Annotated in this window: 51 protein-coding genes, 1 rRNA gene and 1 riboswitch (1 of these 53 running past the window's edge); of the genes, 11 read left to right on the top strand and 41 right to left on the bottom strand. The window is 47.3% G+C overall.

The annotated features are described in order from the left end of the window. Both rlmD and WFI24_RS28615 read right to left on the bottom strand, forming a co-directional pair. A protein-coding gene (gene rlmD / locus WFI24_RS28620; protein ID WP_336765326.1) for a 23S rRNA (uracil(1939)-C(5))-methyltransferase RlmD crosses the window boundary here: on the bottom strand, positions 1 to 263 show its beginning. Its footprint begins 1330 nt before the window's first position; 263 of the gene's 1593 nt are visible here — the first part of the coding sequence; the start codon lies at positions 261 to 263; its stop codon lies off the left edge, out of view. A 28-nt stretch (positions 264 to 291) separates the two neighbouring features. After that, positions 292 to 1173, bottom strand: a complete 882-nt coding sequence (locus WFI24_RS28615; RefSeq protein ID WP_017690659.1) for a diacylglycerol kinase — start codon at positions 1171 to 1173, stop codon at positions 292 to 294. 516 nt (positions 1174 to 1689) lie between these two features. Here WFI24_RS28615 and WFI24_RS28610 point away from each other — a divergent pair. Then, on the top strand, positions 1690 to 2406 hold the full coding sequence (locus WFI24_RS28610; RefSeq protein ID WP_336765325.1) for an NPP1 family protein: 717 nt from the start codon (positions 1690 to 1692) through the stop codon (positions 2404 to 2406). Between the two features lie 183 nt (positions 2407 to 2589). Here the strand turns inward: WFI24_RS28610 and WFI24_RS28605 are convergent, their stop codons facing one another. After that, positions 2590 to 3006, bottom strand: a complete 417-nt coding sequence (locus WFI24_RS28605) for a DUF4395 domain-containing protein (RefSeq protein ID WP_336765324.1) — start codon at positions 3004 to 3006, stop codon at positions 2590 to 2592. 71 nt (positions 3007 to 3077) lie between these two features. Beyond that, complete coding sequence (locus tag WFI24_RS28600; RefSeq protein WP_336765323.1) at positions 3078 to 4004, bottom strand: ketopantoate reductase family protein; 927 nt, start codon at positions 4002 to 4004, stop codon at positions 3078 to 3080. A 168-nt stretch (positions 4005 to 4172) separates the two neighbouring features. On the opposite strand from WFI24_RS28600, the gene WFI24_RS28595 reads away from it, so the two are divergent. After that, positions 4173 to 4742, top strand: a complete 570-nt coding sequence (locus tag WFI24_RS28595) for a TetR/AcrR family transcriptional regulator (RefSeq protein ID WP_336765322.1) — start codon at positions 4173 to 4175, stop codon at positions 4740 to 4742. A 143-nt stretch (positions 4743 to 4885) separates the two neighbouring features. Here the strand turns inward: WFI24_RS28595 and WFI24_RS28590 are convergent, their stop codons facing one another. Beyond that, positions 4886 to 5671 (bottom strand): sirohydrochlorin chelatase, encoded by a 786-nt coding sequence (locus WFI24_RS28590; RefSeq protein ID WP_336765321.1) that lies wholly within the window; start codon positions 5669 to 5671, stop codon positions 4886 to 4888. A 1-nt stretch (position 5672) separates the two neighbouring features. Then, positions 5673 to 5963 (bottom strand): YerC/YecD family TrpR-related protein, encoded by a 291-nt coding sequence (locus WFI24_RS28585; RefSeq protein WP_017690665.1) that lies wholly within the window; start codon positions 5961 to 5963, stop codon positions 5673 to 5675. A gap of 456 nt (positions 5964 to 6419) precedes the next feature. On the opposite strand from WFI24_RS28585, the gene WFI24_RS28580 reads away from it, so the two are divergent. The 4 genes from WFI24_RS28580 to WFI24_RS28565 all read left to right on the top strand — a co-directional run bounded on the left by WFI24_RS28580 (position 6420) and on the right by WFI24_RS28565 (position 9698). Then, on the top strand, positions 6420 to 7058 hold the full coding sequence (locus WFI24_RS28580; protein WP_336765320.1) for a tyrosine protein kinase: 639 nt from the start codon (positions 6420 to 6422) through the stop codon (positions 7056 to 7058). A 132-nt stretch (positions 7059 to 7190) separates the two neighbouring features. After that, a complete protein-coding gene (locus WFI24_RS28575) occupies positions 7191 to 8279 on the top strand; it encodes a DNA alkylation repair protein (protein WP_336765319.1) in 1089 nt (362 codons plus the stop codon). Positions 8280 to 8527: 248 nt separating this feature from the next. Continuing rightward, on the top strand, positions 8528 to 9256 hold the full coding sequence (locus WFI24_RS28570) for an SDR family oxidoreductase (protein WP_336765318.1): 729 nt from the start codon (positions 8528 to 8530) through the stop codon (positions 9254 to 9256). After that, on the top strand, positions 9228 to 9698 hold the full coding sequence (locus tag WFI24_RS28565; protein ID WP_336765317.1) for a MerR family transcriptional regulator: 471 nt from the start codon (positions 9228 to 9230) through the stop codon (positions 9696 to 9698). The genes WFI24_RS28570 and WFI24_RS28565 overlap by 29 nt, the downstream gene beginning before the upstream one ends. Before the next feature lie 124 nt (positions 9699 to 9822). On the opposite strand, the gene corA is transcribed toward WFI24_RS28565, so the two are convergent. The 4 genes from corA to WFI24_RS28545 all read right to left on the bottom strand — a co-directional run bounded on the left by corA (position 9823) and on the right by WFI24_RS28545 (position 14103). After that, positions 9823 to 10782: a magnesium/cobalt transporter CorA gene (corA, locus tag WFI24_RS28560; RefSeq protein ID WP_336765316.1), complete on the bottom strand. Its 960-nt coding sequence runs from the start codon at positions 10780 to 10782 to the stop codon at positions 9823 to 9825. 308 nt (positions 10783 to 11090) lie between these two features. Then, complete coding sequence (locus WFI24_RS28555) at positions 11091 to 12080, bottom strand: inorganic phosphate transporter (protein WP_124118567.1); 990 nt, start codon at positions 12078 to 12080, stop codon at positions 11091 to 11093. Positions 12081 to 12094: 14 nt separating this feature from the next. Next, a complete protein-coding gene (locus tag WFI24_RS28550) occupies positions 12095 to 12712 on the bottom strand; it encodes a DUF47 domain-containing protein (RefSeq protein ID WP_076215091.1) in 618 nt (205 codons plus the stop codon). A gap of 317 nt (positions 12713 to 13029) precedes the next feature. Continuing rightward, complete coding sequence (locus tag WFI24_RS28545) at positions 13030 to 14103, bottom strand: DUF3048 domain-containing protein (protein ID WP_336765315.1); 1074 nt, start codon at positions 14101 to 14103, stop codon at positions 13030 to 13032. 339 nt (positions 14104 to 14442) lie between these two features. On the opposite strand from WFI24_RS28545, the gene WFI24_RS28540 reads away from it, so the two are divergent. Together WFI24_RS28540 and WFI24_RS28535 are read left to right on the top strand one after the other, a co-directional pair. Further along, the gene (locus WFI24_RS28540) at positions 14443 to 14982 is read left to right on the top strand and encodes a DoxX family protein (protein ID WP_062836230.1); all 540 of its coding nucleotides are present in this window, start codon (positions 14443 to 14445) and stop codon (positions 14980 to 14982) included. Between the two features lie 156 nt (positions 14983 to 15138). After that, a complete protein-coding gene (locus WFI24_RS28535; protein WP_017690673.1) occupies positions 15139 to 15351 on the top strand; it encodes a hypothetical protein in 213 nt (70 codons plus the stop codon). Positions 15352 to 15517: 166 nt separating this feature from the next. Here WFI24_RS28535 and WFI24_RS28530 read toward each other — a convergent pair whose 3' ends face one another. From WFI24_RS28530 to WFI24_RS28520, 3 genes are all read right to left on the bottom strand, one after another. Continuing rightward, positions 15518 to 16303 (bottom strand): DODA-type extradiol aromatic ring-opening family dioxygenase, encoded by a 786-nt coding sequence (locus WFI24_RS28530; protein WP_336765314.1) that lies wholly within the window; start codon positions 16301 to 16303, stop codon positions 15518 to 15520. A 103-nt stretch (positions 16304 to 16406) separates the two neighbouring features. Continuing rightward, the gene (locus WFI24_RS28525; protein WP_336765313.1) at positions 16407 to 17237 is read right to left on the bottom strand and encodes an alpha/beta hydrolase; all 831 of its coding nucleotides are present in this window, start codon (positions 17235 to 17237) and stop codon (positions 16407 to 16409) included. A 253-nt stretch (positions 17238 to 17490) separates the two neighbouring features. Continuing rightward, on the bottom strand, positions 17491 to 17724 hold the full coding sequence (locus WFI24_RS28520; RefSeq protein WP_336765312.1) for a hypothetical protein: 234 nt from the start codon (positions 17722 to 17724) through the stop codon (positions 17491 to 17493). A 412-nt stretch (positions 17725 to 18136) separates the two neighbouring features. Between WFI24_RS28520 and WFI24_RS28515 the strand changes: the two genes are divergently transcribed. Continuing rightward, a complete protein-coding gene (locus WFI24_RS28515; RefSeq protein WP_336765311.1) occupies positions 18137 to 18949 on the top strand; it encodes a hypothetical protein in 813 nt (270 codons plus the stop codon). A 25-nt stretch (positions 18950 to 18974) separates the two neighbouring features. Here WFI24_RS28515 and WFI24_RS28510 read toward each other — a convergent pair whose 3' ends face one another. Continuing rightward, entirely contained in the window at positions 18975 to 19880 is a 906-nt protein-coding gene (locus WFI24_RS28510) for an AraC family transcriptional regulator (protein WP_336765310.1), read from the bottom strand. A gap of 301 nt (positions 19881 to 20181) precedes the next feature. Continuing rightward, the gene (locus tag WFI24_RS28505; RefSeq protein ID WP_336765309.1) at positions 20182 to 23355 is read right to left on the bottom strand and encodes a copper amine oxidase N-terminal domain-containing protein; all 3174 of its coding nucleotides are present in this window, start codon (positions 23353 to 23355) and stop codon (positions 20182 to 20184) included. 316 nt (positions 23356 to 23671) lie between these two features. Between WFI24_RS28505 and WFI24_RS28500 the strand changes: the two genes are divergently transcribed. Continuing rightward, positions 23672 to 24640, top strand: a complete 969-nt coding sequence (locus WFI24_RS28500; protein WP_336765308.1) for a hypothetical protein — start codon at positions 23672 to 23674, stop codon at positions 24638 to 24640. Between the two features lie 151 nt (positions 24641 to 24791). Here the strand turns inward: WFI24_RS28500 and WFI24_RS28495 are convergent, their stop codons facing one another. The 23 genes from WFI24_RS28495 to WFI24_RS28385 all read right to left on the bottom strand — a co-directional run bounded on the left by WFI24_RS28495 (position 24792) and on the right by WFI24_RS28385 (position 52102). Then, positions 24792 to 25379 (bottom strand): GNAT family N-acetyltransferase, encoded by a 588-nt coding sequence (locus WFI24_RS28495; protein ID WP_336765307.1) that lies wholly within the window; start codon positions 25377 to 25379, stop codon positions 24792 to 24794. Positions 25380 to 25393: 14 nt separating this feature from the next. After that, on the bottom strand, positions 25394 to 26686 hold the full coding sequence (gene ilvA, locus WFI24_RS28490) for a threonine ammonia-lyase IlvA (protein ID WP_336765306.1): 1293 nt from the start codon (positions 26684 to 26686) through the stop codon (positions 25394 to 25396). A gap of 246 nt (positions 26687 to 26932) precedes the next feature. Further along, positions 26933 to 27823, bottom strand: coding sequence for an alpha/beta fold hydrolase (locus WFI24_RS28485; RefSeq protein WP_336765305.1), 891 nt, complete (start codon positions 27821 to 27823; stop codon positions 26933 to 26935). 373 nt (positions 27824 to 28196) lie between these two features. Then, a complete protein-coding gene (locus WFI24_RS28480) occupies positions 28197 to 28802 on the bottom strand; it encodes an alpha/beta hydrolase (RefSeq protein ID WP_336765378.1) in 606 nt (201 codons plus the stop codon). Between the two features lie 14 nt (positions 28803 to 28816). Continuing rightward, a complete protein-coding gene (locus WFI24_RS28475) occupies positions 28817 to 29767 on the bottom strand; it encodes a ring-cleaving dioxygenase (protein WP_442956276.1) in 951 nt (316 codons plus the stop codon). Between the two features lie 252 nt (positions 29768 to 30019). Next, positions 30020 to 31102 (bottom strand): hemolysin family protein, encoded by a 1083-nt coding sequence (locus WFI24_RS28470; protein ID WP_124118555.1) that lies wholly within the window; start codon positions 31100 to 31102, stop codon positions 30020 to 30022. A gap of 232 nt (positions 31103 to 31334) precedes the next feature. After that, a complete protein-coding gene (locus tag WFI24_RS28465; RefSeq protein WP_336765304.1) occupies positions 31335 to 32672 on the bottom strand; it encodes a hemolysin family protein in 1338 nt (445 codons plus the stop codon). 652 nt (positions 32673 to 33324) lie between these two features. Beyond that, positions 33325 to 34590, bottom strand: coding sequence for a phosphoribosylamine--glycine ligase (purD, locus tag WFI24_RS28460; protein WP_336765303.1), 1266 nt, complete (start codon positions 34588 to 34590; stop codon positions 33325 to 33327). Between the two features lie 129 nt (positions 34591 to 34719). Next, a complete protein-coding gene (gene purH / locus WFI24_RS28455) occupies positions 34720 to 36267 on the bottom strand; it encodes a bifunctional phosphoribosylaminoimidazolecarboxamide formyltransferase/IMP cyclohydrolase (RefSeq protein ID WP_076333433.1) in 1548 nt (515 codons plus the stop codon). 333 nt (positions 36268 to 36600) lie between these two features. Continuing rightward, entirely contained in the window at positions 36601 to 37218 is a 618-nt protein-coding gene (gene purN, locus WFI24_RS28450) for a phosphoribosylglycinamide formyltransferase (protein WP_336765302.1), read from the bottom strand. Then, positions 37218 to 38258: a phosphoribosylformylglycinamidine cyclo-ligase gene (purM, locus tag WFI24_RS28445; RefSeq protein WP_336765301.1), complete on the bottom strand. Its 1041-nt coding sequence runs from the start codon at positions 38256 to 38258 to the stop codon at positions 37218 to 37220. Before purM ends, purN begins: the two co-directional genes overlap by 1 nt. 443 nt (positions 38259 to 38701) lie before the next feature. Further along, positions 38702 to 40180, bottom strand: a complete 1479-nt coding sequence (gene purF, locus WFI24_RS28440) for an amidophosphoribosyltransferase (protein ID WP_336765300.1) — start codon at positions 40178 to 40180, stop codon at positions 38702 to 38704. Continuing rightward, positions 40165 to 42408: a phosphoribosylformylglycinamidine synthase subunit PurL gene (gene purL, locus WFI24_RS28435; RefSeq protein WP_062329967.1), complete on the bottom strand. Its 2244-nt coding sequence runs from the start codon at positions 42406 to 42408 to the stop codon at positions 40165 to 40167. Before purL ends, purF begins: the two co-directional genes overlap by 16 nt. Further along, positions 42386 to 43075, bottom strand: a complete 690-nt coding sequence (gene purQ, locus WFI24_RS28430) for a phosphoribosylformylglycinamidine synthase subunit PurQ (protein WP_336765299.1) — start codon at positions 43073 to 43075, stop codon at positions 42386 to 42388. The genes purL and purQ overlap by 23 nt, the downstream gene beginning before the upstream one ends. Positions 43076 to 43079: 4 nt before the next feature. Continuing rightward, on the bottom strand, positions 43080 to 43325 hold the full coding sequence (gene purS, locus WFI24_RS28425; RefSeq protein ID WP_017690695.1) for a phosphoribosylformylglycinamidine synthase subunit PurS: 246 nt from the start codon (positions 43323 to 43325) through the stop codon (positions 43080 to 43082). A gap of 591 nt (positions 43326 to 43916) precedes the next feature. After that, the gene (locus tag WFI24_RS28420; protein ID WP_336765298.1) at positions 43917 to 44789 is read right to left on the bottom strand and encodes a phosphoribosylaminoimidazolesuccinocarboxamide synthase; all 873 of its coding nucleotides are present in this window, start codon (positions 44787 to 44789) and stop codon (positions 43917 to 43919) included. A 252-nt stretch (positions 44790 to 45041) separates the two neighbouring features. Further along, positions 45042 to 46340, bottom strand: coding sequence for an adenylosuccinate lyase (gene purB, locus WFI24_RS28415; protein ID WP_047840491.1), 1299 nt, complete (start codon positions 46338 to 46340; stop codon positions 45042 to 45044). Then, positions 46337 to 47539 carry a 5-(carboxyamino)imidazole ribonucleotide synthase gene (gene purK / locus WFI24_RS28410; protein WP_336765297.1) on the bottom strand — a complete coding sequence of 401 codons (1203 nt, stop codon included), beginning with the start codon at positions 47537 to 47539 and terminating at the stop codon, positions 46337 to 46339. Before purK ends, purB begins: the two co-directional genes overlap by 4 nt. After that, complete coding sequence (gene purE / locus WFI24_RS28405; protein WP_145326161.1) at positions 47536 to 48021, bottom strand: 5-(carboxyamino)imidazole ribonucleotide mutase; 486 nt, start codon at positions 48019 to 48021, stop codon at positions 47536 to 47538. Before purE ends, purK begins: the two co-directional genes overlap by 4 nt. Before the next feature lie 192 nt (positions 48022 to 48213). Further along, a riboswitch (purine riboswitch) is annotated at positions 48214 to 48315 on the bottom strand. A 271-nt stretch (positions 48316 to 48586) separates the two neighbouring features. Beyond that, positions 48587 to 49021, bottom strand: a complete 435-nt coding sequence (locus WFI24_RS28400) for a universal stress protein (protein WP_336765296.1) — start codon at positions 49019 to 49021, stop codon at positions 48587 to 48589. A 252-nt stretch (positions 49022 to 49273) separates the two neighbouring features. After that, on the bottom strand, positions 49274 to 49537 hold the full coding sequence (locus WFI24_RS28395; RefSeq protein WP_336765295.1) for a DUF1294 domain-containing protein: 264 nt from the start codon (positions 49535 to 49537) through the stop codon (positions 49274 to 49276). A gap of 136 nt (positions 49538 to 49673) precedes the next feature. Next, on the bottom strand, positions 49674 to 49811 hold the full coding sequence (locus WFI24_RS28390; protein ID WP_186327993.1) for a hypothetical protein: 138 nt from the start codon (positions 49809 to 49811) through the stop codon (positions 49674 to 49676). Positions 49812 to 49972: 161 nt separating this feature from the next. Then, on the bottom strand, positions 49973 to 52102 hold the full coding sequence (locus tag WFI24_RS28385) for a DNA topoisomerase III (RefSeq protein WP_336765294.1): 2130 nt from the start codon (positions 52100 to 52102) through the stop codon (positions 49973 to 49975). A 371-nt stretch (positions 52103 to 52473) separates the two neighbouring features. Here WFI24_RS28385 and WFI24_RS28380 point away from each other — a divergent pair, with 371 nt between their 5' ends. Next, on the top strand, positions 52474 to 54408 hold the full coding sequence (locus WFI24_RS28380) for an amidase family protein (RefSeq protein WP_336765293.1): 1935 nt from the start codon (positions 52474 to 52476) through the stop codon (positions 54406 to 54408). A 181-nt stretch (positions 54409 to 54589) separates the two neighbouring features. Here the strand turns inward: WFI24_RS28380 and WFI24_RS28375 are convergent, their stop codons facing one another. From WFI24_RS28375 to rrf, 3 genes are all read right to left on the bottom strand, one after another. Continuing rightward, positions 54590 to 55591, bottom strand: coding sequence for a ketoacyl-ACP synthase III (locus WFI24_RS28375; protein WP_336765292.1), 1002 nt, complete (start codon positions 55589 to 55591; stop codon positions 54590 to 54592). A gap of 198 nt (positions 55592 to 55789) precedes the next feature. Beyond that, entirely contained in the window at positions 55790 to 57286 is a 1497-nt protein-coding gene (locus WFI24_RS28370; RefSeq protein ID WP_336765291.1) for an alpha/beta hydrolase family protein, read from the bottom strand. Between the two features lie 276 nt (positions 57287 to 57562). Continuing rightward, positions 57563 to 57671: ribosomal RNA gene (rrf, locus tag WFI24_RS28365) — 5S ribosomal RNA — on the bottom strand; the annotation flags it as partial.

The raw sequence follows: 57671 nt of genomic DNA, 5'->3' as shown, positions 1-57671 counted from the left end.
TGGTTCATGCCAATGATGTCGATGATGATCTCTTCATTTTTGCTAACGGGCAGTCCTTCGATTGGTGCAGATTCACGCGCTCTCCCCTTTGGACGAACGGCAGAAAGAGATGCGCCTTGTGGCCGCACCTCTTTTCCTTGCTGACGTGTAGATGGACGAGATGATTGACTTGGCTGACGGGACGTTGAAGCGTTCCCTTGCCCCTGAGAGGCAGCCGAATTCCGGCGGTTTTTTCCACGACCGCTGCGGTTCGTATTAGACAACGTACATTCACTTCTTTCTTTTTAGTATTTAACGATACAGCATCAAATGATGACGCAAATTTGTAAACGTAGCTGGCAGCGTGCCACCCAGTTCTCCATCGAGGTTCAGCTGCACATAACCCGGCGACGTAACTTCCATATGACTCGTCTGGAAATGAACCACTTTCTTATCGTTCAGATGTTCCCCACGCAGCGCGAGCGTTACGAGGCGGATCATATCGGCCAGATTACATTTGCGAACACCGATCACATCGAACAGACCATCATCAATGGTTGCACCCGGAGCCAACTTCTCGAAGCCCCCGACCGAATTGGTATTGGCGATGAGGAATAACATGAATTCATCATGAATCTCTTCCTGACCGTCGGCGCGAATAATCAGCTCCTGAGGAGACAGGCTCGCCATTTTCTCAATACCCTTCATATAATAGGCCAGTTGCCCAATCATCGTTTTCAGACGACTCGGTACTTCATAGGTCAGTTCAGTCAATGATCCACCACCGGCGATGTTGATAAAATATTTATCATTCGCTTTGCCCAGATCGAGCGGACGAAGCTGCTGGTTAATGACCAGATCCACGTAATCTTCCCACTGTCTTGGAATGCCGAGTGCACGTGCAAAATCATTCGTCGTTCCCAGAGGAAACACACCCAGCGGAGGACGATTCTCCCGCTCGGCCATACCATTAATGACCTCATACAACGTGCCATCACCGCCAGCAGCAATAATCATGTCATACCCACGCTCAATCGCGAGTTCCGCTTCCCGGGTTGCGTCACCTTCACCCGTTGTTGCGTGACATGAAGCTTCAATACCACCTTGATCCAAACGCTGCAAAATATCAGCCAGACGTTTCTTCATTTCTTCCCGGCCTGAGGTCGGATTATATATTAAGCGAGCTTTTTTCATCTCATACGCCACCTATTCCACATTATCCATGAGTCTGAAAGACCTCATAATCTTACGTTGCACGAGTCCACAGAAGGGTATATTTTTTACATATAAATGATCTTCCGTTCATTCTGCTCGAATCTTTCGTCTTACCTATATCTATGCATTAGGAATTCCGTCTCATTCCAAAGCCTTTATCTCCTATCATATCATCAAATGTAAAGATGTCCTAGCCTGTAATATATAAGTATATTTTTTCATATCCGTATCCACTAAACGATTCATTACCCAATAACCTCTCGCAACGACCTTGAATCTGTCCCACTGGAATTTTTGTAAAATCATCTCATTAGTCATCCATTCTGCCCGCTTGAACAAGAATTAGTCTTCGACACTTGATATCTAGTAAGACATATATTTGATACTAATTTACAAATCTTAATATCAAAGGATAAATAAAATACATCTTTTTCCTATATAGTCTTAGTGCACGTTAACCATTTACCACACCATACCTGTGAAGGAGAACTGAAAATGAAAAAATTCGTGTTAACGCTCATGGTTTCGCTTATGGCCTGTATTCCTTGGGTCACCGTTATTGAAGCGGCAGAAATTAATCATGATCAGGTTGTCGGATTCCAAGAAGTTACGCCTCTCACCGTAACACAACAAGCAGCCAAGCGTTTTCAGCCTTTTCTAAAAGTCTATCATGGATGCGTGCCTTTCCCCGCAGTGGATCAACAGGGTAATACCAGTGCTGGCCTGAATACTTCCGGGTCATCCAATGGAAACTGTAGCTCAAGTACAGGACAGATTTATTCCCGTTCCACATGGCACAATGGGGTATGGGCCATCATGTATTCGTGGTATTTCCCCAAAGACTCTCCTTCCACTGGACTCGGCCATCGTCATGATTGGGAAGGAATCGTCGTGTGGGTCGATAATCCGGCAGCGGCCAATCCTCAAATCCTTTCCATCGCGTATTCCGGTCACGGCCAGTTCACAAAGGTCACACCGAGCAATACCAATACTCAAGGCAACAATCCGTTGATTTCCTATAATAGTACATGGCCGCTAAACCATGAGCTTGGCGTTACTAATGCTGTTGGCGGAACTCAGCCTTTAATCGGATGGGATGACCTGACTCCAGCAGCCCGTAATGCGCTCAACACCACGGACTTTGGCAGTGCCAACGTGCCTATGAACGATAACAATTTCACGAACAATTTGAATAAAGCCTGGTTTAGATAAAAAGAAAATCCCCTTCGAGTGAACAATTCACTTGAGGGGGATTTCATTATAATGCGATCGTATTCCGATCGCCATATAGGTCCAGCTAAAAGCTTGCCGCAAGAAAGCTCCTCGGAAATGACTCGTCTTTATGCTTACTCGAAGAATAAGTTATTCTGTCATCGTATCGCTCTTCAGGCAACCTCAAAATCCGATTTTTCTGCCTGCACGCAGCTGTTTGTACCAGAAATACACGGTGCAGCCCACACAATACCCGAGCAGGGCCGCACTTGCGGCCGCGAGAAGCATTACAGAGAACACATAACCTGCAGCAACCCAGCCGAGCGAGAACGAGATGAGTGCCAGAGACAGGAAGAGCACGGCCAGAATATTGTTGAATCGCTGCAGCTCCACCGCCTGCGTCTCTGTTCCTTTACCCGTCAGCACAGCTTTAGCAATCTGTACGAACAGATTAAGCTTGCCACCGGAAGTCAGACCAACCACCTGAATGATCCACAGCACACCCAGAATTACCAGCGGATTAAACACAAACGAGAGCAAAACAAACAATACAATACCGACCTGATTTGCTTTCACATAGCGCATAGGCACTTCCCGCATTTATATATCTCCTTATCCCCATTTTATTAGTTGGTTTTATTGTAGTCGGTATGCAGGGAATGAGCAACACTTCATTTAAGGATAGTATAATCTCTTTTCAGCACATCCCAATGGGGAGTCCGGATGCCTGTTGTCTTTTTCCAATCCGTGAATGCGTCACTTAAGGCTTCGATTTCACCAAAAGCACCAGCAAACAGTTTATGCATCGGAAGCAGGCTATAGATTTTCAACAATAGATACAACATGCGTTTATGTTTACGAATCACTCTGGCCTGAATCTCGGGTATAACCGATATGCCCATAGCCTCCAGTACGCTGAGACCTTCATCCATCGCCCCGATCATATGTTGGATTTGCTTTCTGTTCCCGTCCAACTTGATCAATTCGCGCTTCTCATTAAAGCTCACCGCATTAAGCATCAGAATGGGGATGATATGGCTTTTAAGCCAGGCATCAATATCGCTCAGAACATTCAACTTGTATTTCACATGTTGGAAAGCTTGATCCAGCAAAGGTTTGAAGCCTATATCACCATCCAGACTGCCGATCACCATTTGTCCGCTTCCAGCACCGATAGATAACATGCGGTCCTTTTCACGCCTCCCTCCACTCACATGGAATCCGAACGCCACCTGTTTCTCTATCCGACTATGCTCTTCCAGGTAGGTCTGCATGCTTCGCGCATCTGCGTTGTTTCCCACGATTACAATATTGCTGCTCTGATTATCTGCCAGAATAGGTAATACGGAAGGAAAATCGTTATATTTCATTACAACAAAAATCAGATCATATTGGTCATCCACCTCCAACGTTCTGGCTACCCGAACCGGATCAACGGTTGTTCTGAATTGAAAAATATGCCGGATGACGATTCCATCCTTCTCCAGCTCCTCTGCCCGCTTCCCTCTAGCCAAAATAGTGACATCATTGCCACCGCGCACCAGAACTTGCGCCAGTTGAGTACCCAAAACACCCGCGCCATACACTAATATCTTCATTGGCTATCCCTCTATTTCTTATTTTATCAATATTCGTTGCTTTATGAACATTTGTTGATAAAATAAGAGTATCAAAGCAACTGCCGTGCTTCAATCGTTAAAATATCCGTTTTTGTTGAATAATCAACGAATGATTCCTTATTGTTGAAAACCATCATAGGAGGGGCCATGGACAGACGAGTACTCAAGACACGAAAGGCGATAATCGAAGCTTTTGTGGGGTTATTGGAGGAACAGGATTTTGAGCAAATTACGATAAACGAAATTGCTGATCGGGCTAATGTAAACCGAGGAACAGTCTATTTGCATTACGCTGACAAGTTCGACCTGTTGGATCAATGCATTGAGACCTATTTGCAGCAGTTGTTGGATGCCTGTATGATCGAAAGCTCTACTACAACACCCGTTACGGCCAAGGATGCGTTGCTTCGAACCTTCCGTTATCTGGAACAGCATGCCACTACCTATACCACACTTCTAACCAAAAAAGGTATTCCGGCATTCCGTAGTAAGTTGATGACATTGTTGGTCCAGGGAGTGGAGGAACAAATGGATGCCTGTGGCATCCAGGAAGGTATGAAAAAAGAGATCACCATACAGTTTCTTGCTTCCGCTGCAGTGGGCCTCCTGGAATGGTGGATTATGAATGCCATGCCTTATCCGGCTGAGGAGATGGTTGACCAATTAATATACCTACTGGAGCTTCATCTGAATTTGCATGCTCCCATAAGTGGATAATTTAACCTCCGTTCGAGTGATATACAACAAATAAAAACCACGTCCTCAGGACGTGGTTTGATTGTTAATGAAGCTATAGTGTTTAGATGTACAGACGACATTACTGTGAGCGGTATTTACATACCTATGCCAAAGCAATCACTTCAAGAAGAAGCTTTAACCTCATTACATCTCTCCAGCAAAATCTGGATCTGGCGCTCCAGCCACTGCCCAAGCAATGGATGGGGCAACAGTGTCTCGCCGCTGTACACATAGTCCAGTTCCTGTAGCCGATCCGGAATTACGTTCCTTGTGAAGTAACCGGCACTCAAAAACAGAGGCGCCACAATGACTCGGTTCCCCCGCTCTTCGCTCCAATACTTCACTTTGTCGTACACACTCTCTGGATTCAGCAATGCATAATCCGTATGGGCTACGCCACTAACTTCCTGTACACGCTGCGCAAGGGAAGAAATCCCGGCTTCCCAACGCTCGCGGAATCCATCATGAATACTTCCGTGCCCAACCAGCAGAATCGTCTCCTGCTCAGGCTGCTGCGAGAGTGACTTGACCTTATCCCACACCATCACGGCGATATCCGGATCATTATCCACTGGATAACCAAAGTGAACCCGAGCCTTCACGTCAAATGGTTCAAGATCTGTTTCCCGTTCCGGTGCTTCCTTCGCACCAATCGCAAATTCTATTTCATCCACATGTGTACTACCGGACGAAACGAACAGAGGTACAACCAGAATATCCGTTACGCCTTGCGCTTCCAGTCGGTCGATACCGTCCTGGATCAGGCGTCCTTCCACAAGTTCAAGAAATCCAGCTTCAACCGGCAACGGACTTGGCAGATTCAACCGGGAGATCGCGTCATCGACGGATTCCACCCAGGTCTGCTCCTGAGAACCGTGACTGATGATGAGTACACCCGGCTTCTTCATATTAACGTCCCAGGCGTTCCAGCGTCATTTTATAACCATCATTGCCGTAATTCAGGCAGCGTTTCACACGTGAAATCGTGGCTGTACTCGCGCCTGTCTCTGCTTCAATCTGGTTATACGTATTGCCTTTACCCAACATACGAGCCACTTCCAGCCGCTGGGACATGGATTGGATCTCGTTTACCGTGCAGAGGTCATCAAAGAAAACATAACACTCTTCAATATCTTTTAGAGTCAAAATAGCCTCAAATAGTTGTTCAATGCTTTTATCATTTAGCTTTTTCAGCTGCATTTCATCATCATCCCCTAGCGGTTACTGTGTACCTACATTGTACTCACCCTGAGTTGGTATTTCAAGCGTTACCGATTTCACGCACTACAGAATAAAAATACATGTTACCGCTTACAAAAGGTACTATTGTCCTCCCCTCACGCACATCCAGCGAAATTATAGCGCTAAAACCCAGTTTTCTCCTGTATATTTCCGATTACTTATGTAGGAATTCGGCCGCCCTAAATGTTACAATTTTGTGTCTAAACTGCATTTTCCTGTATGGAAACCTGCCAGCATGTCTACGCGCCCAAATCCGCAAATATCCCGTTTTCCGGGATACTCGCCTACGCCGTCTCTCCGCGAATGACATACAGTATAGCAAAAGGGAGTTCCACTAGGGTCTATGATGTACATCTGTCATGCAACTCATGGAACGCAATTCCGAAATCCAACATAGAAGGAACGTGATCGTTCATGCCACAGCATTATTATCACCGCCAGCCAGCACCAAGGCAGCGTCCGTCTTCTCATGCTCATCGGCAGGCGCATACTTCTGCCTATATGCCGCCCGGTGTGGTTCCGCGGTCGTTGAATGAAACCCAGATCCAACCGATGTATCCTGGCATCGAGCCACAATACCCTGATTTTGGCGAAGTCGAAGCATCTGCAATCGTACCGTATGGGCAAGGGGCTCCTGGCGGGAACTTTTATGGAGGGGGAGCTCAGGTGGTACCCCCAGTTCCGGTACAGGCGCCTGCTGCTTCAAGCAGTTCCGGATTTTCATTAGCCAACATCGGTGAGTTAAAAGGAATGATCGACCGCTTCGGCGGAATTGACGGGATCATGAGCGGAATAGGCAAAATGCAAAAGGTCGTCGGTGGTATCCAGCAGATGGCTCCGATGATGAAGCTCGTTATGGGCATTCTGCCTTTTGGAAAAGGAAAAACGAATAAAAGCGCGGCCGATGCAGACTATGAAGAATATACGCCGCCACGGAAACGTACGCGCAAGCGTCGGAACAAACCAACAAGTCCCCCACGTCGCCGCAATACGACGCCAACCCGTCGCAAATCCAATTCCACGAAGCGCCGTCCCAAAAGTCGCAAAGGTTAAAAAAATCCAGGCACCCTCTTACAGAAGGCGGGTGCCTTAACTCCGTTCATCCATATTCATAGAAATTCCAGGAACTTATGTTCTTATTCCTGTGAATTGAGGTATACTGGATAATAACGAAGGAGGCGGAACATGGAACTTTTCAAAGACAAATATACTCCCGCATTAATTGATCGGACCGGCGAACTGTTGCGTCAATTCTATCCTAAGCTGGATACACAGCAATTTCGTGAATTGGTTTTCGCTGAAGGCTGGGAACAGTTGGAGTTCAAAGCACGGATTCGCCGAATCACACTGGCCTTGACCGAAGTGCTGCCCGGTAATTATGAAGAAGCCTTACATATCATCGAACAAGCAGCCCCCAATATGAGAGGTGTTGAATATCTGTTTGTACCGGATTATATCGAAGTAAACGGACTTGAGCCCGAAGACTACGAGCTATCCATGAAGTATCTGACCGTCTTCACACCTTATTCCAGCTCCGAGTTCGCGGTACGCCCGTTTATTGAACGTTATCCCATCCAAACCATGAAACACATGATGGCGTGGGCAGATAGCGACAACGAACATATCCGCAGACTAGCCAGTGAGGGCAGTCGGGCCCGTTTGCCATGGGGTGCCAAACTCCAGGGATTCATCACCGACCCAACACCTGTACTGCCAATTCTGCATGCGTTGAAAGTGGACGAGTCCCTGTATGTTCGCAAAAGTGTGGCGAATCACCTGAATGATATCTCCAAGGATCACCCTGAACTCGTCATGGACCTTGCCACGACTTGGTACGGACAACATGCGAATACAGACTGGATTGTCCGGCATGCAAGTAGATCATTATTGAAGAAAGGACATCGCAAAGCGCTAAGTCTTTTTGGATATAATGAGCAGGATTCCATTCACATTGAGCAGCTTCAGCTTGCTCAAGATACAGTCACTATTGGCGAGGATCTTCATTTTTCGTTTGATGTGGTCAACGAGAGTGGCGAGTCACAGATGCTGAGAATTGAGTACGAGATGGGCTATATGAAAGCAAACGGCAAACAGGCCCCTAAACGATTCAAATGCTCCGATAAAATGTATCCTCCTGGCACATCCAAGGTAGCCATCAAACAATCTTTCAAAGTCATCACAACGAGAAAATATTATGCCGGTCTGCATACGCTTACCATTCTTGTGAATGGCAAAGAAGCAGCTACAACTTCTTTTGTTCTTGAAATGGAGTAACAGGAAGACATCGTAAGTTATACACAGCTTGTTGTAGCGGAATAGTTATTCACATGTGGATATCATTAAAAACATATTTAACCGAATGCAAAAGTCTGATACAGACGGGTATTCGGTTATTTGTGCACTCCCGTCCCGATTGCTTCTTCCAAATTCCCCTGTTGACTTGGAGCACACTCCAAGTTGTACCATTCGGAGATCACCACCCCACATGCTTATACATTACTCATGAAAAGAGGAATAACAGGATGCAAACGAAAAGGTACGCTCTAATTACCGGGGCCAACAAAGGAATCGGATTTGAAACCGCTCTGCAGTTAGGAAAAATGGGATATGTCATTCTCTTAGGAGCGAGAAATGAACGAAAAGGCGAGGAAGCCGCTCAACTCCTGGTTAACACAAATATCGAGGCTCATGCAATCATGCTTGATGTAACCAGCCAAGCTACCATTGAGGCAGCTGTCAGTCAGATTAAGCAAAAGTTTGGCTCCCTGGACGTGCTGATTAATAACGCAGGAATCTCTGTTGGAGGGGCCACTCCACCCAGTCAGATCTCTCTGGAGGACATTCGTAAAACCTACGACACCAATTTCTTCGGTATGATCTCCGTTACTCAGGCCATGCTGCCTTTATTACAGCAATCCTCTGCAGGCCGAATCGTCAACCTGACAAGTGGCCTCGGCTCACTTGCATATAATAGCGATCCCAAGCACGAACATGCCCAATTTAACCTACTCGCTTACAACAGCAGTAAAGCAGCCGTTAACATGTTCACCGTTACGCTTGCCAAAGAATTCAGAAACACACCGCTCAAGATCAATTCTGCTGATCCCGGCTTTACAGCAACCGACCTGAACGGCTTCACAGGATTAGGCACCGTGAAGCAAGCAGCTGCTATAGTTGTTAAGTTAGCTGTCCTGGATGAAAATGGTCCCTCAGGAGGATTCCATGGAAACGATGGAGAACTACCTTGGTAATTCCAATACTAAGGAGTCTGATCTCATGCAGAACATTCCAGACATCGTCACTTCCATCCGTGAAGCCGCCAATCTAACCGGTTTAACTGAAGATACCATCCGATATTATGAAAAAGTAGGCCTCTTACCTTATGCAGAGCGAAAAGCGAACGGGCATCGACAATATAGCAAGGATCATATCCTTGGCATTATTTTTTTGACAAGGCTCAAGGCCACCGGGATGACCATAGAACAAATGAAGCACTATCGAGAGCTATCTGAACAGGGACCTGAAACTCTGTCTACGAGATACTCCATCCTTGAAGAGCATCAGCGTAAAATTCAGCAGGAGATATCGAGACTGCATGAAACCTCAGACATTATAACGTATAAGCTCCAGCATTACCGGGAGATTTCAGAACATCCCAATCTTGATGACCCTCACTGTGACGCTAAATTCTAAAACATCCAGCGGCCTGCTGGAATTTTGGAGACCATAAGCGATGATCTTTTTTGTGCATCCACATGTGCCAAAAAGATCATCGCTTGTTACATTATATACATTTTGATAACTGACACCATTTGCCCTACTTAAACCAACCGCGCCTTACAAACCAGGCCACCATGCTGCAACCAAGCACAAACATCAACAGCAACACCGCCCCATATCCGAACTTCCACTGAAGCTCAGGCATATAGGCAAAGTTCATACCATAAATTCCGGCGATCAGCGTGAGCGGCATAAATACCGTCGTTATTACCGTGAGTGTCTTCATGATCTGGTTCATCCGGTTGGAGTTCAGGGAAATATAACTGTCGCGCAGATCAGCCGTCATCTCCCGATCAGCTTCAATCATGTCCGTCAGCTTCAATAAATGGTCATAGATATCGGTAAAATAAGCTGTGTGTTCCCCTGAGCGCTGCACATGCTGGGAGTTCACCACCCGATAAAGCAGATCCCGCATCGGTACAACGGTTCGTCTGAGCTTCAGCAATCGACTGCGCAGATCAAACACCTGGTTCATCAAATTTTCAACTGACTCTTGTCCACCGCGGTTTTCCAATTCAGCCAGTTCATCCTCAATGGCAAATAAAGAAGGAAAATAATGATCGACCAACTTGTCCATCACTGTATAAGCTGCTGCCACCGGACCTCGCGCCCAGATGGTTCGTTCATGTGCATGATGCAACAACCGTTCCCACGCTTCATCCACTTCTTCCAATACACCATGATGAAAAGAAACAAGGAAGTTCGCTCCGAGAAACAAGTCAACCTCCTCGGCTTCCAATGTGGATGGGTTCAGTGCATGCAGCACAAGAAACTGCAAATTATCATAATAATCGAGCTTAGGCCGTTGCAACACATGCAGACAGTCCTCTATAGCTAAGGGGTGAAAATGAAAATATGTATCCAGCAAACGGCTTTCCTCTTCCGTTGGCTGGTTAAAATCCGCCCATACCCAGGCATAATCGTTCAGATCCAGCTGTGTAAGCGGAACATTAACGGAGACTTGATGTTCTCGTGTAATGGCGAGTGTACGAATCATAAATTAGACCACGTCCTTGTCCTGTATCTTTACGTTATTGTACACAGGTACCTTCTAACTCGACAACAAAAAAAGCCAACCCTGTTGGCTTCTCTCATTTCCCTATCCACAGTTCCCTGTATCCACAGGGAATATCTTCTTTTGGTTTATCATTCCACGGATGGCTATCCACATATCCAGCCTGTCCACACGTTCATGCACAGGCGTCTCTTGATTTTGGTTGTATAATTGTCCACATATCCCGATATTCACACAGTTATGAACAGATTGTCTGATAACCCCGAATTCGTTCGGGATAACTTCTCTCTTTAGAAAATAATCCAGTAGAGCAATCCTGCCAGTCCCGCAGTAATCGGAATCGTAATGAACCACGTAATAATGATACGTCCGGCAAGTCCCCATTTCACAGCAGAGAAACGTTTCGCGGAACCTACACCCAGAATAGCCGATGTGATCGCGTGCGTTGTACTCACTGGAAGATGAAGCAACGTTGCTGTGAAAATAACGGATGCAGCTGACAGATCCGCGGCAAATCCGTTAATCGGTTCAATTTTAAAGATTTTGGTACCCATGGTTTTGATGATTTTCCAACCACCAATGGATGTACCCAGAGCCATCGCGGTTGCTGCTGAGATTTTAACCCACAGCGGCACTTCCAGATGATCTTGTACACCTGCTGCAACCAAAGCAAAAGTAATAATCCCCATCGCTTTCTGTGCATCATTCGTACCATGTGTGAATGCTTGCAGCGCTGCCGTGAAAATCTGTACCGTACGGAAACCTTTATTCACGTTATGCGGACTGCGTTTGGCGAAAATGTATTTGAGAATCGTCATGACCACATAACCGATGGCAAATGCGATCAGAGGTGATAATAGCAAACCTCCAACGATATCAATGAATCCGCTCCACTTCACTTTGTCAGCTCCTGCGCCAACAAGCACGGCACCTGCAAGGGCTCCGATAAGTGCGTGTGATGAGGAAGAAGGAATACCAAACCACCATGTAACCAGGTTCCAGATAATCGCTGCGATCAAGGTGACTATGACGACCTCGATCCCGTTATCCAGCGTGGTGGGGTCGGTCACACTCCCCCCAATCGTCTTCGCAACGCCTGTAAACATCATCGCACCGACAAAGTTCATCACCGCTGCCAGAAGGATCGCACGACGAGGCGTTAGTGCCCGTGTCGAGACCGAAGTGGCAATGGCATTGGCTGTGTCGTGAAAACCGTTGATGAAGTCAAACGCCAGTGCAAGGAAGACGACTATACCTAATACCCAAATCGTTGTTTCCATTATTCTCTGGCTCCTTAAGAATTACGCATAATGATGGATTCGAGCACATTCGCTACGTCTTCACAAGCATCCGTTGTTGTCTCAAGACGCTCGTAAATTTCCTTACGCTTGATCAGTTCAATCGGATCAGACACGGTAGCAAAGAGATGTTTGATACACATGCGCAGCACTTCGTCGCCCTGGTTTTCCAGATCATTCAAACGAATGGTGTACTCACGGATGGCCAGCAATTTTTTCTGTGACAGCAAATGAATCGCCTTCTGAATTTCGTAAGCCGATTGGCGCAAAATTTCAGAGAACTGAACGATGAATTCGTCCGGATCCGTCAGTTGGTACATATAGAAACGGGAAGCCGTTGCTTCGAGCCCGTCCAATACGTCATCAAGAGTTGTTGTCAGCTCCATAATATCATCGCGTTCGATCGGCGTGATAAATGTTTTGTTGAGTTCTGTAATGATCGTATGCACGTAATCATCACATTTCGACTCGTACTTCTTCATTTCATTGGCAAAAAGAGTCACATCCTGAAGGTTGGAAACATGCTGGGAGAAATAATCTGCCGCTTGAACAACCGTATCTGCCATGTTCTCCAGTGTCTCAAAAAATATATCCTTCTTCTTCTTAAGCTTCATAGCTCTATCCCCTTTACGAGAAATTGCCGATAACCGATGAAACATGAAATGACAACCTTTGATATCTTATCATATTTGTTTCATGGTTTGTACAAAAGGTGCGATCCTTTTTTATATTCTTATCACATTAATCTGAAATGAATCTTAATTATTTGGAATAATGGCAAATTCAAGTCGAGATTTTACACTGCGTTTACAATTCGACACCAAAATTCAGATCCGACACCATTCTGCTTTTCATGCAAAGGTAGAATTTAATGCCTTTTAAATGACAACATGGATAATTATTTCATCGTTTTCTTTCATTGCATTCGACTTTATTGAACCGCCAGCTTAACATGACTCGCAAATTCAGGTTGATTTGGGACAATGCTGATAAAGGTTTTGCCTGGCACAAGAGCCACTTCACTGCCACCCTGAACAAAACGGATAATGTCCCCCTGCTTCTTCACCCACTGTCCACGGATCATCTTGCCCTTCTGAAATAGCATGGCCTCACCGCCCTGTTCCAAATTAACGGACAACCTGCCTACGCTGTCGAGCACCTTGTGATCTGCACCTGCCACTATAATGTTCGCTGCACCAAGCGGATTCCCGTTATCGAGATCCTGATCTGCTTTACCATTTACCATTCTCATATATCGTCCGCTAACTTCATCATAATCATACGTCACCCGATAACTATCCAATAAATAATGGATATCGAATTGCTTTACCGTCTCACCTGCGGACGTTGCACCTTCTTCGTTATAGATGTATACCGGGGACTTGAAGTCATGGCTGTAACCCTTGATATCTGACCCTTCTCTTAGCTTGTCCGCTGAAGTATACAGATTATGTGGAGCTTTACGATCAGAGGAACGCCAGAAATATGGTCCACCATTCGAGATCTCATCCATATGCTGTTTCTGCTGCCTTTGCAAAATGGAATACGCCTCCGGGCTGCCTCCAGCATGAACAAGCACCCCATCATAACTCTCACCCAGTTCAATCAGATACGGACGTATGCTGCGTACAGGTCCAACTGTCTCAGCGCCACCTTCACTCTGGAAAATGGCTATGAAACGGGTGATGCCTCCCTCTGCGAGGACTTCCAGAATGATATCGGCTGAACTCAGACCCGATTGGGGCCGAGCTGCAGGGGCATTATTAATCATCACAGCGAGTGGACGCCGTGTAATGGCCTCATCTGCAGGCAAGCCTGTTAGAGGTGCTGTGTAAAGAGATGTGCTGGGTTCCTCTACGACCTGTTCTTCTTGCACAGGTGCAGGTGTCGGTTCTGGCTGAAGTGGCATCTGGGTCGCCTCCTGATTTTGGCAGGCAACAAGGCTCAATGAGAGAATAAACAGTGATGCAGCCGATGCTGCTTTGTTCCATTTAAAATGCTTCAATATAGGACCTCCTGAACGATATGGCCTAGTTCTAAGTTGTGATATATGTCTCATGTAGGCAACCATTTCACGTATTTCTTTCCATTTAATCACACCCGATCTGATTTGTCTGCGCCCAGAAGGCCTTGATACAGCGTGTAATTCACACCTGAAACAGCATATCGCGAGAAAAATATGTCCTAAATGTGAACTTCTCAAACCTTACTTAAAATTTGAACTAGATTGTGATTTTAATCACAAACAAAACGACTTTTGAACTATACAATAAAGACATCAAAGGTGATCACTTAGAAAAAGAAAAAAACAACACACACTAAATTCCATGAAGGAGTGGTTCATATGTTCAGCTTCAACCAATGGCTTAGAGAAAACAAAGTGGCAATGTGGATTTTGACAGTACTTCGGGTGTATATCGGTTATGATTGGATGACTCACGGATGGAGCAAATTGACTGGCGGATTCCAAGCTGGCGGGTTCCTGGCCGGAGCAGTCGGCAAAGCAACTGGTGAAAACCCTACAGTTCAAGCATGGTGGGGAACATTCCTCGAGAAATTCGCTGTACCGAATGCAGGACTGTTCGACTTCATTATTCCTCTAGGTGAATTCCTTGTAGGTGTCGGACTCTTACTCGGCTGCTTCACAACACTGGCTGCCCTGATGGCTCTCGTAATGAACTTCGCGTTCCTCTTCTCGGGTACAGTAAGCACGAATGCTCAACTGGTTCTGATGCAAATCTTCCTGGTTGTGGCTGGTGCAAATGCAGGTAAAATCGGTCTGGATCACTGGGTACTGCCTTACCTTCGCGGATTGATCACTCGCAACAAAGGCAATCATCCTAAAGACACACCAACAATTAGCCCAACGCAAAAAACAGCTTAAGCAATCATTCATAGCATTCTCGGCCCTGCTCCCAATCCCCCTGGGAGCAGGGCTTTTTGTTTTCCAAGCTCATCCTGAATGTCCTGCCTGACTTGCCCATCCATAGAAAACCGTATTATGATGAACGTAAAGTTGAACATCAAAGGAGTACACGATATGCCGACCCAGCGACGTCTTGAGACTGATGCGGACTTTCAGGAAGCCATGAATATGAAGTATAAGGTTCGTGTTTTTAAAGATAATCACCAGATTGACTCCGGTGGCATCATTATCCGTTTTGACAGCAACACCGTAGTTGTACAATCCAGTGTCAGTGAACTCGCTTATCACTCGCGTACCGACTGTGAATTGTTCGAAATCCGCAAATAAGGACCCATTGCATAAATAAGGCTTCGTATCGAAAAAAGGTTCCTGTAGCCCATCATGCGGGCACAGCAACCTTCTTTTGTTTATTTATTATAATCGTATACTTTAACACAAGTTATCCATACCAACCTGACTTATTAGCCATAATCAGGCTGTTGTCTGTTCCGAGTTACACGCCGTCTCCAAACTGCCAGCAGTTCAAACTGAGCGTTCCGTAAGGATAAGACTGGAATAGACGCTTCGCTGTTCGGGACATGTCCGCTGTGCCCATCGCGTAGAACAAAGGCGCAAGATGTTCCGTACCATACGATGGAACTGCCGTACGTGCATGAGGGGCTTTTTTCTCATATTGAAACAACTCTCTCGTGTTCCACTGCTCCAAGCGCTCCCCGATCCAGTTATCGAATTCCACTGCCCACTCTTGCGGTTCATCATTATTGCCAAGCAATCTTAAATTGTGAACTGTTCCACCACTTCCGATAATCAGGACATTATCATGACGTAACTGTTCCAGCATACGGCCAATATCATATTGTTCCTGTGGTGTACGCAACGAATCAACTGATACGGCGATCACAGGGATATTAGCCTCGGGGTACATATGCAGCAGTGGTACCCATACGCCGTGATCCAGTCCCCGGCCTCGAATCGGCTGATGTGCCAGATTGCTGCGGGTGAATAATGCACATATCTCGTTCGCCAGACCTGGCTGACCAGATGCAGGATACTCCATGGTATACATCGTAGAAGGAAATCCGTAAAAATCATGCAGAGTCTGATGTGTATCATCCATCGTCACGGACGGTTCGGGACAATCCCAATGTGCCGTAAATACAACAATGGCCTTCGGAGCCGGCAGCCTGTCTCCAAGCTGGTTCAGAAAATGAGTGTAGTCATTGCTCTCCACCGCCAGAGCGGGAGAACCATGCGCAATGAAAAGTGCGGGTAATGTCATTGCTGCCAACCTCCAGACACGGATAGAATGCTTACTCTTCTATTTTACCCTTAAGAAGGCGCTTTTCCAAGCTGACATCCCCAAACAGTTGTAATCCTGCCACTTATATCATCCAGTGCTGCCAATCCTGCTCGATCTTCTGGCGCTCGCCCAGCCACTCTCTGGTACGCGTAATCAGCTGTTCCCGCTCTTTACCTGAAGAGAAGGTGTGATCGCCCTGGAAGATGATTTCCTTGTCGCAACGGCCCTCCTGGCGCATCCAGAATACCTTTTGATACAGGAATGCGTAGTCTACAGGGATAGTCTCATCTGAAGTACCATGCACGACGAGTACATCGCCGCTAAACTTGACTGCTTCCTGGAATGGCTGTTGTTCAGCGAGCGACTCGAAGAAGGTCGGTGTGAATTTGTATCCGAGGTAATCAGCCGCACCCAATTTCACACCTTCATCATATACTTCCCGCCCCGTAATCTTCACGATATCATTGAATGGATAACCTACGGAGGACCACATGACCAGGTTCTTGACACGTTTGTCACGCACAGCAGTTAGTAATGCAACGGCACCACCCAGACTATGACCAATTAGTGTGACACGAGTCGGATCCACATCACTGCAATTGACTGCGTAATCTAGCACCGAACGGGTCTGTAACACCATGGACTCCAGTCCCTCCGCTCCATACTCACCACTGCTCTCTCCGCAACCGATATAGTCGAAACGCAGAACCAGATAACCGTCCTCAGCCAATTCACGGGCAGTCTTCACAAACAGACGATCCACGCCGATGCGGCTACCAACAAAGCCATGGCAAATGACCGCCAGAGGTACTCGTTGCTGACTCTTCTCCTCCTTGATGTCTTTCACGACCGGATAATGAATCGTGGCTGTTAATTCTTCCTGTCCATGACGGATACTGATCTGACGTTCCATACCGATTTCCCCTTTCCATGCGTTGCCTGTCTATGTTCAAATCATTAATTATATATAATCCGATATGTTTAGTGTGTATTAAGATCGTATTCATATATTATCATTCCGCAACCTGCAAGTCAATGTAAGTAAGAACCCTATATAAGTCTATTGCCAGTCAACTTTTTATCGGTTAATGAACGCAAAAAAATGAGCCAAGCTGATTACAGCTGGCCCGATATGTTTGGACTTCAATCTACTTGGTAAAGTGTCTCTATTCGTAGCTTCTACGGAACATCTCGTGAGTTTCCACCCGTCCATTCCATTCATGCTCATGACCGGAGTCACTGTTATCCCAAAAGCTTCTTCCTTGCAGATTACCGTCGGTCAGTTCTTCTGAATATTCGGTATCCTCCAGGCTCTCCTCCATAGATACAACCTCGTCCACGACTCCACGGGAGTTGCTGTTTAGCAGCAGCTTACGCGTCAAATCTGTTTGTTTATCCATAACAAGCACACTCCAATCTCGGATTTCTGTTGGAAATGCTACTATTGTGATGGATTTGGCTGCTCTTTATGCATACTTCACACAATCGTTAGAACTGGAAGGCGTGGGGTATTTTTTTACATGAACCGGGGAAAATAAGCCATAAAAAATGCAGGCAGAGATGCCTCGAAATCCTTCCGCCGAAAGGAATGAATTCATGGAACATCTACTGGAGTGGATTCAACATCACGGAAAACTGGTGCTGTTGTGCACCTGTGTCATACTGGCCTGTGTGTGGATATGGGCTCACCATGAACAGCTTTTTTATAAGGAATGACTTTGCGAAACGAGAGCCCTTCCCGTATACTAAAATACCGTCAGGGTCTTTGGACTTTTGGAAGATCAGAACGTGTGTAGACAGGGGGAGCAGTCATTGGGGATTTCCTATAAGAAGCTTAAAGAAATACAGAATCGGCAAATTACCGAGATGAGTCGGATGACACCTGAAAATGTGAAACTGTATGACCAGATCAGCATGATTGCGCGCCATGCGCCAGCAGACGAGAGAGTACAAGAAGAGTGGATTCTCTCCGCAGGAAGAGCGATCGTACAAGCTCAGAAAGATAACAAGTCCGCTCGCGAGCTATACGGAGCTGATCTGGAGCAAGATATCCATACCCAGCTCGGGGTAACAGGTATAGCCCCTGGGAAGACGGCTGCCGTTGAGGTGGGTAAACCGGGTGTATCCCGTAGTACAAGCCCATCAACTTCAGCAAAAAAGAAAGCCAACGTTGTGGAACCGCAACCAACTGAGAATCCAGCACCAGTGAAACGGACACCGAAATGGTATGCCATGATCGCGTGGGCGGCTTTATCTTTTGTCATGCTGATCCAAGGTGGTGTTGGACTGTTCGTCGGCTGGACTGGCGGAGATACAGAACCTTTCCAACATATTAGCCTATTCTCACTGATCGTTGCCGCTATAGGCGGGATTGCTCTGGTTGAGATGCTTCGTCGCCTTGCAGAGCGACCGGATGATGAAGGAGCGGACAAGAACACCATACCTAAGGTTAACCTTAAGGGAATCATCATCTATATCGTAATCGTGGTACTTGTGCTGTTTGTAGGGTATCCACTGCGTGATAAACTTCCTGTATTTACGCTGGCTCCATGGGTGAGCACTGTAATCGGAGTTGTGGGACTTGCAACGTTACGTCCGTTCTTTGGAGAGAAGAAAAAAGCATAACATGGTAGATGATCGATTAAGGGCTTCACGAATTCGTGAGGTCTTTTTCTATTTGGAGTTGATTGCGATGCTTGATTCCTTGGCCTGGCGTCTCTCCAAACTCTCGCTTGTACATCCGAATGAAATAGTTCACTTCCATGCCTACGGTCTCTGCCGCCTCCCGTACACTTGCTCGTGGATGGTTATCCAGCCAGTCCGAAGCCTTCTGCAAACGCAATCGCTGCATATACTGATGTCCTGTCACCCCATAATGCTGGTGAAATAATCGGTTGAGATGCTGCACCGAATAACCCACTGCGTCAGCAACATGTTTCAATAACAGGTCGTCCTGGTAGTGCGTATGCATCAATGCTACTGCTCGGATGAGCGCCTCCTTGCCCTGATCGGACTCCTGATTAGAACGTGGTACAGCCACGTTCTCGGCCATAGATGATCCAGTACCTACGACACCAACATCAGAGGGGATTTTGGATTGTGCTATATCCAAAATAAGCTGGTAGATGAGGGCTGATGTGTTCCACATCTCCGTTGCTCCTTGATTCAGTGCGTGCCAGAGATCTGTCATGCGTGACCAGATGATTTCAAAACCGGAGATATGACACGGCTCGATCTGAAGCAAACCCGCAGATTGAAGTACCGATCCCGCCGATGCACCGCCAATACCGATATAACCTAGCTCCCCTTTTGAATTGGAATGAGGTACATACTCATGCGAAACCTCGGGTTCCACGATGAATAACTGCTCCGCTCCCATCGTCCATGTCCCTTTTCCCGGTAGCCTGAACTGCCCTTCGATGCCGCGTGACAAAAACAGCTGATACACCGGAAATCCATCCGGTCTATGCAGAACTTTCTCTTCCTGTGAGCCCACAGAATACAGGTATAGCGGCAACCGGGAATCCGGCAGGCCCGTCAAACGAAATGCAAGCATTCCATCATTCCTTTCGCCTCATAGGCCTCTACATAAGGTGAACTAAAGATATTTACACTGGCCACTCCGTTTCGTGTAAATGTTTAATTCGATCTATTCAACCAACTTTCCTTTATTATCCATTATTTGTTTCCGATGTAACAATGGTCTTAGGAACCTTTTTGGCGACAAATTCTTTCAAAGTAAGCCCGGAAGTCACGCCGAGGAGTATTGAGGAAAGTATGATAAAAAACTCCCCTTCCAAGTGGAAAGGGAGTTGAGATTAAACTACTTCATAGTATTAAACACGAGAGCCACATATTTATGGTGATGTTGTATTATTTGGATCCACCACTGGGGCATCAGAAGCTGGACTACCTGTTGCTGGCAGCTGCTGAGCAGCTGCCAATTGCACTGAGGCAGGAGCGGATAAAACGTTAACCGTCGCTTCCTGTTGATTAGCAACAGACAGAACATATACTTGATAAGTCTTTCCAGCAGCAATTGCATCACCATCTGTATCTTTCGAAAGGGTCAGTGCCAAGTCTCCTTTAGATCCTTTTGGAAAAGTATGGAATCGATCAGTATCGTTTATACCGTTTGCTACAGGTAAAGTAAAGCTAGAACCGTTTTTCACAACAAATACTTTATATTGAGAAATTCCTTGTTCGTTCGTATCAGGAGTAAGATTAATTTTTATTGCAGGTCCTTGAGCTCCTGTTGCATCGGCTGCAGAAAGGCTTGCGGCCTTCACTTCGACCGGTTGTTGCTGTTTCGGATTCACACTAAAGATATTGGAAGCCAGGGAGAGACTAGACTCACGTGAGTTGCTGTCAGACACGGATACAACAACGGCCCGATAGGTTTTGCTAGAGTCAATCGGAGTTCCGTTAACATCCGTTGTAAATGCAAAAGGCTGTACGTTCGTACTGGATTCATTCTTAGGTAAATTAAGGTAGTTGCCCAATGATAAAACAGCCTTAGCTGAATTTAAATTAAATGAATTGATCTGTCCTGACGGCACTATCATTATTGCATAGTTGGATATTCCAGTGACGTTCTGAGGCTTAGCGAAAGTAACCAGAATATCCGTTGCATCCCCCGATGCTTGCGCTGCAGCTTTCACAGTTACGTTCACATTGCTCGCCGTCGCTACAGCAGTATTTGAAGTCAATGTGATTACACCGGAAGGTGAAGAAATTGCATTCACCAGAGAAGCATTGTTATTCACGGCCATTACATATACTTGGTAGGGCACATCATTTCGAATCAGTTCGTTATCCACTGTTCTCGAATTACTTGTTAAAGTAACAGTCTGATTAGCTCCCGTTTTGCTGACGGTTCTGTAATAGGCGCTATTCACTGCATTCGCTGTGTTCAGATTAAACGTGCTACCCGCCTTCACTACAAACACCCGATAGTGATTCACATTCGTCTCATCCGCGGATTTAGTAAACGCTACACGTAGATCACTACCATTTCCAGTATCCCCAATATCAGATGGCACCACATTGCTCGGAGCTGTTATAGCCGCGTTCTGTGTCAATGTAATCTGTGAAGAGTAACCAGACAAAGCATTCTGACTGGAGTTTCCGTTGTTATTCACCGAGAGCACGAATACCCGATAAGCAACGTTATTGGTAATGGTATAACCATTGGTATCTACAGCATAGTTCGGGAGCGTAACGGACAGGTTACCACCCGTTTTGTTTACCTGCGTGTAGTTGTTCGACGCATTAGCTGCGCTCAGTGTAAAGCTTCCCACGTTAGCTGAACGAACTACATATACTCGATAGGCAGAGATTCTGGATTCATCCGCAGCTTTGTTGAAAGAAACCCGCAGATCACGCCCATCAGCGTAGTCGCTGATATCCGCAACAGCCAGGTTGCTAATGACACCTGCATTACCGTTCGTTGTCAGTCTCAGAACCGTAGAGGAAGCTGACAGCGCATTGGTGTATCCATTCTGCTGGTTGCCCACCGCCATCACGAAGATGCGATAATCTTGCAGATTCGTCACGTTATAACCACTTGTGTCCTTCATCGATGAAGGCAAAGTCGTTGTAATGTTGTTTCCTGTTTTGTTCACCGTATAGTACAGACTGGAAGACAGATTGCTTGCTGTCGTCAGATTGAAGCTGCTGGCAACTGAGTTACGCACCACGAAGACACGGTAGTTCGCCACCTTGGACTCATCCGATGAACGGTTGAAGCTCACCTGAATATCACGACCATCTCCATAATCCGAGTTGTCTCTCACCTGTGTAATCACTGGAGACGTTGCTGTGTTCACCGACAGCGTAAGTGAAGATGATGCTGCTGACAGCTTGCTCTCTGTCGTTGTATTTGTGCTTACCGACAGGATGTAGACCACATACGCTGTGTTACTTTTGATCAATTCGCCGGACGTATCCCGTGTCGAAGAAGTCAGCTTGCTTTTGACCGCAGCAGTGTTGCCTTTGTATATGATCGTGGAGTTCGCACTGGACACTTTGTTCGCTGCAGCCAGATTGAATGCGGAAGAGTCCTTCGCTTTGACTACAAAAGCACGATAATACGTAATGTTCGATGTCGTGCTCGGCTGGGTGAAGTTAATCTCCAGATCGCGTCCATCGCCATAGTCGCTAACATCTGCAGCACGCAGGCTTGTAACCGCCTGTACTGTGGATTTCACATTATTGAGCTTCAATGCTTGGGAAGACCAGTTCAATGCATTTTTATAATTATTGCTGCTGTTACCAACAGTCAGTACATACAGGCGATACGTTTCATTGCTGTTAAGCAGATCCCCGTTTACGTCACGCGTCTGTGCATTAAGTGTCAGTTTCGGGTTGCTGCCATTTGGTGTAACCGATGTATAGTTCGCAGAAGGTACGGCAGACGCTGCCGACTCCGTAAAGCTATTCACATCGCGAGTTTTCACCAGCATAATTCGGTAAGCAGATACAGCCTTCTCTGAAGTTGGACGTGTGAAGCTCACAGTCAGGTCACGACCATCTCCATTACTTCCGGATACCGAACCGTAGATGTTCCATGCAGCATATTGTGTCTCATCCACTGGAGGCGTTGTGGTTGTCTTGATATCTACACGCTGATTGCGCGAGTTCCAGAATACTTTCTCTCCAAAAGCTTCACTGACAAAACGAATTGGAACCATCGTGTTGCCCTTAATCGTGTTCGCAGGTACATCCAGCGAGATCGCTTCTCCGTTGATGTATGCCGTTTTGGAACCAAGTTTCAAAGTAACTTCCTGATCATCGCGAGTTGCAACAATCGTTTTGGTTCTGTTGGTGTACGATACCTTCGCGTCCAATCCTTCAAAAATCGACCGAAGTGGAACCAGTACCCGTCCACCTTTCATGACAGGTGCCTGAGCAGATGATAACTCTGCATCATTAATATATATACTGATTCTCGCAGCTGCATCCATAACCGACGTTGGAAGTGCGGACATCAGCATGGCCGATACAGCCAGAGCTGACATTACCTTCTTCACTTGTTTTCCTCCCGCTTTCCTCATATCCCATATCCCCATTCTCGCAATTAGTTAACATCGAAATAGATTCGCTGTTCATTTCATTAATTCCTGTATTTTCCTATGCACAACTAAGACGTTCCGATCAGCTCAAAGGTTTCCAGTTGTACAAAAAATATTTTCGCAGATACATTCCTCTATCTTCCACCCTCCAAAAGTTAAAAATAACAGAAGAATTTGTCACCATTCCGCAACCACATCCTGCCCCAATTGGGTTAATGTAAAGTAACTAGTGAACAACGCCTATCATTTTCTCAACTACGGGAGGTTCATATCTATGACATCATCGTTTCAATCTGCCAAACGTACAGGCATGCGCACCTTCATTACAGCCACCGCCATCCTCATGCTGCTCCAAACGGCTGTCGCTCCATTATCCGGAGTCGCTGCTGCCGCATCTTCCAGTACGAATACCAAAGTCACGACTGCCAGTTCAACAACGATATATAAAACATTTCAATCCATGCTCTACAAAAAGAACGGCTTGCCTGCCGCGGATACTTATCTCGAATCTCATATCAAAAAAGTAACAAAGCATCACGCCACCCTGATGGTGCTTCAATTGGAGAATGCTCGCCTGAAGGCGCTAAGCGCTATGACGGACCGTCTGCTCGTTCCTAACGTTCAGGACAAGATGATCAAGGCCTACAAGTTGAATGATAGCTTCACCAAACTCATGGAGCGCACCAAAGACAGCCGTCTGCGTGCACTACTTCAACAGGCACGGGATAGCGGCTATCGCCTGGTCATGCTGGAAGGTTCTCTCTATCCAATCATGAACTATATGGCTTTTCAGAAATATGTCTCGTACGTGAAGCCGGACATCAAACAATACATTAATATCATGGCAGTCGAAACCAGTAACCTTGCCGCCGACGATGGTGCACTCGTCATTGGCTATCAGGAGATACTCAATCGCGCTATGAATCAGGAACGATTCCTGAACGAATATCCCAAGTCCAATCGGGTACAACAGGTGAAAAACCTGATGAATAACTATACCTTGTATACGTTTTATGGCCTGAACAACACACCGCTATTCGACTATGAAACGAACAAAATGACTGCCAACGCCCAGAAAGGTTACAAAGCTGTCTTACAACGCAACTCATCCGAAGATAGTGCCTTCCTGACCAAGCTCAAAAAGTTCATGGACGTCGTAACTGAAGCCCAATTCGAGAAAACGGTTGCTGTCGAGAACTGGCTCGAGCAGAATGTGCCGGTTAGCGACTATGCGAATTATTGAGTTTATCCGTTCCCAGGGTTAATATCCGGGCCAGCATTCAGGCTACATTACAACAGATAACCACAACAAAAACCGCCACAGGATTCGCTCCTATGGCGGTTTTCTTCATGCCTCTATCATCAAAACTGACTTAACCCGTCAGCGCTCTGTACTATTGAATCGGTTTGACCATATGATTATACTCATGTCCTGCGATGACAATCACATCGTCTTTGACATATCCCTGCCGTTCATAGAGCATTAGCGCACGGCCGTTGTCCCGTTCTACAATCAGGGATACCTGCGAGTGACCCAGCTCTCTGCCCTGCTGCTCAAAAGCAGCCATCAGTGTCCGGCCGATGCCCTGCCCCTGATAAGCTTCACTTACCGAGAGAGTATCCAGATAATACTCCCCCGGACGGGTTTCTTTAACCAAAGCATACTTCTCTTCCTGGCTTCGTCCAGGTCGATCCAGAATCGGCTGGTCCAGACGATCTGCTTCTCCGCCATCATAGGCTACCAGAATCCCCGCAATCAGCCCATCCTGCTCCATCACTGTCACATGACAATAGCTAATCCGGTTGTCTTCCTGTACATAGAACTCTTGCAAAATCTGCATCGCCTTCTCATGATCCGCCTCACCTGCAAGCGCGTATGCAATGTCCCCTATCGCCTGATACAGCAACGGAATGACCTGATCTGCATCTTCTACGCGCGCAGGTCTGATCAGAGAAGATGTTTCTTGGTGATCTGACTGCATACTGGAATGTTTCATCATATTAACATGTTGAACAGATTTAGATTTTTGTTCAGTTCGGTATAGGCGATACCTTTGCGGTTCATGCGTTCAATGAGCGGGTGGTAATCTTCCTTGTACATCAGCTCGATGCCCACCAAGGCAGGGCCATTTTCCTTATCATGTTTTTTCGTATATTCAAACCGGGTGATATCATCATTCTTCCCTAGAACTTCCTCCAGGAATTCACGTAAAGCTCCTGCACGCTGCGGGAAATTAACCATGAAATAATACTTCAGACCTTCATAGATGAGGGAGCGTTCCTTGATCTCCTGCATCCGGTCAATATCGTTGTTTCCGCCGCTAATCACGCAGACCACCGTCTTGCCCACAATTTGCTCACGATATTGCTCAAGCGCCGCAACAGCCAAGGAACCTGCAGGCTCGACTACAATTGCATTTTCATTATAAAGCTCCAGAATGGTCGTGCAGGCTTTGCCTTCTGGCACTTTCACAATGTCATCCAGTGCACTGCTGCAGATCTCAAAGGTCAGATCACCAACCCGTTTCACCGCGGCACCATCCACGAATTTATCAATATCATCCAGTGTAACAACCTGTTTGCGGAACATCGCCTCACTCATGGAAGCCGCCCCAAGTGGCTCCACACCAATGATGCGTGTCTCTGGACTCACGGTCTTCATATAGGTTCCCACGCCGGCTGCCAGCCCACCGCCGCCAATCGTGACGAACACGTAGTCGGCATTCTCATTGAGACTTTCCATGATTTCCATCGCTACCGTACCATTACCTGCAATAATCTTGGGTTGATCAAAAGGATGGATGAATGTCATGCCCTGTTCGTCACATGCACGCATTGCCTCTGCATAAGCATCGTCATACGTATCTCCGATCAGCACCACTTCAACGTTGTTTCCGCCAAAGCGGCGTACCTGCTTCACCTTCTGGTTCGGCGTTGTACTCGGCATGAAGATTTTTCCATTAATCCCGAGCGCATTACAGCTAAAAGCAACACCTTGAGCATGGTTGCCCGCACTCGCACAGACAATACCCTTCTCCATCTCGGCTGGTGTCAGACTGCGAATCATATTATAGGCGCCCCGAATTTTGAACGAGCGCACCACTTGAAGGTCTTCCCTTTTCAGATACACATTACAATTATATTTGGCCGACAATACAGCATCCCGCTGCAACGGCGTTCTTACAATGACCTCACGCAGCACATGATGTGCGCGCACGATATCTTCCATGCCAACACTGGCACGACCGGGACTTGTGGTTCCCGTTGGTTCTTGTTCAACTGGTTTCATGTTGTCTCCACACTCCGCTTTTATGGTCTATATAAGTTGAACTAAAGTTTATTTACACTGACACTACAATGACAGAATAACCCTCCAATCGCTGTTATCCCCAGATTTCCCCTTTTTCCAAGGGAAAATCCGTTGATAAAGGCGCACGCTTCGCTTTTTCAGGTTCTTTCTGTCCTCTCCGTTATCGTGTAAATCATTAATTCAACTTATCTAGCAATGTCGCGCACTGCTTTTCTTTGTATTGTATCACTTTTGTTCTGTTCTTGCGCCTGAGCTCTCATCATTAATCATTCGTAAAATTTCAACAATAATGACCTGTGGGTCTGTATACATAACCATATGATCAGACTGATCAGCTGCAATCCATCTCCCATTGGACAACTGGCTCACTGTATGGCGATGCGCCGTGATGAGGGCTGGTCTGATTTTCCCCTCTCCCTTGCCCGGTTTCGTACCCGAGATCACGTTGACTTCCAGATCACCCAGATCTGGAGGATGTTCCAGCAGCGCTGCCATGTCATTCAGAAATGTTTTGCCTTCCGCAAGCATCGTGCTGGCTGCCTGTACAGTGAAATCCTCCTTGAGGTGATCCACCGCCACATCGTCAGGCTGAACGCGTCCAGCCTTGCTGCCGAGTAACCGGTATAAGCCTGTTCTCGCCATGATTGGAATGAGGAAACCATTGAGAGCAAAACTCTTTATGGCCGTGTTCGAAAAATACAATTCACAATGCTCGTCTGATGGATCCACCAGAATAACACCTCGTAATCGAGACCGATGTGCAGCCGCAGCAGCCCGTACAATCGGACCTCCCCAGCTATGTCCAACCAGAATGAAAGGGCCCGGGCCCAGAGCTGTCAGCAGATCCCCAAGATCCCGTGCAATGCGTTCAAGGCTGCGCGGAGCCGAGTCGACATCACTTCGTCCTGCCCCTGCCCTGTCATACACGACTGCACGTGCATGCTCAGCAATGGCTGGTGCAACCAGTCCCCAGTTTGATCTGGAGGCGCCCATACCGGACTCAAACACCACCGTCAGGTCTCCTGTCCCCTTGGACATATAATGTAGTTTGCGACCATCACGGGTCTGAACAAACGCACTTGAACCAAACGTATGTGAGCTAGGGTTAGGATTCATGTTCCCTCCTGATTACGTGCATAGTCATCTTTCACCGAATCTAATTGAAAATGATTATCAATTACTTCATTATAGAATAATCCATGCTTTACGACAACCATGTTGCTCAGCAAGTTACAGCCGTTCTGTCGCTTCTATCACGTTTCAAGGATCATTCCCTGCCCCACCGTTCTGCTAAGCCTCCTTTTTCCTTATGAAAAAAGAAGACCCGATCCATGATTAGATCGGGTAACTGTCCCAGCCACTATGCAGCTGGGCATCACATATAAAAAAACAGCCCGATTTCAATTACAATCAGGGCTGTTTTTAACTGCTTTAGCTTTACGATACCTAGGATTAAACATACCGCTCATTCAATAAGGAAACACACAATTTATGCCTGTGTCTTAAACCAAGTTGCCGCGGCTTCTGCCTCGGTACGAGTCAACTGATGACCCTGACGCTCCCAATGCGTGTTTACATCGGCACCTGCACCGCTGAGCAGCGAAGCAAGTTCCTCCGTTTCACGTCTTGGCACAATCGGATCATTCTCGCCGGCACCAATGAACACCGGCAGACCTTTCAGATCCGGCAATTCCAGTCCGCGCAGCGGTACCATCGGATGATGCAAGATTGCACCTTTGAATACATCTGTTTGATGGAAGATCAGGCTTGCCGCAATGTTGGCACCATTAGAGTAACCCAGTGCATACACGTTGGACCGATCGAAACCATATTCTACCGCAGCTGCATCGACAAAAGATCCCAGCTCAGCCGTACGAGCAATCAGATCCTCTTCATCAAAAACACCTTCGGCCAAGCGACGGAAGAAACGGGGCATCCCGTTCTCCGATACGTTCCCCCGCACCCCAAGTATGCCAGCTCCTGGTGCGATCATCTCCGCCAGACCAAGCAGATCATTCTCGGTTCCACCCGTGCCATGAAGCAACAGGATTGTTGACGCATCCGGCTGAGCACCTGCTTTATAGATATGTTTCATTGTATTGGTTGTGGTCATGATTTGGACTCTCCTTTCCATTCACGTACTTCAATTCGTGGCAACAATTGTTCAATCTGCTCGCGCTGTGGCTCATACCATTCAGGCAACATCAGTTTCTCACCCATGCTCTCTGCTGGTTCATCCCGTGCAAATCCCGGAGGATCCGTAGCCAGTTCGAACAGTATACCTCCCGGCTCCCGGAAATACACAGCGTTGAAGTATTGACGGTCAATGACCGGCGTTGGATGATATCCCGTTTGTTCAAGATCCTGCTGAATTTGTTCATGCTCCGCGTAATCTTTCGCACGCCATGCAATATGGTGGACTGTTCCGGCTCCGCCAATCCCGCGTTGGATGCCTGTGGACTGAATATCGATGATCTGACCAATATCGCCGCTTGCCTGAAGACGAAGGAGTCCGTTCTCTTCACCGACCTGCTCCAGACCTAGTTTGCTCACCAAGACGTCCATGGTTTTCTCAGGAACGTGGCTGAACAATACGGCTCCGCCAAATCCTTTGATGGCATGCTCCGGTGTCACACCGTTGAAAGTCCAGCTGCTTGGCTGACCACCTTCGCGCTCTACCAGTTCAAGCAGCAGACCGCCTTTGTCGAAGAAACGAATGTACTGCTCACCAAATCTGGTTTTATTTTCATATGGAATATCGAAGGAAGCAAGACGTTCTTTCCAGAAAGGCAGGCTTCCTACCGGAACCGCATATACGGTAACTCCAGTCTGACCGGAACCAATGACACCTCTTCTTGAATTTTGCTGTGGGAAAAAGGTAATGATTGTGCCCGGTGCACCCTGCTCGTTCCCGTAATACAAGTGATATACGTCCGGTGCATCAAAGTTAATTGTTTTTTTCACCAGTCTGAGCGCCAATACACCTGCATAAAAATCAACATTTTTCTGCGCATCGTCAACAAAAGCTGTAATATGATGAATTCCTGTAGTTCTGAACATAATCTCCACTCCCTTGTTTTAGTTGTATCATAGGTTGTTTTTGCTTCTTTTATTTATTGCTTTTCGTTATTTATCTTTAAATTAAGATTCTTTAAATTTATATTAATCCATTAGACCTCAATATGCAAGCTTTTATTTTAAAATTAAGATTTAATACAAAAAGCAGGCCCCGATCACTCCGGGAACCTGCTTTTATAGTTAGAAGAATTATGTTTCTTCGCTAATACTTTATTACGTTTGTATCACTGCTTGTTAAACCAGTTTCATTCTTTTTGGTGGATTCACCAAATCTTTATGCTCGTATTCATCCTTGATATCTCCGACAATCTCTTCAAGGATATCCTCCATCGTAACCATACCTACCGTAGCACCTGCCTCGTTTTTAACGGTTGCAATGTGTACACGGCTTTGCTGCATCTGGATCAGTACATCCTTTATTGGAGAACGCTCGGAGAAACTCGGCGTATTGTGAACAAATGTCTCCATATTGAAGTCTCTGCCCGCAGCCACACTCGTCAGCATTTCTTTCGTGTTAATGAAGCCAACAAAATGAGCCTGATCCCCATTCGCAATAACAGGGTATCTCGTGTATTCGTGTCGATTCAGCGTCTCAATGATCTGATCAAGCGGCATTTCTTTATTCAAGGTAACGATTTTATCTCGTGGAATCATGATCTCCTGCAGCAGACGCTCATCAAAAGCAAAAATGTTTTTGAGGTAGTCCAGCTCCGTCTGGTTGATCTCGCCACTCTCATAGCTCTGTGCCATAATCAGCTTCAGCTCTTCTTCCGAGTGAACGGTATCATGCCCGGCAGGTTTTACACCGAATATGCCAAGCAACAGACGTGCAGCTCCATTCAATGCATAGATGAACGGATTCATGATTTTACCGAACCAGTACAGTGGTGGTGCCAGCAACAACGTCATTCTCTCTGCAAACTGGATCGCCAGGGTTTTCGGTGCCAGTTCACCAATAACCACGTGCAGGAACGTAATGATTGCCAGAGCGATACCATAGGAAAGCACGGTAGACAACGCCGCTGGAACTTCCATTCGCTCAAACAGCGGATGCAGCATTTTCTCAACGGTTGGTTCACCCAGTGCTCCCAATACCAGCGCCGTGATGGTAATCCCCAATTGACATGCAGACAGATAATAATCCAGGTTGTGCGCCACTTTTTTGGCCAGTACTGCCTTTTTGTTCCCTTCCGAGATCAATTGATCGATTCGGGACATCCGTACTTTAAGAATTGCAAATTCGGCTCCAACGAAAAAGGCTGTCAGACCTATAAATACGGCTACTAAAAATAAATTCAAGGCTATTATTCCGTCCAATGATTTCCCTCAGGTTGAGGGATTCACCTCCAAGTAAAATTTATATTAAGGTTGCACGAGTGATGTTCCGGTGACGGCTCGTTCTTCCGATCGCCATTGCCTCCAAATTTTCCTGATTGTTGTTTTCAAAGGTTTAAAATTGGTTTGCAAACGCGAACGCTACGCTTCTTCAGAATCGATTCCGTCTCCTACACTGTTACGTTGCCAAAACGCTTTAAATTTCTGAGGGCAATCACGCCAGATCGCTTGTAGCTTCCTCAACCTGCGCACCGCTCACTCGTTCCAGAAGAACTTGTTTGATGTGATAGTTTTCAGTGTCCACAACGGTCCAGACATAATCACCATGTTCTACCGTGTCGCCTTTTTCCACACCTACACCCTTCTGGTATTGAATCCATCCGGCCACGGTATCCATCTCTTCATTTCCTTCAAAGCTAAGCCCGAACTGCCGCTCCACTTCATCCAAAAGTACCCGGCCGTTGATGAGATATTGGTTTTCTCCGGTCTCCTGAATATCGGCCACCTCATCAGCATCGAATTCATCACGAATCTCACCGACAAGCTCCTCCAGAATATCCTCCATCGTAATGATTCCCGAGGTACCGCCGTATTCATCCACGACTACAGCCATGTGTACACGTTCCTGCTGCATTTTTATCATCGCATCTTGGATACTTGTAACTTCTGAAACGAACGGGATCTCGCGAACGAATTCACTTAGTTGATACGATCTTGCAGCAACCATGTCAGGCAAAATCTTTTTCACATTCACGACGCCGACAATACGGTCCTTGTCCCCATCCTCGATGACAGGGTAGCGTGAATAATTATGTTCATCCAATATAGGAATAATATCGTCATAGGTCATATCCTGACTTAATGTCACCAGTTCCGTGCGCGGGACCATGATGTCTTTGGCATCACGTTCATCGAACACAAATACATTTTCCAGATATGAAAGCTTGGTCTTGTTGTTCTCGTCACCTTCATAACTCTGGTTCATAATGATTCTGATCTCGTCCTCCGAGTAAGCTTGATCATGTTCCGCAGGTTTCACACCGAATCCCCGCAGAAGAACACGTGAGGCTCCATTCAGCGCCCAAATGAACGGGTACATGATTTTACCAAACCAGTATAGCGATGGGGAAAGCATCAACGTCAGTTTTTCCGAAAACTGAATTGCCAGCGTTTTGGGCGCCATCTCACCTACAACCACATGCAAGAACGTGACGAGTATAAAGGCGATCGCATAAGAAGCAATCGACGAGATTGAAGCAGGTACGTCTAAATAATTGAATACCGGATATAACAATCTCTCAACCGTCGGTTTTCCGAGTGCACCCAGTCCCAGTGCGGTGACCGTAATACCGAGCTGACAGGCTGACAGATAATAATCCAGGTCCGAGACAACTTTTTTGGCGAGTACAGCCTTTTTATTGCCTTCCGCGACCAGTTGATCCACTCTTGATGTACGAATTTTGACTACAGCAAACTCTGATGCTACGAAAAATGCAGTCAATGCAATCAAGATAATAAGTAATGCGATATTCAATATGGTAATTATGTCCAATGATTTCCCCGGTTCTCAGGGATTCACCTCCAGAGATAGTTACAGCGTGATCCGTTAACTACGTTAACCATTCATCCGCTGTTTGTCGTTCATCATGGCTTATGCCTTATATGAAATCGAATAATGATCATATTTGTATATGTCATACGGTTTGACCTTGTAAAATACAAAACAGGAATTCAAGATGAAGTCAATGACTTGCAGAAACTTCTCCATTCAAATCGGGTTACCCCTCATGCTGTCAATTGTTCCTCGCTTAACTCCACCTAGATTCGCCATTTGGACAATTTACAATATCGCCTACCCAATAGATATCCACCTCCCCTCATACGCATTCCTGTTTCCGAAAAGTATACCATGATTCCAGCACAACCATCCAGTTGCACGTTATGGTTTGGCACAAGCTTACAGTTTAATGTTCACAAATTAGTCTTTATGTATGTTACGAACTTTATATAAAGATATGTTTGGTATTACCTTATAATGTGATATTCTTCACATAATTAGTATAGTCCAATTTATAAAAATACTACCCTTTACTTTAGGTCATTAAACATGTGTGTTTACATAGCATACATCTATATACGCAACAAAGAGCCCGCAGGATGCAACAACCTTACGGCGCACATCTTGACGGGCTCTCCTATTTATCCTAAACCAATGCTTTAGCAGCAATATCCGTCCGCTGATGTTTTCCATCAAAATGGATACGTTCCGCCTGTGCATAGGCTTTGTTTCTAGCTTCCGCAATATCCGCGCCAAGGCCAACTACGCCCAGGATTCGTCCACCATTCGTGACCCAGTCTCCTGCTTCACTACGCGCTGTACCTGCATGGAATACCACGGCATCATGCACTTGATCCAGTCCTTCAATGACTACACCTTTGGCATAAGGACCCGGATAACCTCCTGAAGCAAGCACCACACATACCGCGGCTTCATCGCTCCATTCAATTTCAATGTCTGCCAGCTTGCCATGAACGGTTGCCCAGAAGATATCGAACAAGTCACTCTTCAATCGTGGCAAAACAACCTGTGTCTCGGGATCACCGAAACGTGCGTTGAACTCAATCGTTTTGGGTTTACCATCTGGTGAAATCATCAGCCCGGCGAACAACACGCCTTGGAACGGACGCCCTTCGGATACCATGGCCTTAGCTGTTGGTTTGATGATTGTCTCCACGGCTTCTTCAATAATGGATGCAGGGATATGTGGCAATGGTGAATATGTACCCATACCGCCTGTGTTTGGCCCCTGGTCATTATCGAATACAGGTTTGTGATCCTGTGCTGCAGCCATTGGACGAACCGTCTCACCATCGACAAAAGCCAAAATCGACATTTCCTGTCCTGCGAGGTATTCCTCAATAATCACTTTGGCTCCTGCTTCACCAAATACTTTCTCCACCATAATACTGCGAAGTGCCTGATCAGCCTCTTCACGGGAATAAGCTACCGTCACACCTTTGCCCGCTGCCAATCCATCTGCCTTGATGACAACTGGAATCGCTTGCTCATTCAGGTAAGCCTGTGCCTGTTCGTAGTTATCGAATTTCTCATAGGCTGCGGTTGGAATGTTGTATTTGTGCAGCAGGTCCTTCATGAATGTTTTACTTCCTTCGATCTCTGCTGCATTACGACGGGGTCCGAATACTGGAATACCTGTCGAATCAAATGCATCCACGATCCCATCCGCGAGCGGATCATCCGGACCAATAACCACCAGACCCACTTTAAGCTCTACAGCAAGAGCCGTTAGTTTATCGAATTCATTTACCGCAATGGCATGACACTCAGCGAGCTGAGCAATACCTGCATTTCCCGGTGCACAGTGAATCTTGTCTACCTTTGGACTCTTTGCCAGCGCCCAGATGATGGCATGCTCCCGGCCACCGCCACCTACTACCAAAATATCCATTCGTTCTGTTCCCCCTCCGTGCATAACTGGATTTGTTACGTTATTGCGTGTTGATAAGCCTAAAAAAGAGGGGGTGTACCATAAGTCATAAATATGACTGGCGACACCCCTTATTAAACCTTTTTCGCTCTAGTGCTTGAAGTGACGAACGCCTGTGAAGACCATGGCAATTCCATATTCATTCGCTACTTTGATGGATTCTTCATCTTTGATCGAACCACCCGGTTGAATCACTGCTGTAATTCCGGCTTTTGCTGCCAGTTCCAGCGTATCACCCATTGGGAAGAACGCATCAGATGCTAGAATAGCACCTTTTGCTTGCTCGCCAGCTTGCTCAATTGCAATTTTGGCTGCACCCACACGATTCATTTGTCCAGCGCCCACACCTACGGTCATATCATTCGCAGCAAGTACGATCGCGTTCGATTTCACATGTTTAACTACTTTCCAGCCAAACAAAAGCTGTTTCAGTTCTTCTTCCGATGGCGCACGATCCGTTACCACGTTCAGCTCGCTCGCTTCAATGGAGTGCACATCGGACTGTTGCACGATCATACCGCCGTCGATGGACGTAACCACGAATTGGCTCTCCCGTTTACGAGCAGCATTCAGTTCGCCCGTTTTGAGCAAACGAATGTTTTTCTTCTTCGTCAGGATATCGAGAGCCTCTTGCGTAAAGTCAGGAGCAAGTACGATTTCCAGGAAAATCTCGCTCAATTTGCCTGCTGTATCGCTATCGATAATGCGGTTCGCTGCCACAATGCCACCAAAGATCGACGTTGGATCTGCAGCATATGCTTTGCTGTAAGCTTCATAGATACTTACGCCAATGCCCACGCCGCATGGGTTCATATGTTTAACCGCGACAACGGCCGGTTCTTCAAATTCTTTGACAATCTGCAAAGCTGCGTTCGCATCGTTGATGTTATTGTAAGACAACTCTTTGCCATGCAATTGCTCGGCAGTTGTCAACGTATCTTGAGCAGCCAGCGGTTTGCGGTAGAATGCCGCCTGCTGGTGTGGATTTTCGCCGTAACGCAAATCTTGGAGTTTCTCGTAAGTAACCGTCAGACGCTCTGGCAACGGATCACCGTTCAGGTTGGAGAGATAGTCAGAAATAACTGCATCGTAAGCCGCTGTATGGCGGAACACTTTTGCCGCAAGCCGTTTGCGTGTTTCGAGTGTGGTATCTCCATTGCTGCGCACTTCTTCAAGCACCTTGCCGTAATCTGCTGTGTCAACAACGACACTAACAAAAGCATGATTTTTGGCAGCAGAACGAAGCATGGTTGGACCACCGATATCGATGTTCTCAATCGCGTCTTCGTACGTAACATCCGGTTTGGCAATGGTATCTTGGAAGGGGTACAGGTTTACGACAACGAGGTCAATATAATCCAGTCCGTTTTCTTCCATCTGGCGCTTATGCTCTTCGCTATCACGAACAGCCAGCAACCCACCATGCACTGCTGGATGTAATGTTTTGACACGTCCGTCCATGATTTCCGGAAATCCGGTCACATCCGAAATTCCGATGACAGGTACGCCTTCCTTCGACAACAGGCTGCTTGTACCTCCTGTCGAAATAATCTCCACACCCATTTGCGACAGTTCGCGGCAAAAGTCCACGATGCCTGTTTTATCCCATACGCTGACCAGCGCTCTTTTGATACTCACAATATGCTCCTCCTTTAATGTCCCATGGCTTCGCGTTTCATGACGAAACACAGCCGATTTATTTCCCGAGAAATATCACAAAATGCGTACCAATATTCGACTTCTGTTATAGAAGTTGAACCAAGATGTTTACACGGGACACTCCGATGACAGAACAACCTTCCAATCGCTGTTATCCCCAGATTTTTTGATTCCCTTTTCTTAAAGGGAAAATCCGGAGATAAAGGCGAAGCCTATGCTTCCGATGCAGCTTTCCTTCAGAAAGCTTTTAGCTTCGCTTTTTCAGGTTTTTTCTGTCCTCTCCGTTAATGTGTAAAAAATTTTCAACTTATATCAAACCGGTTTGTTAACAGTGACGTGACGTCCATCTAACTGAACCAGACCTTGAGCGAACCAGGACACTACTTCAGGATATAACTGCTGTTCGGCCGCATGAATGGAACGGCTGATTGATTCAGCAGTATCCTCTGGCAAAATGGGAACAGGATGCTGGGCAATAATCGGCCCTGTATCCATGCCGCCGTCCACAAAGTGCACGGTCACACCCGTAACTTTTACACCGTATTCCAATGCCTGTCCAATCGCATCCCTACCTGCAAATGCCGGTAGCAAGGACGGATGAATGTTAATCAACCGCCCTGCGTAACGATCCACCACAACCGAAGTCAGCAATCTCATATATCCCGCAAGAACGACCAAGTCGATCTTCTTGGATTCAAGCACTTCCACGATCTCTGCCTCATAGGCTTCACGGGAAGCATAATTTTTCGGAGTAAACAGATGACAATCCACGCCTGCGTCCTGTGCCCGCTGCACAACACGTGCAGCCGGTTTATCACACACGAGCAGATCTACGGATGCATTCAGCCCACCGTTTCGTACTGCATCGACCAAAGACTGAAAGTTAGACCCTTCACCCGAGGCAAATACAGCTATGCGGTAGTTCGCCATTAAACATCCGCTCCCGTGAAGGTTACTCGCGCATCTCCTTCAGTAACACGGCCAATGATATACGCTTCTTCACCAGATGCTTTCAGTTGTTGCAGCGCTTCCGTTGCATCTGCTTCATTAACGACCAGTACAAGCCCAATACCCATGTTAAATGTGGTGAACATGTCACGGTTCGAGACAGCCCCCTTCTCCCGTAACAGGTTGAAGATCGGCAGGATCGGCCAAGAGCCGTAGTCAATATCCACATTCACGTTACTAGGCAACATACGTGGGATATTCTCAATGAAGCCGCCACCTGTAATGTGAGCCATACCTTTTACTTTTACCTTTTCCAGCAGGGACAACAGGGGTTTAACATAGATCTTCGTAGGTTCCAGCAGGGAATCACCCAGCTTACCGCCCAGTTCCGCTACTTCATCATGCAGATCAAGTCCCGCATCTTCCAACAAAAGTCTGCGTACCAACGAGAATCCGTTACTGTGCACCCCGCTGGAGGCAAGTCCTATCACTGTGTCGCCAGGGGCAATGGTTGTGCCGTTGATGATCTTCGCTTTGTCCACGATGCCCACCGTGAATCCGGCAATATCGTATTCGCCTTCACTGTACATGCCCGGCATCTCCGCCGTTTCGCCACCGATCAACGCACAGCCGGACTGATGACAGCCTTCAGCGATTCCCGCAACAATGGCTTCGATCTTCTCCGGAATGACTTTGTCACAAGCGAGATAATCCAGGAAAAAGAGTGGCTCTGCGCCCTGTACCACAATGTCGTTCACACACATCGCTACCGCGTCGATTCCGATGGTATCGTGACGGTCCATGGCAAATGCAATTTTCAGCTTGGTGCCTACGCCGTCTGTACCGGATACAAGCACAGGCTCCTCGTATTTATCTTTGTTCAAACCGAACAGGGCACCGAATCCGCCCAGATCTGTCATCACTTCCGGACGGAAGGTACGCTTCACGTGTTTTTTCATCCGTTCAACCGCTTCATTACCTGCCGCGATATCGACGCCGGCCTTTTTATATGCTTCGGACAAGTGGAATCATCTCCTTTTTTTCACCCCTCCTAAATCCTCCCGCCTGGGAGAACCCCATAGGACCTTGGCAGGCCCTCTGGACACCCGCCAAACAAGCGGTGCAGGGGTGGCTGGTGTGATCTTGCTATGGTTGATTCGTGCGTGTGCTCGCGGGATTGTTCGCCGATTCCGGTGCCCTCAGGCCACCGGACGGCGAACCCCGCTTGGCTGCGCTGCGGGACAAGCCCGGTGGGCAGCTGCTTCGCCTGGCTGCCCTGGCCCCTATTGCTCCGCAAAGCGGGGCTTGAGGGCTCGGGCTATGCCCGGGGGCAGCTGCTTCGCCTGGCTGCCCTGGCCCCTATTGCTCCGCAAAGCGGGGCTTGAGGGCTCGGGCTATGCCCGCTGGGCAGCTGCTTCGCCTGGCTGCCCTGGCCCCTGTTGATCCGCAAGGCGGGGCTTAAGGGCTAACAGCTGCAGCCGAATTTTTCTTCACCGCCGAAGTCGAGGCGGGTTGGGTAATCATTATCAAAACATGCGAGGCAAAGCCCGCCCTTGGGATCATTCTGATTATCTCCCTGTATCGATGCAATCAGTCCATCCGGACTGAGGAACGACAGGGAATCCGCATTAATTTCACGGCAGATTTCTTCCACAGACAGCTGTGAGGCGATCAATTCGCGGCTGTCAGGCGTATCAATGCCATAGAAACACGGGTTTTTGAAAGGTGGTGATGTAATGCGGACATGAACCTCGGTTGCTCCTGCATCACGCAGCATGTTCACGATCCGCCGGGAAGTTGTTCCCCGTACAATGGAGTCGTCAATCATGACCACACGTTTGCCTTCCACGACGCGACGCACAGCGCTCAGCTTCATCTTCACGCCCTGTTCCCGCAGTTCCTGGCTCGGCTGGATAAACGTACGTCCGGTGTATTTGTTTTTGATCATACCCATCTCGTAAGGAATACCCGTTTGCTCCGCATAACCTATTGCCGCGGAAATACTGGAGTCAGGTACACCTGTGACCAGATCCGCATCCACAAACGCCTCAATCGCCATCCGGCTTCCCATCCGTTTACGGGCAGCATGCTGGTTCGTACCATTCATATCACTATCTGGACGGGCAAAATAAATATATTCCATCGCGCATAATGCCTTGCGGTGTTTGTGATGATCAAAGCGATCCTCGTGCAGACCATCGGCATCCAGCACAAGCAATTCACCCGGCTCGATATCACGAATCAATTCTGCGCCGATCGTTTCGAGTGCACAGGTCTCGGATGCAAACAGATAGGCATCACCGAGCTTACCCATCGTGAGCGGACGAAGTCCGTGTGGATCAGAAGCCACAAGCAGCTTGTCGTTGGTCATGATCAGAAATGCATAACCGCCCACAATGCGCTGGAACGCCTCTTTCGCCGCTTCTACAAGCCCTTTGGAGGAACGTGCAATTAGATGCGCAATGACCTCGGTATCACTTGTTGTTTGGAAAATGGAACCACTCTGCTCCAGCTCACGCCGGATCGTTGGTGCATTCACAATGTTTCCGTTAGTCGCCACTGCCAGATCACCATCACGGTATTTGAATACCAATGGCTGTGCGTTCGTCAGTTTACTGTCACCACTTGTTGAATACCGGACATGTCCAATGGAAATATCCCCGGTCAACGTCTGCATCAGGTCTTTGGTGAACACTTCCTTCACCAGACCCATGCCGCGGTGATAGTTAAACTGGCTACCATCACTCACACACATGCCTGCACTTTCTTCGCCCCGATGTTGCAGCGCATGCAGTCCATAATAGGAGAGCGAAGCCGCGTCAGGGTGTCTGAACACCCCGAACACGCCGCATTCTTCCTTCAATTTGTCGAGTCCTTCCTTGCCGGACCCTTCATTATAATAATCGCCTGTCCACAACGGTCCTGTCGTCAGTTCATGAGACATGGAATCGCATCCTCCCAGACCTGAGCCAAACCTCCTACAGGTTCGCTCACGGCTGATGTTCCGTTCAATTCAATCGTCAGGTTACTTCCTTCTACACGTCCAATCACAGCTACAGGTACACCGCGCTCACGTACAAATGCTTCAAGTTTCCCCGCTTGCTCTGGCGTAGCCGACAACAAGATACGGGATTGGCTCTCACTGAACAGAGCGTGATCTCCACGCAATGTCGTCTCCACATTCACCTGTGCTCCTACGTTACCACTGATGCAAGACTCTGCGAGTGCAACAGCCAATCCGCCTTCAGACAAGTCATGTGCCGAGCGAACGAGACCGGATTGAATAGCTTCCAGCACCGTGCTGAGCAACGCTTTTTCCGTTTGCAAATTCAGCTCTGGCGGACGGCCTTCTGTTTGACCATGAACCGCGTATTGCAGCTCGCTGCCACCCAGTTCAGCTTTTGTCTCACCGAGGAGGATGATAACATCACCTTCGGATTTGAATGCTTGTGTCGTGATATGATCCGTATCATGAACGAGACCTACCATACCGACAACTGGCGTTGGATAGATGGAGCCTTTGGCGTTTTCGTTATACAGACTTACGTTACCACCGATGACCGGCGTATCCAGCACACGACAGGCTTCTGCCATACCGTCTACGGCTTTCTCCATTTGCCAGAAAATATCCGGCTTCTCCGGATTACCGAAGTTCAGGTTGTCCGTGATCGCCAGCGGCTCCGCACCGGAACATACAATGTTACGCGCTGCTTCACTCACGGCAATCCGTCCACCAACTTCAGGATCAAGGTACACATAACGTCCGTTACAGTCCGTTGTCATCGCGAGACCTTTGCGTGTGCCACGAATCGTAACTACGGCTGCATCCGAACCTGGACGAACGGCAGTACTTGTACGCACCATGTAGTCGTATTGATCATACACCCATTTTTTACTTGCTACTGTTGGGGAAGCCAGCACTTGTTTCAACGCTCCGCCGAGATCCGACACTTCGTCGTAACGAAGCGTGTCGATGGAGGCACTTTGCTCGTAGTACGCAGGTACAGAAGACGGTTTGTCATACACTGGACATTCGTCAACCAATGCCGTTACTGGCATATCTCCGACCACTTCGCCGTGGTGGATCAATTTCAGACGACCGTCATCCGTTACTTTACCGACTTTGGCACAGATTACGCCCCAACGTTCAAAGATTTCCATCGCCTGCGCCTCGTCCTTCGGCTCAACGACGAACAACATACGTTCTTGGGACTCAGACAACATCATCTCGTAAGGCGTCATGCCTTCTTCACGCTGTGGTACCTGATCCAGATACAATTCCAGACCGTTACCCGCTTTACTTGCCATCTCTGCACTTGAACATGTCAGACCCGCAGCACCCATATCCTGAATACCGAGCACGATGCCCGTGTCGATCAATTCCAGACAGGATTCCATCACCAGTTTCTCCATAAACGGGTCACCGACCTGAACCGCTGTCCGTTGGGACTCGGATTCTTCCGTCAGTTCAACCGATGCAAAGGTTGCTCCATGAATACCATCCCGGCCTGTTGGTGGGCCCACATAGTAAACCGGGTTACCTACACCTTTAGCTACACCGCGCTGAATCTTGTCATGATCAATCAGACCCACACACATGGCGTTAACCAGTGGATTACCTTCGTAGCTCTCATCAAACATGACTTCGCCTGCAACGGTAGGAATACCGATACAGTTACCGTATCCAGCAATACCCGCTACAACATGTTCGAACAAATATTTAACGCGATCGCTCTCCAGCTTGCCGAAACGAAGGGAGTTCAGCAAGGCTACCGGTCTTGCGCCCATGGAGAAAATATCACGGATAATGCCGCCCACACCTGTTGCCGCACCTTGATAAGGCTCAACCGCGGAAGGATGGTTATGGCTTTCAATTTTGAATACAACGGCCTGGTTATCACCGATATCCACGATACCGGCACCTTCACCAGGTCCCATCAGGACACGTGGTCCAGTGGTTGGGAAACGGCGCAGCAATGGCTTGGAGTTTTTATAAGCACAATGCTCGGACCACATTACACTGAACACACCGATTTCCGTGTAGTTTGGCTTGCGCCCCATGAACTCACAGATCAGCTCATACTCGCTGTCAGATACGCCCATTTGTGCGTAAAGTTTATGTTCTGCGACCTGTTCTGCTGTTGGTTCCTTAGCGGATAGCTGCTGCGTCATGCCGATCCCTCCATGCTTTCAAAATAGATGTAAACATACGTTTGCCGTCTTCCGAACCAAACAGTGAATCCACTGCACGCTCTGGATGCGGCATCATGCCGACCACGTTTCCAGCCTCGTTACAGACTCCTGCAATATCACCTAGGGAACCGTTCGGGTTGGTGCCGTACGTAAATACGATCTGGTTGTTCGCTTGCAGACTCGCGAGCGTCTCCTCGTCGCAATAATAGTTGCCTTCACCGTGAGCAATCGGGATGATAATCTCTTCGCCCGGTGCATAGTCACGTGTAAATGGTGTACCAACGTTCGCCACTTTCAATACCGTATCGTGACAACGGAATTTCAGGGAAGTGTTGCGGATCAATGCACCTGGAAGCAATCCGGCTTCCGTCAGGATCTGGAATCCGTTGCAAATACCCAAAATATATTTACCTTGTTCAGCAGCTTTCGCTACCTCGTTCATAACCGGTGCAAAGCGGGAAATCGCTCCGCAACGCAAGTAGTCACCATAAGAGAAACCACCCGGAACCAAAATACAATCATAAGCCGAAAGATCTGTAGCCGTGTGCCATACATAATCAACCTCTTGCCCAATAGCATCTTCTACTGCCTTGTAACAGTCGATGTCGCAGTTGGAGCCAGGGAACACAAGAACTGCAAATTTCATGAGATTAACCCTCCAATTCGTAGCGGTAATCTTCAACAACGGTGTTGGCCAGTAGCTTTTCACACATGACTTTCAATCGTTTCTCCGCTTCCGCACGATCTGTTGTATCCAGGTTCAGTTCCATGACTTTACCGATCCGTACACTTTCCACTTCGTTGAATCCCATGGAATGCAGGGCTCCTTGAACAGCTACGCCTTGCGGGTCGAGTACGCTTTGCTTAATAGTGACATATACGGTTGCTTTGATCATGATCCTTATGTTCCTCCTCAGTAATGAACGGGATAAATGCTTTATGCTGTTAAAAATGGGGTGTGGAGCTCGCCCCGGGGCGGATTGTTCTTCCGGTCGCTTGTTGTCCCCAGGTTTTTTGATTGTTTTGAACCGCTGTGCGGTCAAAACCCGGGGACAAAGGCGAACGCTTCGCTCCTTTAAGAACAATTCCGCCCCTCCGCTAGTCCATGCGACGTTTTTTTAAAGGCTCAAACCTTTACGTTGCACGGTGGGTAATGGTCTAGCCTGACCATTACTTCAAAACAGTGAATGGTCTTTAAGTTACTTTAGTAACCTTACTATTTTTATATTGGTAGACTTCCTGTATGTGAAGAGAAGTCTTTGTTTTTTAATTGCCTCATCCCCCAGTTTGACACTGGCGGAGGGAAAGATTTGAGCTGGAGAAGCGTAAGCGTTCGCCTTTGCAACCGGAATGTTTCCTTTTGAAAAAAAGGATTCCAATCAAAACATTCCGGGGGCAACAGCGATCGAAAGCCAAACTTTCCCATAGCTCGCTCAAACGTTAGCTTCCTCAAACTTTCCTGTAGCCCGCTCAAACGTTAAACTTTATTATCTCGTTAAACGGTTATAAATATCGACGTATCTTGCGGTTGTTGCTTCAACTACCTCTTTTGGGAGTGGATCAGGTTTACTGTTCTTGTCCCAATCGGTTCCGGCGAGATAGGTGCGCACTGGCTCTTTATCCATGCTGTCGATTTCGATGTCCAGCTCATAGTTCTCTTTGGCCCAGAAGCGTGAAGCGTCTGGAGTGAAGATTTCGTCAATCAGGATGACCTTGCCATCCACGATGCCGAACTCGAATTTGCAGTCTGCGAGAATGATGCCACGCTGATCGCAATAGTCACGAGCGAATTCGTACAGGCGCAAGCTTTTTTCCTGAAGCTCAACCGCGAGGGCATCCCCGACTAGCTCTTTCATGCGAACCAATGGAATGTCTTCATCGTGACCAACATCATTTTTGGCTGCCGGTGTGAAAATGGGCACTTCGAGCTTGGCGTTTTTGCGAAGTCCATCAGGCAGCTTAATACCGTTCACTTCACCGCTTGTCTCATATTGTCTCCATCCACCACCAGTGATGTATCCACGCACGACACATTCAATATCAATGCGTTCCGCTTTGCGGGTTACCATGATGCGGTCTTTGAGCAATTCAGGGTCTGTGATGAGATCACCCAGTTGATTCACATCGGTATGCACCACGTGGTTCTCCATCATGTCACCCGTTAGTTCGAACCAGAAGCTGCTAAGTTTATTTAGTACGTTTCCTTTCTCAGGAACCGCCGGATCCAACACGTAATCGAATGCCGAGATTCGGTCGGTAACCACGATCAGAAAATGTTCACCCAGATCGTACAATTCACGTACTTTTCCTTTATATAACAGAGGTGCTTTAACGAGATCTGCCGCAGTGGACAGTGCCATGGGCTCACCTTCTTTCAGGAGATGTAAAGTATACGTCCAATTCCCCTTATCACGCGGGTCCACTCCGAATGCAGAACAACCTTCCGATCGCTGTTATCCCCAGATTTTTTGATTCCACTTTTGCAAAGTGAAAATCCGGGGATAAAGGCGAGCGCTTTGCTTCTTCAGGTTTTTTCTGCCTTCTCCGTTCCAGCGTGAACACATAATCAACCTATACTTTTAGGGAGTATAATAATTCAAAGCCTTAATATATTAGTCGTTCAAGCCGAGCTTTTTGAAGATCGTGTCTACGTGCTTCAGGTGCCAAGACGGGTTAAACGCATCTGCGATTTCTTCTTCGTTCAGCACTTCCGTGATCTCCGGTGTGGATTTCACGATATCCTGGAACTGACGTTGTTCTTCCCATGCTTGCATCGCACGTGGTTGAACGGTATCGTATGCTTGCTCGCGGCTGAAACCTTTGTCGATCAGCTTCGTCATGATGCGACCGGAGAATGGTACCCCGTAGGTACGCTCCATGTTGCGTTTCATGTTTTCAGGGAATACCGTCAGGTTCTTCACGATGTTACCAAAACGGTTCAGCATGTAGTTCAGCAGCATCGTTGCATCCGGCAGAATGATACGTTCTACGGAAGAATGTGAGATGTCGCGCTCATGCCAGAGCGTTACGTTCTCGTATGCGGATACCATGTGTCCACGAATAACACGGGACAGACCTGAGATGTTTTCACTACCAATTGGGTTACGCTTGTGCGGCATTGCTGAAGATCCTTTTTGACCTTTAGCAAAAGCTTCTTCCACTTCACGGAACTCACTCTTCTGCAGTGCACGTACCTCAGTAGCGAACTTGTCCAGGGACGTTGCGATCAACGCCAGTGTAGCCATATATTCCGCGTGACGGTCACGTTGCAATGTTTGAGTCGAGATCGGCGCAGGCTTCGTGCCGAGCTTCTCACAGACAAACTCTTCGACAAACGGATCAATGTTCGCATATGTTCCAACTGCGCCTGAGATTTTGCCATATTGTACATTGTCTGCTGCATGACGGAAACGCTCCAGGTTCCGTTTCATCTCTTCATGCCACAACGCCATTTTCAGTCCAAATGTTGTTGGCTCTGCATGCACCCCGTGCGTACGTCCCATCATTGGTGTGTGCTGATAAGCCAGTGCTTTTTCACGCAGAATTTCAATGAAATTCACGATATCCTTTTCCAGAATCTCATTCGCTTGACGCAGTACATAACCCAGAGCCGTATCCACGACATCTGTGGAAGTCAGTCCGTAGTGCACCCATTTCCGCTCCGCACCCAGACTTTCAGATACCGTACGTGTAAATGCGATAACGTCATGACGTGTTTCCTGTTCAATCTCATAGATACGGTCGATGTCAAAAGATGCATTCTGACGAAGCAATGCCGCTTCTTCCTTAGGGATTACACCCAGTTCGGCCCATGCCTCACATGCACAAATTTCAACTTCCAGCCACGATTGGAATTTGTTCTCTTCGGTCCAGATGGCTCTCATTTCGGGTCTGCTATAACGTTCAATCATGAATTTGTATTCCTCCAGAGATTAGTTTGTTCAATCCATTGTAATCCTTCTTCAACATCCTGACAGAGCAGATTCACATGCCCCATCTTCCGTCCTGTTTTCGCTTCGGTTTTACCATATATGTGAAGCTTGGGAATCACACCGAGTTCTATCGCTTCCGCATCAGGCTGCCCTGTTCTTGCGATAATGCCTTCGAGATGTTCTCCAAGCACATTGACCATAACGACCGGACTCAATAACGAAGTGTCACCCAGCGGTAGTCCGCAGATCGCACGGATATGTTGTTCGAACTGTGATGTTGCACAGGCTTCCATCGTATAGTGTCCCGAATTGTGGGGTCTTGGTGCCAACTCGTTGACGTACAGTCTTCCATCCGCCGCTACAAACAGTTCCACAGCCAGCAGTCCAACAGCCTTCATCGATTCTGCCACTGCTGCTGCCAGTTTCTGTGCTTCAATCTGGATGTCTGCTGCGACTCTAGCCGGCACGATTGACGCATGCAAAATGTTGTTCACATGCATGTTCTCCGCTGGCGGGAACGTCTTGATCTCCCCATTTGTGCTACGCGCTACAACGACCGAAATCTCGCATTCAAACTTGATGAATTGCTCCAACACCAATTCCGCACCAGTAGCTGCAAGTTCTTCGTATGCCGCAACAGCCTGACTCGCTTCCCGGATGACCCGTTGGCCTTTGCCATCGTAGCCTCCAGTCACCGTCTTCAGTACACATGGAACGCCAAGTTCGCTTACAGCTGCAAGCATTGTATCCGCACTTGTGATTTCCCGATAAGGCGCGACTCTTACTCCAGCCGCTTCAATCGCTCGTTTTTCCCGCAACCGATGTTGTGTGGTGTACAATAACGCACTTCCTTGCGGAACGTAGGACTCACGTTCGAGTAACGCAGCGACTTCTGCATCTACATTTTCGAACTCATACGTAATGACATCGCATTGCCGAGCTAGCTCAAGCGCAGCTTTGGCATCGTCATATCCTGCTTCGATCTGACGAGCGATTTGACCACAAGGTGCATCCGAGGCGGGATCAAGGGTAACAAATCGATAACCCATTGCCGTGCCTGCGAGCGTCATCATGCGTCCGAGCTGTCCGCCTCCAAGAATGCCAATGGTTGTTTTCCCGGGCAGCAGGACTTGCTGTAGTTCTCCTGCTATACCGGATTGGTTCCCGGCTCTACTCATAGTTCTTCACTGCTTTCGAGTACTTCTTGTTTGATGCGCTCTCTTCGAGCTTCAGAGCGACGTTGGACATCCGGGTCAAATGCACCGATCATCTGAGCTGCGAGCAGACCTGCATTGGTAGCCCCCGCCTTACCGATTGCAACGGTTGCAACGGGAATCCCGCCAGGCATCTGAACAATGGACAACAAGGAATCGAGACCGTTCAATGCTTTGGACTGAACCGGAACGCCAATGACTGGAAGCATCGTTTTGGCTGCTACCATACCTGGTAGATGTGCTGCCCCGCCTGCACCTGCAATGATCACCTTGAATCCTCGATCAATCGCTTGCTCTGCGTATTCAAACATCAAATCCGGTGTACGATGGGCGGAGACCACCTTTTTCTCATACCCAATCTCCAGCTCGTCCAGCACCTCGCACGCATATTTCATCGTTTCCCAATCCGACTTGCTGCCCATAATTACAGCGACTTGCAGTGACATGAATACATCCAACTCCCGTCTGAGCTTTTTTGATTACATCTGGTATTAATGAATTCATTTTACGTGTGAAATGAAAAAATCCGCTACCCGCGAAAACATCACATTTTCTCCGGACACCGGACTCCAAGAAATACGTATCCCTCATTTGGGCATGCCAAAAGGGGCTTGCTGTCCGCATCTAGTTGCATGCGACTCTCAGCCGTATCTCCTCGTAGTCCGGAAATTTACGGTTCCCGGGTAGATACTTCCGGGCCCTATTCCCGGCGTTATACGAGCAAATATCTATTCAAACCAGCTTGATTCGTTTTGTTATATCTTATTACACATTTCGTTCCTACTCGACCTTATTCTTACCTGATCGACACATCTAACATTCTAACAATCCCCTACAGCTAATGTCAACTTAAAGACGAACATTTAACATATTGACAAATATAATGTTCGGGAATTGCTTCATTACATTCACTTAGTCATCCATTTCATCCCATAAAAGAAAGCCGGCTCCTCTTCAATCTCTCGAAGACAACCGGCTTCCTGCTTTTAGTGTGTTCACACACTTCATCTATTATTTTACGATCAGTACTGGAACCTGAGCATGCTGAACCACATTGTGACTGACACTACCCAGGACAAATTCCCGAATTCCACCCAGTCCGCGGCTACCAATAATAATGATATCAGAATTATTTTCTTTGGCAAAATCAAGCAACACTTCTGCAGCAGCCCCTTGAATCAGGTCCACGTTGGCCGTTACACCAGCAGCCCGGATTCGCTCTTTCGCTTCATCCGTCGTCTGCACCGCCAGATTGTAATAATCATTATTAAGTGAAGGTGGCAGCGGGGCCAACCCCTCACCAATGAATATACGCGGGAAATCAAAAGCATGAATGACATCCAATACAGCGTCCGGGGACACTTTAGCTAGCTCAATCGCACGATCAAGAGCTTTATTTGAAGCTTTGGAACCATCATAAGCCACTAATATTTTGGAAAATAACATGTGAATCCCGTCCCTTCCTTTATATGTAGAACACGCGAAGCAAGCTTCGGTCTGACATGCAATAAACTAACCGTTAAATAACAGAACCATATAACTCCTTAAACGTTCCAGAGCCACACTGAACCATTCATACGAATGAATTTACATATCAAACAAACCATCGATACATCCTTCACTGATGCTTATGCTCAATCCGATATCTCCAATCCTATAAAACCACAGAAGGAATGGTTACGCATGTGTTCCATGTGTTCATTGAATAAAGTAACCATAGATTACTGCATTCAGGAACAACAACAACGGAATACCAATGGTGAAGCTGGGATGTTTGGTTTTGTGCCTTTTCCGATACATCGCGATCCAGACTCCTAGAGCTCCGCCTATAAATGCAAGCAGGAATAACGTCCGTTCAGGTGTACGATCACGACGTTGCTGTGCACGCCTCTTATCATCCGACATCACCAGATAACCAACTACATTAATAAATAAAAACCACAATATAAGTCCAGTTAGCATAAAATTCTAGCGGTCCCCCTATCCCGGGACATCTCCCTGTCTCCATTATAATCCTCAGCAGAGACATGTTCAACGCGGGCAGGGAACCGCATCATTTTGAAGAGACAATCTTGTTAGATCGACAGTTTAGATGATTTTAGGACTCCTGCTTGGGAATACCGTTCAGACTTGGTACTCTTTTGGCTGCTTTGGCTGGACGAACAGCGATGTTTTCTTCCCGAATGCTATCTTTGTTCTGCTGGTTATGGATCTTTTCGGGTTTGTTATGCGGCATATGGGTATCACCTCCTTGGCTTACGTTGCCTGAAAACAGAGGATCTTATACCGCATCACATGTATGATTAGGGATAAGCGCAGCAATCACTCTCCATAACATTAGTTATTCGCAAATAACGTTACATGCGTGATGCGATCTGCACTAACTCAGAGCCTGCTCTACTCTCCCTTTTTCTCCATAGCCGCCTTCAGCAGATCTCCAAGGTTAGACCCAATGGACTCCTGCTTCGCATATTGTTTCACCAGCTTTTGCTGATCCCGTTTGTTCACATGCTGTTTGTCCTTATCCAATGTTTCTGTGATACCGCATGGCAGACATTGCACGTACAGCCCCGCCTTGCCTTCTTTGATTTCCATCTTTTTGTGGCACTGCGCACAACGACGATTGGACAGTCTCTTCTCTGCCGAACGACGATAACCGCAGTCCTCGGTAGGACATACAAGGAATTTGCCACGCTTGCCCTTCTTCTCCAGTAATCGTGCATTACAGTCGGGGCAATGGCTATTCGACACATTATGCGGCTTATACTCCGCTTTGCTGCCCTTTACCGTAGACACAAGCTCTTTCGCCATTGAACGGATACTATCCAGGAATGGTTCCGGTTTCCCTTGCCCACGAGCGATGCGTTCCAGTTCAGCTTCCCAGCGGGCAGTTAGATCCGGTGTACGTAGCTGCGGAGCAGCCAGTTCAATCAACTGTTTTCCTTTGCCGGTTGGATGCATGCTGTTGCCTTGACGATCAATGGTATCAGAACTAACCAGCTTCTCAATAATATCCGCTCGTGTCGCCGGAGTACCCAGTCCATACTTCTCCATTTGGGATAGCAAAGCAGCTTCGGTATATCGTTTGGGCGGCATCGTCCGGCCACTTTTAATATGACAACGCTGAACTGTCACAGACTGTCCTTGCTGCACATCTGGCAAAAGCGCACGCTCATGGTCGGATGTATCATCAGCACGGTCATCGTCATCATCGCTGTAATCGCCGCCGTAGACTTCACGCCATCCACTTTCTTTCACCGTTGTGCCTTTGGCATGGAAGGAATCGCTCCCCACCTGCACCGTGATCGCAACCGAATCATACTTCGCTGCCGGGTAGAAAAGGCTGATAAAACGACGTACGATCAGATCGTACAACTTGCGTTCCTCAGGGTTCAATTGATTCAGAAGCACCGTCTGCTCTGTTGGAATGATTGCATGGTGATCGGTCACTTTGCTGTCATCCACAATACGTTTGGTGATATTCAGATTTTTGCGCAGCAAAGGACGTGCCAGCGATGCGTAAGGTCCAATGGCTACACTGTCCAGCCGCTCTTTCAACGTTGCTGTCATATCCGAAGTCAGGTACCGACTGTCCGTACGCGGATATGTCACAAGCTTGTGTTGTTCATACAGACGTTGCAGGACGTTTGATGTTTGCTTCGCCGAGAAACCGTATTTCCGGTTGGCATCCCGTTGTAGTTCCGTCAGGTCATATGCCAGTGGATGTGGCTCCACCTTCTCGCTTTTCTTCACTTGAGCAATCGTGCCCTTGCGTCCGTCTACCCGTTTCTTTAATTCCTGAGTTTCTTGAGGGTGGAAGATTCGCGAATCTCCTCCCGCCGCCCGCCACACAGCCTGAAAACCTCCCAGATCTGCCGTTAATGTCTCATACTCCTGCGAGCGGAAACCGTTAATTTCATTTTCCCTGTCCATAATCATACCCAAGGTTGGCGTCTGAACCCGCCCAGCAGATAACTGTGCATTAAAGCGAACGGTTAGTGCCCGTGTCACATTAAGTCCAATCATCCAATCGGCTTCCGCCCGACAACGTGCTGATTCGTAGAGACGGTCGAACTGACTGCCTGGCTTCAGCGAGGCAAATCCGTCTTTGATCGCCTTATCCGTCTGGGATGAAATCCACAGGCGTTTGAAAGGTTTTTTCCACCCCGCCATCTGCATGATCCAACGGGCCAACAATTCTCCCTCACGGGCCGCATCCGTGGCAATGACTAGCTCCCCTACATCCTGACGCTTCATCAGCTGTTGGACCGCTTTATATTGATGGTTGGTCTCTTTGAGCACCTTCAGTTTCGTACGCTCTGGCAGAATTGGCAGGTCCTCCAGATTCCATGTTGCATACTTCTTATCGTAATCCTCCGGCTCAGCTAATCCAACCAGATGCCCAAGCGCCCAGGTAACGATATATTTTGGGCCTTCCATATAACTTTTATGTTTATCACGCGCACCCATGACTCTGGCTATTTCACGTGCTACAGATGGTTTTTCTGCGAGTACTAATGTCTTCACTTCATATCTCTTCCTCTCTGATAAAACCTTATGTCACTTTTATTCTATCTTTTCATTATATCATTTCGTGGTAAAGATATGCTCTGTCTTCGTTCTTGCCTTGTCTACTTTCATCATCTAACCTCACGTTTAATCATTATGTAATACACATGTTATATTTAATTACACAAAAGTCTTTGATAGTTTTCCTGAGTACACGTAATCGGAAGCATCAATTAGTATTAATACTGTAAAGTATTGATGTATACGTTTTTTTGGATAAATATAAACATTGTAAGATTACCTAACATGACTATAGAATGTGTCAAAAGCATATAAACCAGATTAACGAACACACACATCAATGGGACACACGAAGGGAGCGTGGATGCATGACTTATCATGGATCTGTATTAAAAAAAAGTGGGGCTTTGTTATTGGCGGGGGCTGTTGTTGCCACAACATGGGGAGGAACGGTTCCATCGGCATCCGCCGCAACAGCAACGTCTACGAGCAAAACTACGGTTGTAGCTGTAACCGCAGGTAAAGCGCCTGCTACTGCCGCAGCATTTGCTAAGGCTATGGAAGAAGCCGCAACACTTGCAGGTGTTCCTTTTACCATGGACAAGCTCTCTGGCTCAAGCGTACAACGTAAAGATGCTGCGGTCGCCTTGCAACAATGGCTCGAACTTGAGTCTGCTTCCGAATCATTCAAAGATGTTCCAGATCAAGCTTCCTATTCGGGTGCTGTCGGGGCATTGAATACTGCAGGTTTAATGAGAGGTTATACCGAATCCCTCTTCCTTCCAAACGCTGTGCTTACGGAGAATGACCTATCTGTACTGAAAGACCGCATTTATAACTACATAAAACCGTTTGTCCTGGAGGAAGCAACCATCATGGATCTCCAGGCCGCCATGACGCAAGGAAAACTGACATCGAAAGAGCTGGTTCAGAAATATCTAGATCGCATTGAAAAATACGATGACCAAGGTGTAAGCATAAACGCTGTATTAACACTGAACCCGGATGCACTCCAAATTGCAGAGCAATTGGATGAAGAACGTGCAGCTCAAGGTGCTCGTGGACCTCTGCATGGCGTTCCGATTCTAGTCAAAGATAACTTCGATACCAACGATATGCCGACAACCGCAGGCTGTATCTGTCTGAAAGATTCCATTCCTGCTCACGATGCTGAACAAGTGAAGAAGCTAAAAGCAGCTGGCGCCATTATTTTGGGTAAAACAAACCTGCATGAATTCGCATTTGGCATCACGACATCCAGCTCATTGGGTGGACAAACACTGAACCCTTACGCCCTGGACCACTATCCAGGTGGCTCTAGCGGAGGAACAGGTGCTGCCATTGCATCTAACTTTGCTGCAGCTGGGATGGGTACGGACACTGGCGGTTCGATCCGAATCCCGTCCAGCTTCAACAGCCTCGTGGGTATCCGTCCAACCATCGGACTGTCCAGCCGTGAAGGCATTATCCCATTGGCGTTGACACAAGATGTCGGCGGACCTATGGCTCGTACCGTTAGTGACGCTGCAATCATGCTGGATGCTACAGCCGGATATGATAAAAAGGATGTGGCTACAGCTTACGCAGTTGGAAAAATCCCTACCAGCTATACAGACTTCTTGGATGTAAACGGGTTGAAAGGTGCACGCATTGGTGTGGCCACTGAACTCATCCCAAGTACCAAAGCTGAAGAAAAAGCCGTAGCTGACGTGATCAACACAGCTGTGGAAGAATTGAAGTCACTGGGCGCTACTGCAGTTCCCATTTCCATCCCCAACTTGACTGAGATCAATAAATACCCAAGTCTCAGCGGATATGAATTCAAGTTCCAACTGAATGACTATCTGGACTCATTGGGCGCAGATGCTCCATATCACAGTCTGTCCGAGATCATCGCTTCCGGAGAGTTCGACAAATCTCAGGAGCAATCCATGAAGACGCGGGATGCTCGCCAAACGTTGGAGACTACAGAGTACAAGGACATCGTTCTGAAACGTACCCAAGTTACACGTGAGTCCCTGCTGAAAGTTATGGCAGACAACAACCTGGATGCCATCATCTATCCTACATCTACGCAGGCAGCTGGTGTTATTGGCGAAGGACAAAACTCTGGTGGTAACAACCGTTTGAGTCCTTTCTCCGGCTTCCCGGCGATCACGGTCCCTGCTGGTTTCACAACCGATGGGTTACCTGTAGGTATGGAATTCCTGGGTCGCGCCTTTGATGAAGGAACCTTGATCAAGCTGGCTTACAGTTACGAACAAGGAACTCATCACCGCCAAGCCCCTAAGCTTACACCATAAAACATTTATGGGATTAAGCAATTCGTGTTAACTCAAAAAGAAACATAGCCATAATCGCATTCCTTCAAACGAACTACCTCAAAAAAGAGACCACCCTCTTCATGACTGCATGAAGTCCGGGTGGTCTCTTTTGTCTATTCTATTTATCTATTTGTTACATACAGTCGTGTGTCATTCATTCCTAAACCCTGTCCGGTACGCCCCATTTGAGCACCAGGCCAGCGTAAGTCAAGCCACCGCCAAAGCCAAAGAGAGCTACGCTCTGTCCTTCTTTTAACTTCCCTTCATCCACTGCAATCTGCAGTGCCAGCGGAATGGAAGCGGCAGATGTGTTCCCACGATACTCAACACTGGTTAACGTACGTTCCAAGGGAACCGGTCCACGTTCGCATACAGCCTCAATCATTCTCATGTTGGCACTATGCGGGACAAACCAGTCAATCTGCTCAGATCTTAACCCAGCTTTCGTTATAAGATTACCCAATTGCTCTGGAATCGTCCGTACAGCCCACTTATAAATCTCTCGGCCATTCTGAACCAAACAACCTTCACCCTGTAATGGTACACCATTCATTTCTGAAGACAAGCCACTCTTATAGAGATGTACACCACCATCTCCATGCGTGCCTGATATGGCTGCCATAAAGTCACCTTCTCCAGCTGCTGATCTCTCCACCAAGAAGGCTCCCGCTCCGTCACCAAACAATACGCAAGTCGTGCGGTCAGTGTAATCCGTAATTTTGGATAAAGTCTCTGCTCCAATAACCAGCACTTTACGGTACATTCCACTGGTCACCAGACTATCAGCTAGCTGTAGCCCGTAGGTAAAACCAGCGCATGCAGCATTTAAATCCAGTACGCCCGTGTGTGGGATTTTAAGGTTAGCCTGTACCCGGGATGCCGTACTTGGAAAAGCATATTCAGGTGTGCTTGTAGCTACAAGGATCATATCCACATCTTCTACACTTACTTGGTAACGATGTATCATGTCTTCCACAGCCTTCGTAGCCAGGTCAGATACAAACTGATCCTCGGCTGCAATTCTTCGTTCTCTCATGCCTGTACGCTGTACGATCCATTCGTCACTTGTCTCGACCAATTTCTCCAGATCAGCATTCGTTAATATTCGATCCGGTACATACGTCCCCATTGCCGTGATGGTTGCCTTTGATTGATGATTCATACCGGTAGTCACCTCTTTTGTTTTTTATTATTATAGCACTAAGTCTTAGAACTTGGTACTAATTTATGAAAAGACAGCTCAATTCTTTGCGAAATATAAAAGATGTACTCTGCTTGTGGAAGGATGGAAGCATCGTTCAAGAGCGTTCAACACTGACTTTTGCCAGATTGCTGGACTGTGGTTGTGTCCTGGCAATAGCTAGTTTACGAACTTCACCTCCGGAAAGCGGCTATCCGGTCCTTTCATTAAGTTTCCGCCTTGATTTTTCAGATACATATTGAAGAAATCCAGCATATAGGCATTGATCACGGAGTTCGCTCTTTCGGGCGCAATCTTTCCTGTAATGCCCAGCATGTTAAAAATCGGAGAAATGAACTGTACATCGGCAAAATTCAAATGCTCCGTATTATCGATATAGAGGACTTGTCCCCCTTCGTCCACCGTTTCGCGCATCCGTTCAAGCTCTAACTTTTTATCTTCCGTTACTTGATCCTCCCACTCTCTTGTCGAGCCCATAAGGTTAAGCTCTGCATCCGTGTAGACCTGTTTATCCATCACCCTTTTTAATTTTTCGGAATAGCTTTCCGAGTTGATGAACAAAAACGGCTTTCGCAGCCCCTCTCTTTCACGCAGTCGATAAAGCCCTCCATCTAAGTCTATTCCAACCGTGATTCTCGGATCGTAAGAAGCGTCATAGGCCGTCGCTCCGCCTATGGAATGACCGAACACCCCGACATGACCGAGATCGATCCTCCCTTTTAGATGACTTGGAATCTGCCCCGATTGAATGAGGTCAAATTGGTCCAGCGCAAATGCCACATCTTCGGTTAAAACTTTTCCCAACTTGTCTCGAACTTCCCTTCCCGTCTGGTAATCATGATCGGGCGAGAATAAGTTGTCGGTTGTACTGGTCGTGATTCGGCCATCCGGAAACATGGTCGCAAATGTATTGTAGGTGTGGTCGATCACAGCCACGATATATCCGTGACTCGCTAGATTTTCGGCTTGCGAAGTATGGAGGAACTTGGAAGAGACGTTTCCAGGATTTGCAAGGATTAACGGGTATGAGGCCTGTTCCGAAGAGACTTCGCCCCCCGAATATGAATGACTGGATACATACTTCAGGTGTTGAAAAGTAAACCCGGGAAGACCAAAGTTCTCCCCCATATAAGATAAAATCCGGGTATCAGGGATAAAGGGAGCGTACTCCCCAGTACCAGCTTCAGTCGGATACCATACCTGAACCATCAATTCTCTCTTGCCCGTCGTGGTTTTTCCAAATGTCTCCTCTCGGTTAGGGTCGACGAAATGGAAGACTTGCGTACCTACCTTCAACTTGCCGGTTGGCGCAGGAAGGTCGAATACGGGAAACACATAGTTAAGGCACGCTGTTGCGATTAACCCAATCACAATTAAAAGGGGACCCAGCACTTTACGGATTCGCGAGGTAGTCCGTACGGTTTTCTGCGTTATGAAAATATTTATAATTGAAAGCATAAGCATCAGGATCGTAAATCCGTATAAAAGTAAAAGCTGAAGCCTGTATCCTTCGACAAGAAGATGTATCACTAAAAAAATGGAGCCTGCTCCGCTTGTCAGGAGCAAAGCAGATCTCCTGATACGTTGATTGAAAATAAATGGGATTGCCACTAATAAAACACTTGAAAAGAACAACAGTATTTCAAAAAGCCTCACGACTACTCCCCCTAAAAATTAATCCTATTGATGGATAGGATTAATATACAGGAGCAGCAAGATTAGTACCTATTGATCTAGATTACAATCACCTTACACTCTTGTAAGATTGTTATCAAGTATGTATCCAGGTTGCTGGTTAAGTGCACATCTGGATATCTGAGGTGAATTGGGTAATAAAAAAACAGCCCATCAAATCTGAGCTGTTCCTAATTTCATAGATCCAATTAGACAAAAATAAAAACCACCACCGAATAACATCGGCAGTGGTTCTTTGCTTGGCGGCGTCCTACTCTCCCAGGACCCTGCGGTCCAAGTACCATCGGCGCTAGAGGGCTTAACGGTCGTGTTCGGGATGGGTACGTGTGGAACCCCTCCGCCATCG

The sequence above is a fragment of the Paenibacillus sp. USHLN196 genome (assembly GCF_037144955.1).
GTDB classification, from domain to species: domain Bacteria; phylum Bacillota; class Bacilli; order Paenibacillales; family Paenibacillaceae; genus Paenibacillus; species Paenibacillus xylanexedens_C.
This window is presented reverse-complemented; position numbering and strand designations above follow the sequence as displayed.

Excerpts from the sequence above, each read along its gene's own strand:
- purD (WP_336765303.1), bottom strand. The coding sequence starts at position 34,590 with ATGGATATTTTGGTAGTAGGTGGCGGTGGCCGGGAGCATGCCATCATC.
- WFI24_RS28530 (WP_336765314.1), bottom strand. The coding sequence starts at position 16,303 with ATGACATTACCCGCACTTTTCATTGCGCATGGTTCTCCCGCTCTGGCG.
- WFI24_RS28600 (WP_336765323.1), bottom strand. The coding sequence starts at position 4,004 with ATGAAGATATTAGTGTATGGCGCGGGTGTTTTGGGTACTCAACTGGCG.
- WFI24_RS28605 (WP_336765324.1), bottom strand. The coding sequence starts at position 3,006 with ATGCGGGAAGTGCCTATGCGCTATGTGAAAGCAAATCAGGTCGGTATT.
- WFI24_RS28615 (WP_017690659.1), bottom strand. The coding sequence starts at position 1,173 with ATGAAAAAAGCTCGCTTAATATATAATCCGACCTCAGGCCGGGAAGAA.
- WFI24_RS28500 (WP_336765308.1), top strand. The coding sequence starts at position 23,672 with ATGACATCATCGTTTCAATCTGCCAAACGTACAGGCATGCGCACCTTC.
- purQ (WP_336765299.1), bottom strand. The coding sequence starts at position 43,075 with ATGAAATTTGCAGTTCTTGTGTTCCCTGGCTCCAACTGCGACATCGAC.
- WFI24_RS28540 (WP_062836230.1), top strand. The coding sequence starts at position 14,443 with ATGTTCAGCTTCAACCAATGGCTTAGAGAAAACAAAGTGGCAATGTGG.
- WFI24_RS28525 (WP_336765313.1), bottom strand. The coding sequence starts at position 17,237 with ATGGAACGTCAGATCAGTATCCGTCATGGACAGGAAGAATTAACAGCC.
- WFI24_RS28575 (WP_336765319.1), top strand. The coding sequence starts at position 7,191 with ATGGAACTTTTCAAAGACAAATATACTCCCGCATTAATTGATCGGACC.
- purE (WP_145326161.1), bottom strand. The coding sequence starts at position 48,021 with ATGTCACTGCAAGTCGCTGTAATTATGGGCAGCAAGTCGGATTGGGAA.
- WFI24_RS28420 (WP_336765298.1), bottom strand. The coding sequence starts at position 44,789 with ATGGCACTGTCCACTGCGGCAGATCTCGTTAAAGCACCTCTGTTATAT.
- WFI24_RS28485 (WP_336765305.1), bottom strand. The coding sequence starts at position 27,823 with ATGAATCCTAACCCTAGCTCACATACGTTTGGTTCAAGTGCGTTTGTT.
- WFI24_RS28555 (WP_124118567.1), bottom strand. The coding sequence starts at position 12,080 with ATGGAAACAACGATTTGGGTATTAGGTATAGTCGTCTTCCTTGCACTG.
- purB (WP_047840491.1), bottom strand. The coding sequence starts at position 46,340 with ATGATTGAACGTTATAGCAGACCCGAAATGAGAGCCATCTGGACCGAA.
- WFI24_RS28475 (WP_442956276.1), bottom strand. The coding sequence starts at position 29,767 with ATGTTCAGAACTACAGGAATTCATCATATTACAGCTTTTGTTGACGAT.
- WFI24_RS28510 (WP_336765310.1), bottom strand. The coding sequence starts at position 19,880 with ATGCTTGCATTTCGTTTGACGGGCCTGCCGGATTCCCGGTTGCCGCTA.
- ilvA (WP_336765306.1), bottom strand. The coding sequence starts at position 26,686 with ATGAAACCAGTTGAACAAGAACCAACGGGAACCACAAGTCCCGGTCGT.
- WFI24_RS28520 (WP_336765312.1), bottom strand. The coding sequence starts at position 17,724 with ATGGATAAACAAACAGATTTGACGCGTAAGCTGCTGCTAAACAGCAAC.
- purN (WP_336765302.1), bottom strand. The coding sequence starts at position 37,218 with ATGGCGAACTACCGCATAGCTGTATTTGCCTCGGGTGAAGGGTCTAAC.
- purK (WP_336765297.1), bottom strand. The coding sequence starts at position 47,539 with ATGAGTAGAGCCGGGAACCAATCCGGTATAGCAGGAGAACTACAGCAA.
- WFI24_RS28580 (WP_336765320.1), top strand. The coding sequence starts at position 6,420 with ATGCCACAGCATTATTATCACCGCCAGCCAGCACCAAGGCAGCGTCCG.
- WFI24_RS28380 (WP_336765293.1), top strand. The coding sequence starts at position 52,474 with ATGACTTATCATGGATCTGTATTAAAAAAAAGTGGGGCTTTGTTATTG.
- WFI24_RS28395 (WP_336765295.1), bottom strand. The coding sequence starts at position 49,537 with ATGCTAACTGGACTTATATTGTGGTTTTTATTTATTAATGTAGTTGGT.
- WFI24_RS28480 (WP_336765378.1), bottom strand. The coding sequence starts at position 28,802 with ATGAAACATATCTATAAAGCAGGTGCTCAGCCGGATGCGTCAACAATC.
- WFI24_RS28565 (WP_336765317.1), top strand. The coding sequence starts at position 9,228 with ATGGAAACGATGGAGAACTACCTTGGTAATTCCAATACTAAGGAGTCT.
- WFI24_RS28550 (WP_076215091.1), bottom strand. The coding sequence starts at position 12,712 with ATGAAGCTTAAGAAGAAGAAGGATATATTTTTTGAGACACTGGAGAAC.
- WFI24_RS28570 (WP_336765318.1), top strand. The coding sequence starts at position 8,528 with ATGCAAACGAAAAGGTACGCTCTAATTACCGGGGCCAACAAAGGAATC.
- WFI24_RS28590 (WP_336765321.1), bottom strand. The coding sequence starts at position 5,671 with ATGAAGAAGCCGGGTGTACTCATCATCAGTCACGGTTCTCAGGAGCAG.
- WFI24_RS28390 (WP_186327993.1), bottom strand. The coding sequence starts at position 49,811 with ATGCCGCATAACAAACCCGAAAAGATCCATAACCAGCAGAACAAAGAT.
- WFI24_RS28400 (WP_336765296.1), bottom strand. The coding sequence starts at position 49,021 with ATGTTATTTTCCAAAATATTAGTGGCTTATGATGGTTCCAAAGCTTCA.
- purF (WP_336765300.1), bottom strand. The coding sequence starts at position 40,180 with ATGTCTCATGAACTGACGACAGGACCGTTGTGGACAGGCGATTATTAT.
- corA (WP_336765316.1), bottom strand. The coding sequence starts at position 10,782 with ATGATTCGTACACTCGCCATTACACGAGAACATCAAGTCTCCGTTAAT.
- WFI24_RS28585 (WP_017690665.1), bottom strand. The coding sequence starts at position 5,963 with ATGCAGCTGAAAAAGCTAAATGATAAAAGCATTGAACAACTATTTGAG.
- WFI24_RS28535 (WP_017690673.1), top strand. The coding sequence starts at position 15,139 with ATGCCGACCCAGCGACGTCTTGAGACTGATGCGGACTTTCAGGAAGCC.
- WFI24_RS28610 (WP_336765325.1), top strand. The coding sequence starts at position 1,690 with ATGAAAAAATTCGTGTTAACGCTCATGGTTTCGCTTATGGCCTGTATT.
- WFI24_RS28375 (WP_336765292.1), bottom strand. The coding sequence starts at position 55,591 with ATGAATCATCAATCAAAGGCAACCATCACGGCAATGGGGACGTATGTA.
- purS (WP_017690695.1), bottom strand. The coding sequence starts at position 43,325 with ATGATCAAAGCAACCGTATATGTCACTATTAAGCAAAGCGTACTCGAC.
- WFI24_RS28495 (WP_336765307.1), bottom strand. The coding sequence starts at position 25,379 with ATGCAGTCAGATCACCAAGAAACATCTTCTCTGATCAGACCTGCGCGC.
- purL (WP_062329967.1), bottom strand. The coding sequence starts at position 42,408 with ATGACGCAGCAGCTATCCGCTAAGGAACCAACAGCAGAACAGGTCGCA.
- WFI24_RS28595 (WP_336765322.1), top strand. The coding sequence starts at position 4,173 with ATGGACAGACGAGTACTCAAGACACGAAAGGCGATAATCGAAGCTTTT.